Annotated in this window: 48 protein-coding genes (2 of these 48 only partly in view); 26 read left to right on the forward strand and 22 right to left on the reverse strand. The window is 63.1% G+C overall.

The features are described from left to right. Positions 1–837: the start of an ATP-dependent DNA helicase RecG gene (gene recG, locus F759_RS0108270; RefSeq protein ID WP_027799432.1), read on the reverse strand. It extends 1,539 nt beyond the left edge of the window; 837 of the gene's 2,376 nt are visible here — the first part of the coding sequence; it begins with the start codon at positions 835–837; the stop codon falls past the left edge of the window. A 167-nt stretch (positions 838–1,004) separates the two neighbouring features. On the opposite strand from recG, the gene queA reads away from it, so the two are divergent. The 5 genes from queA to secF all read left to right on the forward strand — a co-directional run bounded on the left by queA (position 1,005) and on the right by secF (position 7,093). Continuing rightward, complete coding sequence (gene queA / locus F759_RS0108275) at positions 1,005–2,063, forward strand: tRNA preQ1(34) S-adenosylmethionine ribosyltransferase-isomerase QueA (RefSeq protein ID WP_027799433.1); 1,059 nt, start codon at positions 1,005–1,007, stop codon at positions 2,061–2,063. A 156-nt stretch (positions 2,064–2,219) separates the two neighbouring features. After that, on the forward strand, positions 2,220–3,410 hold the full coding sequence (gene tgt / locus F759_RS0108280; RefSeq protein WP_027799434.1) for a tRNA guanosine(34) transglycosylase Tgt: 1,191 nt from the start codon (positions 2,220–2,222) through the stop codon (positions 3,408–3,410). Between the two features lie 197 nt (positions 3,411–3,607). After that, entirely contained in the window at positions 3,608–3,937 is a 330-nt protein-coding gene (gene yajC / locus F759_RS0108285) for a preprotein translocase subunit YajC (RefSeq protein ID WP_007179286.1), read from the forward strand. Between the two features lie 118 nt (positions 3,938–4,055). Further along, a complete protein-coding gene (gene secD, locus F759_RS0108290) occupies positions 4,056–6,125 on the forward strand; it encodes a protein translocase subunit SecD (RefSeq protein WP_027799435.1) in 2,070 nt (689 codons plus the stop codon). A gap of 17 nt (positions 6,126–6,142) precedes the next feature. Beyond that, on the forward strand, positions 6,143–7,093 hold the full coding sequence (secF, locus tag F759_RS0108295; protein ID WP_027799436.1) for a protein translocase subunit SecF: 951 nt from the start codon (positions 6,143–6,145) through the stop codon (positions 7,091–7,093). A gap of 220 nt (positions 7,094–7,313) precedes the next feature. On the opposite strand, the gene F759_RS0108300 is transcribed toward secF, so the two are convergent. From F759_RS0108300 to F759_RS0108315, 4 genes are all read right to left on the reverse strand, one after another. Beyond that, positions 7,314–8,591: an MFS transporter gene (locus F759_RS0108300; RefSeq protein WP_027799437.1), complete on the reverse strand. Its 1,278-nt coding sequence runs from the start codon at positions 8,589–8,591 to the stop codon at positions 7,314–7,316. A gap of 356 nt (positions 8,592–8,947) precedes the next feature. Then, on the reverse strand, positions 8,948–9,517 hold the full coding sequence (locus F759_RS0108305; protein WP_027799438.1) for a YceI family protein: 570 nt from the start codon (positions 9,515–9,517) through the stop codon (positions 8,948–8,950). Between the two features lie 63 nt (positions 9,518–9,580). Beyond that, positions 9,581–10,144, reverse strand: coding sequence for a YceI family protein (locus F759_RS0108310; RefSeq protein ID WP_027799439.1), 564 nt, complete (start codon positions 10,142–10,144; stop codon positions 9,581–9,583). Between the two features lie 8 nt (positions 10,145–10,152). Next, entirely contained in the window at positions 10,153–10,713 is a 561-nt protein-coding gene (locus F759_RS0108315; RefSeq protein ID WP_027799440.1) for a cytochrome b, read from the reverse strand. Between the two features lie 381 nt (positions 10,714–11,094). Here F759_RS0108315 and F759_RS0108320 point away from each other — a divergent pair, with 381 nt between their 5' ends. The 7 genes from F759_RS0108320 to F759_RS0108355 all read left to right on the forward strand — a co-directional run bounded on the left by F759_RS0108320 (position 11,095) and on the right by F759_RS0108355 (position 18,985). Further along, the gene (locus tag F759_RS0108320; RefSeq protein WP_027799441.1) at positions 11,095–11,874 is read left to right on the forward strand and encodes a paraquat-inducible protein A; all 780 of its coding nucleotides are present in this window, start codon (positions 11,095–11,097) and stop codon (positions 11,872–11,874) included. 8 nt (positions 11,875–11,882) lie between these two features. After that, complete coding sequence (locus F759_RS0108325; RefSeq protein WP_027799442.1) at positions 11,883–12,533, forward strand: paraquat-inducible protein A; 651 nt, start codon at positions 11,883–11,885, stop codon at positions 12,531–12,533. Then, on the forward strand, positions 12,526–14,184 hold the full coding sequence (locus F759_RS0108330; RefSeq protein WP_027799443.1) for a PqiB family protein: 1,659 nt from the start codon (positions 12,526–12,528) through the stop codon (positions 14,182–14,184). The genes F759_RS0108325 and F759_RS0108330 overlap by 8 nt, the downstream gene beginning before the upstream one ends. Continuing rightward, positions 14,181–14,960 (forward strand): PqiC family protein, encoded by a 780-nt coding sequence (locus tag F759_RS0108335; RefSeq protein WP_027799444.1) that lies wholly within the window; start codon positions 14,181–14,183, stop codon positions 14,958–14,960. The genes F759_RS0108330 and F759_RS0108335 overlap by 4 nt, the downstream gene beginning before the upstream one ends. Before the next feature lie 978 nt (positions 14,961–15,938). Next, complete coding sequence (locus F759_RS0108345) at positions 15,939–17,228, forward strand: THUMP domain-containing class I SAM-dependent RNA methyltransferase (protein ID WP_027799446.1); 1,290 nt, start codon at positions 15,939–15,941, stop codon at positions 17,226–17,228. Positions 17,229–17,763: 535 nt separating this feature from the next. Further along, positions 17,764–18,147: a VOC family protein gene (locus F759_RS0108350; RefSeq protein WP_027799447.1), complete on the forward strand. Its 384-nt coding sequence runs from the start codon at positions 17,764–17,766 to the stop codon at positions 18,145–18,147. Positions 18,148–18,229: 82 nt separating this feature from the next. Beyond that, on the forward strand, positions 18,230–18,985 hold the full coding sequence (locus F759_RS0108355; protein ID WP_027799448.1) for a helix-turn-helix transcriptional regulator: 756 nt from the start codon (positions 18,230–18,232) through the stop codon (positions 18,983–18,985). An 89-nt stretch (positions 18,986–19,074) separates the two neighbouring features. On the opposite strand, the gene F759_RS0108360 is transcribed toward F759_RS0108355, so the two are convergent. From F759_RS0108360 to F759_RS0108370, 3 genes are read right to left on the reverse strand one after another with little or no spacing between them, the layout of a single operon-like run. Continuing rightward, positions 19,075–20,529, reverse strand: coding sequence for an NAD(P)(+) transhydrogenase (Re/Si-specific) subunit beta (locus F759_RS0108360; RefSeq protein WP_027799449.1), 1,455 nt, complete (start codon positions 20,527–20,529; stop codon positions 19,075–19,077). Next, a complete protein-coding gene (locus F759_RS0108365) occupies positions 20,529–20,858 on the reverse strand; it encodes an NAD(P) transhydrogenase subunit alpha (protein WP_027799450.1) in 330 nt (109 codons plus the stop codon). The genes F759_RS0108360 and F759_RS0108365 overlap by 1 nt, the downstream gene beginning before the upstream one ends. Positions 20,859–20,884: 26 nt before the next feature. After that, positions 20,885–22,027: a Re/Si-specific NAD(P)(+) transhydrogenase subunit alpha gene (locus F759_RS0108370; RefSeq protein ID WP_027799451.1), complete on the reverse strand. Its 1,143-nt coding sequence runs from the start codon at positions 22,025–22,027 to the stop codon at positions 20,885–20,887. Between the two features lie 266 nt (positions 22,028–22,293). Between F759_RS0108370 and F759_RS0108375 the strand changes: the two genes are divergently transcribed. The 8 genes from F759_RS0108375 (at position 22,294) to F759_RS0108410 (ending at position 31,506) form a co-directional block, all read left to right on the forward strand. Next, positions 22,294–22,773, forward strand: a complete 480-nt coding sequence (locus F759_RS0108375) for an NUDIX hydrolase (RefSeq protein ID WP_027799452.1) — start codon at positions 22,294–22,296, stop codon at positions 22,771–22,773. 58 nt (positions 22,774–22,831) lie between these two features. Continuing rightward, positions 22,832–23,977, forward strand: a complete 1,146-nt coding sequence (mnmA, locus tag F759_RS0108380; RefSeq protein ID WP_027799453.1) for a tRNA 2-thiouridine(34) synthase MnmA — start codon at positions 22,832–22,834, stop codon at positions 23,975–23,977. A gap of 124 nt (positions 23,978–24,101) precedes the next feature. Continuing rightward, on the forward strand, positions 24,102–25,712 hold the full coding sequence (locus F759_RS0108385; protein ID WP_027799454.1) for an FMN-binding glutamate synthase family protein: 1,611 nt from the start codon (positions 24,102–24,104) through the stop codon (positions 25,710–25,712). A 372-nt stretch (positions 25,713–26,084) separates the two neighbouring features. Then, the gene (gene glyQ / locus F759_RS37450; RefSeq protein ID WP_084534225.1) at positions 26,085–27,092 is read left to right on the forward strand and encodes a glycine--tRNA ligase subunit alpha; all 1,008 of its coding nucleotides are present in this window, start codon (positions 26,085–26,087) and stop codon (positions 27,090–27,092) included. A gap of 15 nt (positions 27,093–27,107) precedes the next feature. Beyond that, a complete protein-coding gene (gene glyS / locus F759_RS0108395) occupies positions 27,108–29,210 on the forward strand; it encodes a glycine--tRNA ligase subunit beta (RefSeq protein ID WP_027799455.1) in 2,103 nt (700 codons plus the stop codon). A gap of 10 nt (positions 29,211–29,220) precedes the next feature. Next, a complete protein-coding gene (gene gmhB, locus F759_RS0108400; RefSeq protein ID WP_027799456.1) occupies positions 29,221–29,775 on the forward strand; it encodes a D-glycero-beta-D-manno-heptose 1,7-bisphosphate 7-phosphatase in 555 nt (184 codons plus the stop codon). Between the two features lie 40 nt (positions 29,776–29,815). Continuing rightward, positions 29,816–30,574: a lysophospholipid acyltransferase family protein gene (locus F759_RS0108405; protein WP_027799457.1), complete on the forward strand. Its 759-nt coding sequence runs from the start codon at positions 29,816–29,818 to the stop codon at positions 30,572–30,574. A gap of 44 nt (positions 30,575–30,618) precedes the next feature. Then, a complete protein-coding gene (locus tag F759_RS0108410; RefSeq protein ID WP_027799458.1) occupies positions 30,619–31,506 on the forward strand; it encodes a M48 family metallopeptidase in 888 nt (295 codons plus the stop codon). Between the two features lie 207 nt (positions 31,507–31,713). Here F759_RS0108410 and gloA read toward each other — a convergent pair whose 3' ends face one another. Then, the gene (gloA, locus tag F759_RS0108415) at positions 31,714–32,100 is read right to left on the reverse strand and encodes a lactoylglutathione lyase (protein ID WP_020069654.1); all 387 of its coding nucleotides are present in this window, start codon (positions 32,098–32,100) and stop codon (positions 31,714–31,716) included. Between the two features lie 122 nt (positions 32,101–32,222). Further along, positions 32,223–33,335, reverse strand: coding sequence for a porin (locus F759_RS0108420; protein WP_027799459.1), 1,113 nt, complete (start codon positions 33,333–33,335; stop codon positions 32,223–32,225). A gap of 345 nt (positions 33,336–33,680) precedes the next feature. Between F759_RS0108420 and F759_RS0108425 the strand changes: the two genes are divergently transcribed. Next, positions 33,681–34,607, forward strand: a complete 927-nt coding sequence (locus F759_RS0108425; protein WP_027799460.1) for a DMT family transporter — start codon at positions 33,681–33,683, stop codon at positions 34,605–34,607. 126 nt (positions 34,608–34,733) lie between these two features. Here the strand turns inward: F759_RS0108425 and rsmA are convergent, their stop codons facing one another. From rsmA to F759_RS0108445, 4 genes are all read right to left on the reverse strand, one after another. Then, a complete protein-coding gene (gene rsmA, locus F759_RS0108430; protein ID WP_027799461.1) occupies positions 34,734–35,564 on the reverse strand; it encodes a 16S rRNA (adenine(1518)-N(6)/adenine(1519)-N(6))-dimethyltransferase RsmA in 831 nt (276 codons plus the stop codon). An 80-nt stretch (positions 35,565–35,644) separates the two neighbouring features. Further along, positions 35,645–36,655, reverse strand: a complete 1,011-nt coding sequence (gene pdxA, locus F759_RS0108435; protein ID WP_027799462.1) for a 4-hydroxythreonine-4-phosphate dehydrogenase PdxA — start codon at positions 36,653–36,655, stop codon at positions 35,645–35,647. Positions 36,656–36,660: 5 nt separating this feature from the next. Further along, a complete protein-coding gene (locus F759_RS0108440) occupies positions 36,661–38,025 on the reverse strand; it encodes a peptidylprolyl isomerase (RefSeq protein WP_027799463.1) in 1,365 nt (454 codons plus the stop codon). Positions 38,026–38,092: 67 nt separating this feature from the next. Next, on the reverse strand, positions 38,093–40,459 hold the full coding sequence (locus F759_RS0108445; RefSeq protein ID WP_027799464.1) for an LPS-assembly protein LptD: 2,367 nt from the start codon (positions 40,457–40,459) through the stop codon (positions 38,093–38,095). 221 nt (positions 40,460–40,680) lie between these two features. Here F759_RS0108445 and F759_RS0108450 point away from each other — a divergent pair, with 221 nt between their 5' ends. Both F759_RS0108450 and murU read left to right on the forward strand, forming a co-directional pair. Next, positions 40,681–41,811 (forward strand): aminoglycoside phosphotransferase family protein, encoded by a 1,131-nt coding sequence (locus tag F759_RS0108450; protein ID WP_027799465.1) that lies wholly within the window; start codon positions 40,681–40,683, stop codon positions 41,809–41,811. A 9-nt stretch (positions 41,812–41,820) separates the two neighbouring features. Continuing rightward, positions 41,821–42,528, forward strand: coding sequence for an N-acetylmuramate alpha-1-phosphate uridylyltransferase MurU (gene murU, locus F759_RS0108455; protein ID WP_407668525.1), 708 nt, complete (start codon positions 41,821–41,823; stop codon positions 42,526–42,528). 184 nt (positions 42,529–42,712) lie between these two features. Here murU and F759_RS0108460 read toward each other — a convergent pair whose 3' ends face one another. Further along, positions 42,713–44,602, reverse strand: a complete 1,890-nt coding sequence (locus F759_RS0108460; RefSeq protein WP_027799467.1) for an ABCB family ABC transporter ATP-binding protein/permease — start codon at positions 44,600–44,602, stop codon at positions 42,713–42,715. A gap of 319 nt (positions 44,603–44,921) precedes the next feature. Here F759_RS0108460 and F759_RS0108470 point away from each other — a divergent pair, with 319 nt between their 5' ends. Next, the gene (locus F759_RS0108470) at positions 44,922–45,317 is read left to right on the forward strand and encodes an acyl-CoA thioesterase (RefSeq protein WP_027799469.1); all 396 of its coding nucleotides are present in this window, start codon (positions 44,922–44,924) and stop codon (positions 45,315–45,317) included. Positions 45,318–45,338: 21 nt separating this feature from the next. On the opposite strand, the gene F759_RS0108475 is transcribed toward F759_RS0108470, so the two are convergent. After that, positions 45,339–46,256: a LysR substrate-binding domain-containing protein gene (locus F759_RS0108475; protein ID WP_027799470.1), complete on the reverse strand. Its 918-nt coding sequence runs from the start codon at positions 46,254–46,256 to the stop codon at positions 45,339–45,341. Between the two features lie 159 nt (positions 46,257–46,415). On the opposite strand from F759_RS0108475, the gene F759_RS0108480 reads away from it, so the two are divergent. Next, on the forward strand, positions 46,416–47,030 hold the full coding sequence (locus F759_RS0108480; RefSeq protein WP_027799471.1) for a glutathione S-transferase: 615 nt from the start codon (positions 46,416–46,418) through the stop codon (positions 47,028–47,030). A gap of 59 nt (positions 47,031–47,089) precedes the next feature. On the opposite strand, the gene F759_RS0108485 is transcribed toward F759_RS0108480, so the two are convergent. Both F759_RS0108485 and F759_RS0108490 read right to left on the reverse strand, forming a co-directional pair. Then, on the reverse strand, positions 47,090–50,197 hold the full coding sequence (locus tag F759_RS0108485; RefSeq protein ID WP_027799472.1) for an EAL domain-containing protein: 3,108 nt from the start codon (positions 50,195–50,197) through the stop codon (positions 47,090–47,092). 290 nt (positions 50,198–50,487) lie between these two features. Then, positions 50,488–50,964: a nitrate reductase associated protein gene (locus tag F759_RS0108490; RefSeq protein ID WP_027799473.1), complete on the reverse strand. Its 477-nt coding sequence runs from the start codon at positions 50,962–50,964 to the stop codon at positions 50,488–50,490. Between the two features lie 124 nt (positions 50,965–51,088). Here F759_RS0108490 and fdhD point away from each other — a divergent pair, with 124 nt between their 5' ends. Beyond that, on the forward strand, positions 51,089–51,928 hold the full coding sequence (gene fdhD / locus F759_RS0108495) for a formate dehydrogenase accessory sulfurtransferase FdhD (protein WP_027799474.1): 840 nt from the start codon (positions 51,089–51,091) through the stop codon (positions 51,926–51,928). Positions 51,929–51,961: 33 nt separating this feature from the next. On the opposite strand, the gene F759_RS0108500 is transcribed toward fdhD, so the two are convergent. The 4 genes from F759_RS0108500 to F759_RS0108515 form a co-directional block, all read right to left on the reverse strand. Then, positions 51,962–52,732 carry an enoyl-CoA hydratase gene (locus tag F759_RS0108500; RefSeq protein ID WP_084534223.1) on the reverse strand — a complete coding sequence of 257 codons (771 nt, stop codon included), beginning with the start codon at positions 52,730–52,732 and terminating at the stop codon, positions 51,962–51,964. Positions 52,733–52,867: 135 nt separating this feature from the next. Beyond that, a complete protein-coding gene (locus F759_RS0108505; protein ID WP_027799476.1) occupies positions 52,868–54,067 on the reverse strand; it encodes an acetyl-CoA C-acyltransferase in 1,200 nt (399 codons plus the stop codon). Between the two features lie 41 nt (positions 54,068–54,108). Beyond that, entirely contained in the window at positions 54,109–56,556 is a 2,448-nt protein-coding gene (locus F759_RS0108510) for a 3-hydroxyacyl-CoA dehydrogenase/enoyl-CoA hydratase family protein (RefSeq protein WP_027799477.1), read from the reverse strand. Between the two features lie 115 nt (positions 56,557–56,671). Further along, positions 56,672–57,671, reverse strand: the 3' portion of a protein-coding gene (locus F759_RS0108515) for an acyl-CoA dehydrogenase C-terminal domain-containing protein (protein ID WP_027799478.1). Its footprint extends 788 nt past the window's final position; the window shows 1,000 of its 1,788 coding nt (coding positions 789–1,788); its start codon lies beyond the right edge, outside the window; it ends in the stop codon at positions 56,672–56,674.

Raw genomic sequence — 57,671 nt, forward strand, 5'->3', positions numbered from 1 at the left:
GCCGAGCGGCTGCAACCATTCGCGGGCGACCGCTTCGGGCAACAGTTCCGGCAACGACGTGCGCGACAGCGCGTTGTCGATCGACTTGCGCAAATACGCCTGCGTGACGCCAGCGGTGCTCGGATACACCGGCGTGAGCGCTTGCGGCAGCGGCGTGTCTTCGTCGACGACGCGCACCGCCGGATGCACCATCTCCATCCCGAAGAAGCCGCCGCGCACGTCGCCGCGCACGCGCAGCCGCGCACCGATTGCCATCTGCTTGACCTGCGAACCGTAGAAGTTCAGAAAGCGCAGCACGAGTTCGTCGCCAGCGTCGTCGCGCAGTTTGACGAGCAACTGGCGGCGCGGACGATAGGCGATCTCGTTGTCGAACACGACGCCTTCCGTCTGCGCGACGCCGCCTGGCAGCAGGTGGCCGATAGGCGTGAGCGAGGTTTCGTCCTCGTAGCGCATCGGCAGGTGCAGCACGAGGTCGATGTCGCGGGTGAGGCCCAGCTTCGCGAGCTTGTCGGCGGGTTTGGCTGTGGGTTTGGCGGCTGATTTGGCCGATGCGGTCGCAGGCGCTTTGACGGCGGTGGTCTCGGGCGTTTGCGACGATGTTTGCTCCAGCCTTTGCGGGAGCGTTTGCCCCGACGTTTGCTCGGGTTTTTGCTCCGGCGCCTTGCCCGGCGGCTGCTCGCCCGCTGCCCCGCCGCGCGCCGCCCGCTTGCGCTGCGCCGGCGCGCTGTCGTCAGGCCCGCGCGCATCCGCCGCCGCGCCGCCTCGCGCGACGGAGGCGGCCGGTTCGGCGCTCACTTCATCGGTAGCGGAGGGCAATCGGCGGTCGGACAAAGGCATGGGCTGCTTCGCAAGTACAATATCGGCTGTCAAAAGTATCGAAGGGTGCGCCGCTATGCGCTGGCTGCGCGAGCGCCGGCTCGCAGCACGCCGCGGCGCCCCGCAATCATAGCCGCCCGGCCCGGCCTGCGGCTCAATTCAGTCTCCATTCGCTTCCAGTCGTTCGCATGTTCAAGCTTTCCGATTTCGATTTCGATCTGCCGCCCGAGCTGATCGCGCAAGTCGCGCTGCCCGAGCGCAGCGCCAGTCGCCTGCTCCAGGTGGATAACGCGGCCGATGCCGACGGCGCCGCGCGTCTGGTCGACCGCCGCTTCGCCGAACTGCCCGAATGCATTTCGGCCGGCGATCTGCTGGTCTTCAACGATACCAAAGTCCTGAAGGCGCGCTTCCTCGGCCAGAAGGCCAGTGGCGGAAAAGTCGAAGTTCTGGTCGAGCGCCTCACCGGCGAGCGCACAGCGCTTGCGCAGATCCGCGCGAGCAAGAGCCCGCAGCCGGGCACCACGATCCGTCTTGCCGATGCGTTCGACGTGACCGTCGGCGAGCGCGTGGAGCCGTTCTACACGCTGCATTTCCCCGACGACTGCCTGACGCTGATCGAGCAATTCGGCCGTTTGCCGTTGCCGCCGTACATCGAGCACGACCCCGACTCGACCGACGAAACGCGCTATCAGACCGTCTTTGCGCAGAATCCTGGCGCGGTCGCGGCGCCCACGGCGGGCCTTCATTTCGACGATGCCCTGCTGGCGCGGCTCGACGCCGCCGGCGTGCAGCGCGCCACGCTGACGCTGCATGTCGGCGCGGGCACGTTCCAGCCGGTGCGCGTCGAGAACCTGGCCGAGCACAAGATGCACAGCGAGTGGTATCACCTGCCGCAATCGCTCGCGGACAAAATCGCGGAGACGAAGGCGCGCGGCAACCGCGTAATCGCGGTGGGCACGACGTCGATGCGCGCGCTGGAAGCCGCCGCGCGCGACGCCGAAGCCGCTGGCCGTCCGCTCGGCGCGGCGAGCACCGAGACGGACATTTTCATCACGCCCGGCTACAGGTTTCGCGTGGTCGACCAGCTCGTGACCAACTTTCATTTGCCGAAATCGACGCTGCTGATGCTGGTGTCGGCCTTCGCGGGCGTGGAGACGATTCGCGCCGCGTATCGTCACGCAATCGGGCAGCGTTATCGCTTTTTCAGCTACGGCGATGCGATGCTGCTTACGCGGCGCGACGGTTAAGCGACTACGGCGCTGCGCTATTCAAGCGCCGGGACGCCCACGGCCGTACACGCCGTAACGACGTTTCTTTGCAGTTTCGAAGCCGCCGCGAAGCCTTTGCGACGGTGTTTCATTGTTCGCGCCGGACTGTTCTCCGGTAGCCTGGGACTTACCTCAATGACCATCGGTTATCAATCGCCACAAGCAACATTCGAGCGCCCCGCCAGCGGCCTCAAATTCGAACTACTCGGCACGGACGGCCAGGCGCGCCGCGGCCGCGTCACGCTGAATCACGGCGTCGTCGAAACGCCGATCTTCATGCCGGTCGGCACCTATGGCACGGTGAAAGCCGTCCAGCCGCGCGAGCTCGAGGAAATGCACGCGCGGATCATTCTCGGCAACACGTTTCATCTCTGGCTACGGCCGGGGCTCGAAACAATCGGTGCGCACGGCGGCCTGCACGGCTTCATGGGCTGGAAAAAGCCGATACTGACCGACTCCGGCGGCTTCCAGGTCTTTTCGCTCGGCGACCTGCGCAAGATCACCGAAGACGGTGTGACGTTCGCTTCGCCGATCAATGGCGACAAGCTGTTCCTGTCGCCGGAAGTGTCGATGCAGATCCAGAAAGTGCTGAACTCGGACATCGTCATGCAGTTCGACGAATGCACGCCGTACGCGACCAATAACGTGCCGACCTCGCACAAGGAAGCGGCCGACTCCATGCGCATGTCGATGCGCTGGGCACAGCGCTCGATCGACGAATTCCAGCGGCTCGGCAATCCTAACGCGCTGTTTGGCATCGTCCAGGGCGGCATGTTCGAGGAGCTGCGCGACGAGTCGCTCGCGGGTCTCGCCGAGAAAGACTTCCACGGCCTCGCGATCGGCGGGCTGTCGGTCGGCGAGCCGAAAGAAGACATGATGCGCGTGCTGAACCATATCGGCCCGAAACTGCCAGCCGACAAGCCGCACTATCTGATGGGCGTCGGCACGCCGGAAGATCTGGTCGCAGGCGTCGCGGCAGGCGTCGACATGTTCGATTGCGTGATGCCGACCCGCAACGCGCGCAACGGCTGGCTCTTTACGCGCTTTGGCGACATCAAGATCCGCAACGCGACGCATAAGAATTCGCTGCGCCCGCTCGATGAGCAATGCAACTGCTATACATGCCGAAATTTCACTCGCGGCTACCTGCATCATCTGCATCGTGTGGGAGAAATTCTCGGCGCGCAACTGAATACGATTCACAACCTGCACTACTACCTGGAACTGATGCAGGAAATGCGCGACGCCATCGACGCGAAAATGTTCGAGCCGTTCCGTAAGCGCTTTCACGAGAACCGCGCGCGCGGCATCGACGACGCGCCATAACGCCGCGCGCTGTCGGATTCTGCGGAAGAATCCGTCAGACGCTTACAGAAAACCTTACAATCTACTTTCGAGGACGGCGAAAAGGGCTTTAAACGATTGATCGCAAAGCCGAATCGCCGCGCCGACGCGCGTAACGCCGGTGGTAGAATAACCGGCTGATTTTTTTGATTGATTTGACCTATAACGGAGAGACCAACGTGTCGTTCATTTCCAATGCCTTCGCTCAAGGCACAGCAACTGGTGGCATTGAATCGAATCTGATGAGCTTTCTGCCGCTGATCCTGATGTTCGGCGTGCTGTACTTCATCATGATTCGCCCGCAAATGAAGCGCCAGAAAGAACATCGCAACATGCTCGCCGCGATGGCCAAGGGCGACGAAGTGGTGACGAACGGCGGCATCGTCGGCAAGGTGACCAAGGTGGGCGAGGCTTACGTCGGCGTCGAAATCTCGGAAGGCACGGAAATCACCGTGCAGAAAGCGTCGGTCACGACGATTCTCCCGAAGGGCACGATCAAGTCGCTGTAAGGCCTGCTCTCTCGCGTCCGGCGCGGCCTCGCCGGCGATCCTCTGGCAAGCCATGCCGGGTCGCCCGCGCTCATCGCCGGGCGCATCGCTTTCAAGCCAACCTCCCGTTGGACTACTCATGAATCGTTACCCCCTCTGGAAATATGCCGTGATGCTGGTGGCTCTCGTCATCGGCCTCCTGTACACGCTGCCCAATCTGTTCGGCGAAGCGCCGGCGGTGCAGGTGTCGAGCGGCAAGGCGACGGTCAAGCTCGACTCGACCACGCTGTCGGCCGTCGAAGCCGCGCTCGCAGCCAATAAGATCAAAGCCGACGACGTCACGTTCGACAACACGTCGGCCAACGCGAACATTCGCGTGCGTCTGCCGGACACCGACACGCAGTTGCGCGTGAAGGACCTGTTGCAGAAGTCGCTGAACAGCGACCCCACCGACCCGCAGTTCATCGTTGCGCTGAACTTGCAAAGTGCGTCGCCGCGCTGGCTGACTGCCTTGCACGCGCTGCCCATGTATCTCGGTCTCGACTTGCGCGGCGGTGTGCACTTCCTGCTGCAAGTCGACATGGCGGGCGCGCTGAACAAGAAGCTCGACTCCGACGCTTCTGACGCCCGCACGCTCTTGCGCGACAACAATATCCGCGACGGCGGTGTGAACCGCGTCAACCAGACGGTGGTGATCAATTTCGCCGACCAGGCCACGGCGGACAATGCAGTCAAACAACTGAGCCGCAGCATCAGTGAGCTCCAGTGGGCGTCGCAGAACGGCCCGGACGGCTCGGTACAGCTCGTCGGGACATTCACGCCGGCTGTGCAAAAAGCCGTGCAGGACGCCGCGCTTAAGCAGAACATCACCACGCTGCACAACCGCGTGAACGAACTCGGCGTGGCGGAGCCGGTGATCCAGCAACAAGGCGCGGACCGCATCGTGGTCGAACTGCCGGGCGTGCAGGACACGGCGAAGGCGAAAGACATCATCGGCCGCACGGCAACGCTCGAAGCGCGCCTCGCCGATCCGGTCAACACGCACCCGAATCCGTCGGACCCGGTGCCGCCGGGCGACGAACTGTTCACGCACGGCAACCAGACGCCGGTGCTGCTGAAAAAGCAGATCATCTTTACGGGCGACCGGATTATCGACGCGTCTGCGGGCTTCGACGAACATCAGCGTCCGTCCGTCAACATTCGCCTCGACTCGGCGGGCGGCCGGGCCGTGCGCAGCGTGTCGCGCGACAACATCGGCAAGCCGATGGCGATGGTGCTGTTCGAAAAGGGCAAGGGCGAAGTGCTGACGGTGGCGACCATCCAGTCGGAACTGGGCGACCGCTTCCAGATTACCGGTCAAGCCACGCCGCAAGGCGCCGCCGACCTCGCGCTGCTGCTGCGCGCCGGTTCGCTCGCCGCACCGATGGACATCATCGAGGAACGCACGATCGGCCCGAGCCTTGGCGCGGACAACATCAGGAAGGGCTTCCACTCGGTGGTGTGGGGCTTCGCGGCCATCGCCGTCTTCATGATCGCGTACTACATGCTGTTCGGCGTGATTTCGATGATCGGCCTGTCCGTGAACCTGCTGCTGCTGATTGCCGTTCTTTCCATGTTGCAGGCCACGCTCACGTTGCCGGGCATCGCCGCTATCGCGCTGGCGCTCGGTATGGCGATCGACGCGAACGTGCTGATCAACGAACGCGTGCGTGAAGAGCTCCGCAACGGCGCGCCGCCGCAACTTGCCATTCAGAACGGCTACGCGCATGCATGGGCGACGATTCTCGATTCGAACGTGACCACGCTGATCGCCGGTATCGCGCTGCTTGCCTTCGGTTCGGGCCCGGTGCGCGGTTTTGCGATCGTCCACTGCATCGGCATTCTCACGTCGATGTTCTCGGCAGTGTTCTTCTCGCGCGGCATCGTCAACCTTTGGTACGGCGGCAAGAAGAAGCTGAAGTCGCTGGCAATCGGCCAGGTGTGGCGTCCGGAAACGGCACCCGCAGGCTCGGCTGCTTACCTCGGTAACGACGACGCTGCAACCGACACCGCACAAGCCATGCGTGCAGCATCCGCGGCAGCAGCCAAGCCGAAAGCGCCGGCCGCGGCCGCGCAGTCGCGCACAGGCAAGCCGACCGTGCGCCGCAGAAACGCACAGAGCGCATCCGGCACGCCGAACACGCCGCAGAAACCGGGTTCATCCCGCTGAGCCCCGGAGAACAAGACATGGAATTTTTCCGCTTTCGTAAAGACATTCCGTTCATGCAGCGTGCGTTGATCTTCAACGCAATTTCGCTGCTGACGTTCCTCGCCGCGGTGTTCTTTCTCGTGCACCGCGGGCTGCATCTGTCGGTGGAGTTCACCGGCGGCACGGTGATCGAAGTGCAATATCCGGGCGCAGTGCCGCTCGATCCGGTGCGCGGCACGCTGAACAAGCTCGGTTACGCCGACGCGCAAGTGCAGAATTTCGGCACCTCGCGCGACGTGCTGATCCGGCTACCGCTCAAGCAAGGTTTGACGTCCGCGCAACAGAGCGACCAGGTCATGAGCGCGCTGAAGACCGACACGCCGCAGGTGCAGTTGCAACGTGTCGAGTTCGTCGGTCCGCAGGTCGGCAAGGAGCTCGCCACCGACGGTCTGCTCGCGCTGGCCTGCGTGGTGGCCGGCATCGTGATTTATCTGTCGTTCCGTTTCGAATGGAAGTACGCGGTGGCGGGCGTGATCGCAAACTTGCACGACGTCGTGATCATTCTGGGCTTCTTCGCGTTCTTCCAGTGGGAGTTCTCGCTGTCGGTGCTGGCCGCCGTGCTCGCGGTGCTGGGCTACTCGGTGAACGAGTCGGTGGTTATTTTCGACCGGATTCGCGAAACCTTCCGCCGCGAACGCAAGTTGACGGTGATCGAGGTCATCAACCATGCAATCACGAGCACGATGTCGCGAACCGTCATCACGCACGGCTGTACGCAGATGATGGTGTTGTCGATGTTCCTGTTCGGCGGCCCGACGCTGCACTACTTCGCTCTCGCGCTGACGGTCGGTATTCTGTTCGGTATCTACTCGTCCGTATTCGTTGCCGCGGCGCTTGCCATGTGGTTCGGCGTGAAACGTAACGATCTGATCAAGGACAATAAAGAACGCGTCGATCCGAACGATCCGAACGCGGGCGCGCAGGTCTGATCGCCTTGAAGTCTGGCGCGGGCGACGCGCGAGTTAGCGCGCGGTCAGCCCTCGCAATGTAAAAAGGCCGGTTCGTCTCGAACCGGCCTTTCGCGTTTATGCGCCTGTCAGCCGCGCCTGTCGGTCCCACCTGTCAGCCCCGCCTGTTAGCCCCCCGCGTGGTCAGCCGTGCTTTACTGCCAAATTCGCTCCGTGCGCCGTCCGGCTAAACCGTCGACATCTACCGAAACCCCAGCTTACGCCGCGCCGCCATCAGCGCTGCGACGCTCAGAAGCGCGGCGAAAATGAGGTAGTAACTCGGTGCCGCCTTCGACCCCGTAAAGCCGATCAACCACGCAATGATGAACGGCCCAAAGCCGCCGAAAACCGTCACCGCGATGTTATAGGCAAGCGACATGCCGGTTGTACGCGTCTGCACCGGAAACATCTCCGACAGCAAACCCGGCAGCGCCGCGAAATAGCCCGTCATCAGGAATCCGAGCACGACTTGCAGCGCGATCAGCGTGCCGAAGGTGGGGTGGGCGACCAGATAGACGAACGCCGGATAGATCAGCACGAGCAGCAGCACTGCCGAAATCAGCATGATCGTGGTACGCCCATGCCGGTCCGACAGATGCCCGACCAGCGGTGCAAATACCATCTGAATCAAGCCCGTCAACGCGATCGCCGAGAACGCGACTGAAGGCGCAAGCCCCAGTTGCTTCACGCCGAAGGTCGGCATGAACAGCACGAGGTAAGTGGATACCGTGCCGAGCACCACGGCGCCGATCGCGATCAGTAGCCGTAGTTTCTGGCTCGCGAACGTGTCGCGCAGCGGCGTAGTCGTGGTTTCCGCGGCGAGAAACTCGGGCGTCTCATCCAGCTTGGTCCGGATGTACCAGGCGACCGGTCCGATCAGAAGCCCGAAGAAGAACGGCACGCGCCATCCCCATGACGCCATCTGGTCCGGCGTTAGATTTCCCGTGAGTGCAACGCCGAAGCCCGCGGCAAGCAGCGTCGTGAGCCCCTGGCTTGCGACCTGCCAGCTTGCGAAAAAGCCGCGCCGCCCCGGCACATGCTCTGCGAGAAAAGCGGTCGCGCTGCCGAACTCGCCGCCGGCCGAAAAGCCCTGCATCAAGCGCGCGATGACGAGAATCACCGGTGCCGCAATGCCAATGCTCCCGTAAGTCGGCAAAACCGCGATGATCAGCGTGCCGCCCATCATCAGCAGGATGGACAGCGTGAGCGCCGCCTTGCGCCCGGCCCGGTCCGCGTACGCGCCAATCACGATTGCGCCGAGCGGTCGCATGAAAAACGACACGCCGAACGTGCCGAGCGTAAGCAACAGCGAGACGGTGTCGTTGCCGGCCGGAAAGAACAGCTTCGCGATGACCACGGCAAAAAACCCGTAGACCACCAGGTCGAACCATTCGAGCGCGTTGCCGATCGACGCGGCGATCACCGCCCGCCACGAATTTCGCCGGCTTCCCGCAAGGCTTGCTGCTGTCGTTGCGTTCATGCAGATCTCCAGTTTGCGCGAATATTATGGATGCGGACTCAGGCCCGATCTCGCCGTATTGGATGCGCGCACAACCAATGCGGTGCCAGCGCTCTATGTACCCGAAAAATTAAACCGACGCGAGCGGCAAATTCCGCGCCCGCGCCGCATAAGGCCCGCGCGCCGCTGCTTGCGGCTGCTCCATGAAAAAACCGCTTCGTCGCGGAAGCGAACGAAGCGGCGAAAAGAGGTGAAACACGAGGCGAAACAGGAGGCAAAACGAGCCGCGAAAGAGAAGTCAAGCTAGCGGCTCTCTCGTGCTGCGCCGCAACGGCGGAGTCATCGCAACGGCGTGCGCAGGCACGCACCGTCAGCGCTTACTGTTTGATGCCTTCAGCCTGAATGTGCAGCTTCGTGTCCATATTGAAGCCATACTTCGTGCCGAAATCCATGCCGTAATCCGCGCGGTTGAAATGCCCGCTCGCTTCGACGCCGCACACTTCGCGCTTGAGCATCGGGTGCGGCATGCACTTGAACGACTCCACCTTCAGATTGAGCGGCTTCGTCACGCCGTGCAGCGTCAGGCTGCCGACCACTTCCGAGGGCTTGTCGCCGTCGAACTTGATGTCGGTGCCTTTATACGTCGCGGCGGGGAACTTGGACACGTCGAAAAATTCCGCTGCCTTCAGATGGTCGTCGAGCTTGCCGTTGCCGGTGGAAACCGAAGCCGGGTCGACGTTCACTTCAACCGTGCCGGTTTTCGCCGCGCGGTCGAGCGTGACAGTGCCCGAACTCTTCGTAAACTTGCCGCGCCACACCGACAGACCGCCGAGGTGGTCTGCTTCAAAGCTCGGATAGGTGTGACTCGGGTCGAGCTGATAGGTGTCCGCGGCGGCAAATGCGCCAAGCGAAACGCAGGAGGCCAATGCACCAGCGGCGATCAACATGGATGTCTTCAATTCATGCTCCCAGTCAGTTAAAAACGGCTGCACTGAAACGCGCAGCGCAAGTCATTTATGTGCGGCGACGATATGAAACTTGATGACCACGTCATCGGCAACAACCGACGTGTCCTTCCATTCGCCTGTGCCGATGTCGAATTGCGAACGCCTGATCGGCAGCGAACCGTCGAACGTTTGCGTCGCGCCTTGCTGCGTCACGGTGACGGGCACCACGACCGTCTGCGATTTGCCCTTGATCGTCAGCTTGCCTGTCACTTTGTACTGGTTGCCGCCGGCCGGCGCAATCGCGCTGGAGACGAACGTCGCGCTCGGATAGGTCTTCGCGTCGAACCATTCCTTGCCGCGGACCTGCTCGTTATAGCTCTCGTCGCCGAGATCGTAGCTGCCGACGTCGATGTTCAGCTGCGCACTGCCCTCGGCCGGCTTGGCCGGGTCGAACTTGAGCTGCGCACTGAATTTACCGAATTTGCCTTCCACCGGCACGTTCATCTGCTTCGACGTGGCCGTGACCGAACTCTTCGCGACATCCACCTGGGCCAGCGCGCTGCCGGCCGCGGTCAGCGAGGCCGCGGCAAATGCCGCGAGCATATAGCGATAAAACGAAACCTTCATGGTTGTCCTTATCTGAGGAAGGGAAGCATGCGCGACAGCAGGCCGTCGCGGTCGAGCCACTGATGCTTGAGCGCCGCCGCGACGTGCAGCCCGACGAGCACCAGCAATGTGTAATTCAGCACGATATGGACACTCTTGAGCAGCTCCTTCAGATGCGGGTCCGGCGCGATGAGACGCGGCAGCGGAATCAGCCCGAGATAGACGACCGGCACGTTCGCCGCCGAGCTATACAGATAGCCGGAGACGGGAATCGCGATCATCAACACATACAGCAGCAGATGCACGAGATGCGCGGCGCCGCGCTGCCATGCAGGCATGCGGCGCGGCATCGCGGGAGCGCCATTCGCCGCGCGCCAGAGAATGCGCAGGATAGCCAGCGCGAACACCGTTACGCCGATCCATTTATGCCAGGAAAAATAACGCAGTTTGGTGGGTGTAAAGCCCGGGATGTCGGTCATCACCCAGCCGAGCGCGAAGCCGCAAACGATCAGCAATGCGATCAGCCAATGAAAGGCAATGGCAGTCCGCGTGTACGACTCCCGGCCACCGAATGAAGGATTGTGTGCCATGACAGGTCAACGCTTGCTAAGAGAGGTTAACGACGCGGCAAGCCCGACTATTCCGCACCGATGCAAAGTCCATCGACAGATGGCCGGGCGCCGCAGCCTTCGAGACGCGCCAGGCCGCCATGCTACCCGAAGCGTAAAAAGCTGGCTGCGGCGATGTTAAATTTACCGAAAGGCAGGCCAGCGCGCGGTTGACCACGCCGTTGAACAATTGGGGACGGAGGCTGTCAGACCGCTCACGCTCTGGCCGCACTGCAAGAGCCCGCGCGGCGCTGCAACGCCTTTTGGTACTATTGCTGCACAATTTTTCACAGACCTGCGATATTCACCGACATTTGCGACCGGCATTGCACGCTTACTCATACATCGTTGGCCCGCTGCCGTATGGAACATGACAACCTGATCGCGTGCCATGAGTGCGATACGCTGTTCCGCAAGCCTCGGCTTGCCGGGCGCAAGGTCGCGCGCTGTCCGCGCTGCCGCGCGACGCTCTACAGCGGCGTGTCGCGCAAGCTCGGCGGCATCGGCGCAATGACGCTCGCCGCGCTGATCACGTTCCTGATCGCACAGGGCTTTCCGATCGTCGAACTCGAAACAAACGGCATCACCTCGCAGACCACGCTGTTCGGCGCGCTCGTCGCGCTCTGGAACGAGAACATGCAGATCGTGGCCGTTATGGTGTTCTGCTCGACCATTCTCTTTCCGCTCACCGAACTCGTCGCGCTACTTTACTTGCTGATTCCGCTGCGCTCGGGCTATGTGCCCGCGGGCTTCAACCGCGTCTTGCGCGCTATCCAGTTCGTCCGTCCCTGGGGGATGATCGAAGTGTTCATGCTCGGCGTGCTGATCACGATCGTGAAGATGGTGAGTCTCGCGCGCGTGATTCCCGAGGCGGCGCTCTTCGCGTTCGGTGCACTGACACTGATGTTCGCCGTGGTCGTCACTTTCGATCCGCGCATTCTGTGGGATCTCGCCGACGAACTCGGCGCGCGCAATCAGCGGCCGCTGCCGCGCACGTCGGCCGATAGCGCGGCGCTCGCCCTCGGCTCGGTGGCTGGGCCGCCCGCTCCGCCCGTTCCGCAAGCCGACGCGGACCCTGACGTGGACGGTGACGCGGCCCCGGGCGCGAGGCCCGGCGTGCCCCCGGCGCCGCACCGAGGATGAGCCGCGCGATGAAATACGTCACCGCAAGACGCACGGGTCTCGTCGCGTGCCACGCGTGCGGACGGGTCGAACCGCGCATCAACTCGGTCACGCCGCAACATTGCGGACGATGCGGCTCCCGCCTGCATTCGCGCAACCCCGACAGTCTGATGCGCACGTGGGCGCTGCTGATCGCCGCGGCCTTGCTGTATATTCCGGCGAATTTGTTGCCAGTCATGCACACAGCGTCGCTGCTGGGTTCGGAAGACGACACCATCATGAGCGGCGTCGTGTACTTCTGGACTTCCGGCGACTGGCCGCTCGCGGTGATCGTGTTCGTCGCCAGCATCATGGTGCCGATGCTCAAACTGAGCGTGCTGATGCTGCTCACCATTACCGCGCAGCGCCACTCCCGCTGGCGTCCGCAGCAACGCACCACGCTCTACCGGATGGTCGAACGGATCGGCCGCTGGTCGATGCTCGACGTGTTCGTCGTCACGTTGACCGTCGCGCTGGTGCGCTTCAAGTCGCTTGCCGTGATCACGGCGGGACCGGGCGCGATTGCGTTCGGTTCGGTGGTGATCCTCACGATGATGGCATCCATGCAATTCGATCCACGGCTCATCTGGGACGACGTGGACGGCAGTACTCAAAAACCTCAGGATCTCGAACATGACTAGCCCGCCAGGACCGACGCCCGCCTCCGATGCGCCGCGCAACGATTCGAACGGACCGAAGCTGCCGCCTCAACTCCCAGATCCCGAGATCGAGCCGCGCAGCCGCTGGCTGCCGTCGCTAGTCTGGGTGATTCCGTTGATCGCCGCGCTGATCGGCATTGCGCTCGTCATCAAGTCGGTGACGGAGAAAGGCCCGACCATCACGATCAGTTTCATCAGCGCGGAAGGGCTCGAGCCCGGCAAAACAAAGGTCAAATACAAGGATGTTGACGTGGGCGCGGTGAAGTCGATCACGTTATCGAAGGATCTCTCTCACGTGCTCGTGCAGGTGCAACTGACGAAGGAAGGCGAAGACTTCGCGGTCAAGGATTCGCGCTTCTGGGTCGTGCGCCCGCGCGTGGGCGCAAGCGGCGTGTCCGGACTCACGACGCTGCTCTCCGGCGCGTACATCGGCGCCGACGCGGGCCATTCGCCGGACAGCGAAAAGAACTTCGTCGGTCTCGAGACGCCGCCGCCGATTACCGGCGATCAGAAGGGTCACCAGTTCATCCTGCACGGCGATTCGCTCGGCTCCATCGACATCGGCTCGCCGATTTTCTACCGCCGCGTGCAGGTCGGCCAAGTGGTCGGCTTCTCGCTCGACAAGGACGGCACCGGCGTGACCATGCAGGTGTTCGTGTCCGCCCCGTTCGATCAATACGTCGGCACCAATTCGCGCTGGTGGCATGCGAGCGGCGTCGATTTGCGGCTCGATTCGAGCGGCTTCAAGCTGAACACGCAATCACTAGCGACGGTGATCGTCGGCGGTTTGTCGTTCCAGTCACCGCCGGGCCAGGGCGTGGGCGCGCAGGCGCCGAACAACATGACGTTCCGCCTGGGCTCGGATGAAGCCGACGCGATGCGCGAACCGGACGGCGAGCCGCTTCGCGTCGTGATGAACTTCAACCAGTCGCTGCGCGGGCTATCGATCGGCGCTCCGGTCGACTTCCGCGGCATCGTGCTCGGTCAGGTGACGAACATCGGCATCGACTACGATCCGAAGACGCGCAGCTTCACGATGCCGGTGACCATTAACCTGTACCCGGACCGCCTCGGCAAGCGCTTCCGCGAGACCGCTCCGGCGCCGGGCAGCCTCGCCGGGCAGAGTCTGTTGCAACAACTGGTCAAACACGGTCTGCGCGGCCAGTTGCGCACCGGCAATCTGATCACGAGCCAGCTATACGTCGCGCTCGACATCTTCCCGAAGGCGCCGCCGGCAACCGTCGACGTAGCAAGCGATCCGCTCGAATTGCCGACGATTCCGAACACGCTCGACGAGTTGCAGCTCCAGGTCGCCGACATCGCGAAGAAGCTGGACAAGGTGCCGTTCGATCAGATCGGCAACAACCTGAACAGCGCGCTGAAGAATGCCGATCAGCTCTTCAAGCGTCTCGATACGGAGGTCGTGCCGCAAGCGCGCGACACGCTGGCCGCGGCGAAGCAGACCTTCGGCTCGGCCCAGGCCACGTTGCAGCAGGATTCGCCGTTGCAGTCGGATGTGCATCAGGCGTTGCAGGAATTGACGCGCACGTTGCAGTCGCTCAATGCGCTGTCGGATTACCTGGAGCGCCACCCGGAATCGTTGTTGCGCGGTAAAGCAGGAGATAAACCATGATGTTGGCCCGCCTTGCCAGATTTCCCGGACTCTCCCGTCTTCCCGGCCTGCGGAGCGGGCTCGCGAGCAGCGCTTTCCGCACGGGCGCGCTCGCAGCAGTGCTCGGGCTGGCGGCGTGTGCGTCGCCGAGTAGCCGGTTTTACACGTTGGGCGACGTGAGCGGCGGCGGATCGGCGGCGCCAAGCGTGCGGACCGCAGCCGCGCCGGCGTGGCTCATCGAAGTTGCACCGATCGACGTGCCGCCGCAAGTCGCCAAGACGCAGTTGGTCGTGCAGACCGGGCCGACGCAAGTTCAAGTGCTGGAACAGGAGCGTTGGGCGTCGCTGCCTGGCGACGAACTGCGCCGGGCGTTGTCGACGAGTCTCACCCAGCAACTGAACACGATCGATGTGTACGGCACGGCTTATTCCGATGCAACGCCTGTGTATCGGGTCAGCGTGAATGTGCAGCGGTTCGAGTCGTGGCCTGGATCGCATGCGTTGATCGATGCGGTGTGGAGTGTGCGGGCTGTTCGGAGCACCGCTGTGATGACTTGCAGGAGTGTGGTGAGCGAGCAGGTCGGAAGCGGATACGATTCGCTAGTCGATGGGCATCGAAAGGCGTTGCAGCGGGTTGCCGTGCAGGTCGCGGGGGCGTTGCGGGCGATGGCTGCTTCTTCTGCTGGTGCTGGTGCTGGTGCTGGTGCTGGTGGTGCTTCTGCTTCGCAGGGGAAGGAGGTTGGTCGGTTGAGTGTGCCGGCGTGTCCTTCTAACGGCGCGTCTGTTGCTGCGGGTTAGGTGCGGCGATTTCGTTTAGCCCCGTTGGCCTTTGCTTGATTTCGCCGTGGTCTATTGGTGTTGCCCCTGTGCGGGGCGGCACTTACTTTCTTTTCCGCCGCAAAGAAAGATAAGCAAACAAAGCGGCTTCACACCGCCAGCTCATAGGTGGATTCCCCGGCCTGGAAGGGGCAGTGGTGCATCTGGAATCCGTGTTCCCGCACACTCCGCGTTAGTGACAAGGCAGTCATTCTTCCGGCGACAAGGCAGTCATTCTTCCGGCGTCGCTTCGCGCGCCGCGGCGGTCGTTCTGAAAACCGCGGGTTCTTTGCTGTCGCCGTTCAGCGCTCCTGATTCGCCGTTTGTCTTTTGTACGGAGCTGCTTGCGCTCGGCGAGGGCGCGGCACATCGCGAATTCGCTCTCCTCCTTTTGCGCGGGTAATCCGCAATTCGCCCCTCCCGGTGGTGCTGACGTGCTTCGTCGGTGTGCGGCGCTATCGACGTACCGCCGTTCCCGACCCCTCGCCGTCTCGGCGCGGCACGCTCGAACTCGGGGCGCACTGCGTCTCGAGTTCGAGCGTGATCACCAAACAAATCCGATCAACGTCGCCGAGGCGAAGCCGACGGCCCGCTGCGCCGACGCAAGCCGCTGGTTGAAAGCAGACCCTTCCGGCGAGCACGCAGTGTAAGGCGGGACGTATGACTGCCTTGTCACTGGCGCCGAATGTGCAGGAGCACGGATTCAGATGCACCACTGCCCCTTCCAAGCCGGGGGATCCACCTATGAGCTGGCGGTGTGAAGCCGCTTTTTTTCTTATCTTTCTTTGCGGCGGCAAAGAAAGTAAGTGCCGCCCCGCACAGGGGCAACACCAATAGACCACTGCCAATTCAAGGAAAGGCCAAGGGGTTTAAAAACCCGAACCCTGGCACGCAAAAGCCCCATCGCCCAACCGCGTACAATACGCCCTTATCCAACGCCTACCGGCCCCGCCCCACCCCATGTCCTTCGATTTCTTCCTCCCCTGCCCACGCGGCCTTGAAGCCTCGCTCGCGTCCGAACTCGCCGAAATCGCCGCGAAACATCTGCACGGCGCCCCATTCACGGCCGGCTCGCAAGTCCCCGGCGGTGTGCATTTCCGCGGCGGTTGGGCAGCCGGCATGGCAGCCAATCTGCATTCGCGGATCGCAAGCCGCGTGCTCCTGAAAATCGCGCATCGTCCGTATCGCAGCGAACAGGACGTCTACGCGCTCGCGGTCGAGCAGCGTTGGGAGCAGTGGTTTTCCGCGAACGAAACGCTGCGCGTCGACGTCACCGCGATCAAGTCGCCGCTGCGCAGCCTCGAATTCACGACGCTGCGCGTGAAGGACGCCATCTGCGACCGTCTGCGGGAAGTCAGCGGCGCGCGCCCGAACATCGACACCGCGACGCCCGACGTCCGCGTATTCGCGTTTCTCACCGCGACCGATTGCACGCTTTATCTCGACACCTCCGGCGACCCACTCTTCAAGCGCGGCTGGCGGCTCGACAAGGGCGCGGCGCCGCTGCGCGAAAATCTCGCGGCGGGCATCCTGCGTCTGACGGGCTGGAGCGCAGGCACGCCGCTGTACGACCCGATGTGCGGCAGCGGCACGTTCCTCGCCGAAGCCGCGCAAGTCGCGCTGAACATCGCACCTGGTGCGGAACGCGGCTTCGGCTTCGAAAAGCTCAAGCAGTACGACAGCAAAACCTGGCAAACACTTAAGGCCGCCGCGCTCGACGCCAAACATGCCGCCCGCACTTCGCGCGCCGATCTGCAAATTTTCGGTAGCGACATTTCCGGCGACATGCTCGACAAGGCGCGCGCGAATTTCCAGCGCGCAGGCTTGCCGTCGATTCCGCTCAAACAGGTCGATGCTCGCGGTATGACGCCGCCGAGTTCGGAGCCGGGCATCCTCGTCGCGAATCCGCCGTACGGTGAGCGGATCGAAGTGCGCGGGCGCAACGCGCGCGGCGAAATCCGCGAAGGACGCAACCGCGACAACCGCGAAGACGACGGCTTTCGCCGCGCTCAGGAAGAAACGCCCGACAGCGAATTTTTCCAGTCGCTCGGCGACGCGCTCAAGCAGCGCTTCACTGGCTGGCACGCGTTCATCCTGACGTCGGATCGCAAGCTGCCCGGCCAGTTGCGTCTGCGCGAATCGACCAAGACGCCGCTTTTTAACGGCGCGCTCGAATGCCGGCTGTTCCGCTTCGATCTGATCGCGGGCAGCGTGCGCCAGCGGCCGCAGAGCGACACGCCCGCCGATTGACGCGAGCGGATCGCCGCACGACGTTTCGGGCGTGAGGGCGTGAGGGTGGAGAGAGCGAAGGCATGAAAGTGCGAGGGCGTGACGGCGCGAAAGTCGCGACGGGAACGTTCAGGGCCTGACGCCGGGCGGACTCTGACGCGGCGCGGACCCTGAAGCGCCGCGGCGTCAGCCAAAGCGCAAACGGGCGCGGCCCCGGCCAAGACCAATACGCTTGCAGCCTGACCCACCGCCCGTCGCGCTGCGGCGCTCAAAACGTTGAGGCGCGGTCTTCATACCTCAAGAACCCACGCACGAGCAAAGCAGCCGCAAAAACCGCGGACACCGATTCCGCCGGTTCTTTCGCGTCCCGAAAACCGCATGACCAAACCCTGGTTTCCCACCCTACTGACACCACGCTGTCAGCAGCACCCTCGCACACTCCCCCTCACGCCATCCGGCGCTTTACACGGCTTATCCGCCGTCCATCCACCGAAACCATCTTGCATGGGACCGGAGTACGTGCTGAAGCACTAGCTCAGGTCGACAGGAGAGTGTCATGTCCGCATCGTCGAAAGTTGTTGCATGGTTTGAGATCCCGTCCGTCGATTTCGATCGCGCCGTCCGCTTCTATGAAGCCGCGCTCGACGTCAAACTGAATCGCCAGGAAATCGGCGGGCAGCCGATCGCCCTGTTCGGCTACGAAGAACCGGCCACCGGCGGCGCGATCGTCCACAGCCCTTCGGCGACCCCGAACGGCGACGGCGTGCTTGTCTACCTGAACGCGCAGCCGACCGTAGACGCCGCCCTTGCACGCATCGAAGAAGCCGGCGGCAAGACTGACGGGCCGGTCATCAAATTGCCGCAGGATATCGGCTACATCGCGTTCTTCACCGATACCGAAGGCAACCGCCTCGGCCTGCATTCGCGGACCAACGGCTAAAGTGCCAGGCGGCGAGCATAGAACGCGCGGCGCAGCACGAAGCGCCATGCGCCCGCCGCCTGAACGCTGACCGGAGCGCGGCATGCGGCGCTATCATCGCGGGACTGTCCCTGTCCTTTTCTACAAGACGCCCACGATGACGCGCCGCGCCGACCGCCTGTTCCAGATCGCCGAACTGCTGCGCGGCCGGCGCCTGACCACCGCTCAACAACTCGCCGACTGGCTCAACATTTCGCTGCGAACCGTCTATCGCGACGTGCGCGATCTGCAATTGTCGGGCGTGCCGATCGAAGGAGAAGCCGGCATCGGCTACCGGCTGAGCCGCGCCGCGAGCCTGCCGCCGCTCACCTTCACCGCCGACGAACTCGCGGCGCTCGCCGCCGGCGCGCGCATGCTCGAATCCTGGGGCGGCGCCGGCTTTGCAAGCGGAGCGCGAGGCGCGCTCGCCAAGATCGCCTCGGCGATGCCCGCAGACAAGCGTGCGTCGCTCGAAAGACTCGCGGTCTTCGCGCCGTCGTTTCACATCAGGAGTGATTTCTCTGCACAGCTGGACACGCTGCATCGCGCGATCGACACACGGCATGTGGTGAGCTTTTCGTACACCGATGCAAATGGCGCGGCAACCGAGCGGCGCGTCTGGCCGCTCGCACTCGCTTATTGGGGCGCGCGCTGGACGCTTGGCGCGTGGTGTGAATTGCGCGGCGACTTCCGCAATTTTGGGCTGGAGCGGATTCAGAAACTGGATGTGCGCGAACCGTATCCGGATCAGCAAGGCAGGCGGCTCGCGGACCTGTTGCGGCATGTGAACGCGAAGCCGCGGCAGCACGCACGCGAGTAAAGCGCCGCGGATGCGTCACGGCCGTTCAAGCTGCCGGCTGACAGCCCCGCGGCCGCCGGCAACGCAAGCCGCGAGGCGCCCGCGCGCGGCTAATCGACCGCCTTCACCATATCCTCGATCACCTTCTTGGCATCGCCGAACACCATCATCGTCTTGTCCATGTAGAACAGATCGTTGTCGAGACCGGCATAACCTGCGGCCATCGAGCGCTTGTTCACAATGACAGTGCGCGCCTTATAAGCCTCGATGATCGGCATCCCGGCAATCGGCGACTTGGGATCGTTCTTCGCAGCCGGATTCACCACGTCGTTTGCGCCAAGCACCAGCACCACGTCGACCTGACCGAACTCGCCGTTGATGTCGTCCATTTCGAACACCATGTCGTACGGCACTTCGGCTTCGGCGAGCAGCACGTTCATGTGACCAGGCATGCGTCCAGCCACCGGATGAATCGCGTACTTCACCTCGATGCCCTTCTCGACGAGCTTGTCGGTCAACTCCTTCAGCGCGTGCTGCGCACGCGCCACGGCAAGTCCGTAGCCCGGCACGATCACGACCGTCTCGGCGTTGCCGAGCATGAACGACGCATCGTCGGCCGAACCCGATTTCACCGGACGCTGCTCGGCCGCGCCGCCCGCCGCTGCCGCACCCGCCTCATTGCCGAAGCCGCCGAGAATCACGTTGAAAAACGAGCGGTTCATCGCGCGGCACATGATGTACGACAGAATCGCGCCCGACGAACCGACCAGCGACCCCGCGATGATCAGCATCGGGTTGTTCAGCGAAAAGCCGATGCCCGCCGCCGCCCAGCCCGAATACGAATTGAGCATCGACACGACCACCGGCATATCCGCGCCGCCAATCGGAATGATGATCAGCACGCCGAGCACGAACGCGATTGCCGTCATGATGATGAACGGCAACCACGCCTGCGTGAAAAAGAAGATGATGCCGAAGCCGAGCATTGCGAGCGCGAGCATCAGGTTGATCAGATGCTGACCCGCATACACAACCGGTGCACCCTGAAAGAGGCGAAACTTGTATTTGCCCGAGAGCTTGCCGAAGGCGATTACCGAACCGCTAAAAGTAATCGCGCCGACGAACGTGCCGATAAACAGCTCGACGCGATTGCCGTAGGGCAGAAAGCCCGGCACCGGATACTCGGGATCGACGAGACCGAATGCAGCCGGCTCCGACACCACCGCGTACGCGATGCAGACCGCAGCGAGGCCGATCAGCGAGTGCATGGCCGCGACCAGTTCCGGCATCTTCGTCATTTCGACGCGCGCGGCGACGAACGCGCCGATTGCGCCGCCGACTATCAACGCGACCAGCAGCAGACCCAGCCCCAGCCCGAGATTCGATCCGAGCGCGGTTGCCTGTTTGGCGATCAATGCGATGGTCGTGAGAATCGCAATCGCCATCCCGGCCATGCCGAATGTATTGCCGATGCGCGCGGTCTTCGGATTCGACAGCCCCTTGAGCGCCTGAATGAAGCAGACCGACGCGACCAGATAAAGCAGCGTGACGACGTTCAGACTCATTACGCGTTCCCCTTGCTCTTGTCGGCGATCAGCTTCTTCGGCTCTTTCTTGCGGAACATTTCGAGCATTCGCCTTGTCACGAGGAAGCCCCCGAACACATTGACCGCCGCGAGCGCGACGGCGAGCGTGCCGAAGAACTTACCCGGCGTGCCGAGCGTGAGACCGGTTGCCAGCATCGCGCCGACAATCACGATCGCCGAGATCGCATTGGTCACGGCCATCAGCGGCGTGTGCAGCGCAGGCGTCACATTCCAGACGACGTGGTAGCCGACGTAAATCGCCAGCACAAAAATAATCAGGTTGATGACGGTGTGGTTGAGCACTTCCATCGCCGTTTCTCCTCGGTGGATTCGTTTTATGCCTTGCGCGCGACTTCGCTGTCGCGGGCCAGCAGTGTGGCGGCGACGATGTCGTCGGCGAGGTCGATGTTGAGCGCGCCTTCCTTCGTCACGATCAGCTTGAGGAAATCGAGCAGATTGCGCGCGTAGAGCGACGATGCGTCGGCGGGCACCATCGAGGCCAGATTCGTGTAGCCGACTATTGTGACGCCGTGCTTCACGACTACCTTGTCGGCTTCCGTGAGCGGACAGTTGCCGCCGCGCTGCCCTTCATACTCGGCGCCGCGGCCCGCTGCGATATCGACCAGCACTGAGCCGGGTTTCATCGACTGGACCGTTTCGACGGAAATCAGTGTCGGCGCCGCGCGGCCAGGAATCAGTGCAGTGGATATCACCACATCGGCCTGTTTCGCGCGCTCGTGGACGAGCGCCGACTGCCGTTGCAGCCACGACGGCGGCATGGGCCGCGCATAGCCGCCGACGCCTTGCGCGGCTTCGCGCTCTTCGTCGGTTTCGTAGGGCACGTCGAGAAACTTCGCGCCGAGCGATTCGATCTGCTCTTTTACCGCCGGACGCACGTCGGATGCTTCGATCACGGCACCGAGGCGCTTCGCGGTCGCGATCGCCTGCAAGCCCGCCACGCCGGCGCCGAGAATCAGTACGCGGGCCGCTTTCACGGTGCCGGCGGCCGTCATCAGCATCGGCATGAAGCGCGGATAGAGCGTGGCGGCCAGCAGCACCGCCTTGTACCCGGCGATGTTCGCCTGCGACGACAGCACGTCGAGGCTCTGCGCGCGCGTGGTTCTCGGCGCGGCTTCGAGCGCGAAGGCGGTGACGCCCGCGGCTGCCAGCTTTGATGAGTTTTCGGTATTAAAAGGATCGAGCATCCCAACCAGCACCGCGCCGCGTTTTAGCAGCGGGAGTTCGGCATCGGTTGGAGACTGCACTTTGAGGACGAGTTCGGCACCAAACGCGGTGGCCGCATCGACGATTTCCGCGCCGGCCGCGGTAAAAGCGTCGTCGGGAAAGCTTGCGCCGGCGCCGGCGCCGCTCTGGATGGTGACCCGATGGCCTTGGGCCACATATTTCTTGACCGTTTCGGGCGTCGCGGCGACGCGGGTTTCGTGCGCGCGCGTCTCGGCTGGCACTCCGATGTGCATCGTGCTTCCTCCTCGACTTACTGTTTGACGACAGATCGGCCGACGAGGCACGCCGGCTTGCAAGTGCAACGGCTAACGCCTCACTTTACCCGAAACATGGGGGGCCGCAGAAATCGGGGACAATCCGGGGTTGCCGGTAGGCCGGCGCTCGCGCAAGGCCGCGCGTTCGGGAATTGCGCGCGTTGAAGTCGGGCGCCTAGCCGGCCACCTTAGCCGGCCACCCGCTTCCCGGCAGTGACTGCCCATAAACGGTAAAATGCGCACCCATGAAACCGGAAACCTGGCTGCCGCATGTGACCGTCGCGGCCATCGTCGAGCGTGACGGGCGCTTTCTCGTGGTCGAGGAACATACTGCCGCCGGTCTGCGCCTGAATCAGCCAGCCGGCCACCTGGAAGCCGGCGAAACGCTGCTGGAAGCGGTAATCCGCGAAACGCTCGAGGAAACCGCACACCCGTTCACGCCCGAAGCGCTGGTCGGCATGTACATGACGCATTTCGAGCGGACGGAGCGCGGCGGCGTGACGTATTTGCGCCTCACCTATTGCGGCACATGCGGCGAACGGGAGGCGGCACGCGCGCTCGATCCCGACATCGTCAGAACCCTGTGGATGAGCGCCGACGAATTGCGCGCCTGCGCCGAACGGCACCGCACGCCGCTCGTCATGCAATGCATCGACGATTACCTGGCAGGCCGACGTTTTCCGCTCGACTTCGTGCATACGCATTCGGTCGGGCCGAAAAGATAAGCGCGCGGCAGCAGCGACCCACGATCCATGAAGTCACGCAGTACCCAGTGAGCATCTTATGAGCAAGCAGAAAGTCGTAGTAGGCATGTCGGGCGGCGTCGATTCGTCGGTCACCGCATGGCTGCTGAAGGAACAGGGCTACGACGTGGTCGGCCTGTTCATGAAGAACTGGGAAGACGACGACGACAGCGAATACTGCTCGACGCGCCAGGACTGGATCGACGTGGTGTCGGTCGCGGACCTGATCGGCATCGACGTGGAAGCCGTCAACTTCGCGTCCGAATACAAGGACCGCGTGTTCGCCGAATTCCTGCGCGAATATTCCGCGGGCCGCACGCCGAACCCGGACGTGCTGTGCAACGCCGAAATCAAGTTCAAGGCCTTCCTCGATCACGCGATGTCGCTCGGCGCCGAAACCATCGCGACCGGCCACTATGCGCGCGTGCGTGAGAACAATGGCCGCTTCGAACTGCTGAAGGCGTTCGACCATACGAAAGATCAGTCGTACTTTCTGCATCGGTTGAACCAGGCCCAGTTGTCGAAAACGCTGTTTCCGTTGGGCGAAATTCCCAAAACGAAGGTGCGCGAAATCGCCGAACAGATCGCGCTGCCCAATGCGAAGAAAAAGGATTCGACCGGTATCTGCTTTATCGGCGAACGGCCGTTCCGCGACTTCCTGAACCGCTATCTGCCGACCAGGCCCGGCCCGATGAAAACCACCGACGGCAAAACGGTCGGCGAGCACATCGGACTTGCGTTCTACACGTTCGGACAGCGCAAGGGCATCGGACTCGGCGGCAGCAAGGACGGCAGCGGCGAGCCGTGGTTCGTGGCGGGCAAGGACATTCCGTCGAATACGCTGTACGTCGCGCAAGGCCACGATCATCCGTGGCTCTTGAGCCACACGCTCAGCGCGGGCAACACGAGTTGGGTCGCGGGCGAGCCGCCCGCGGAAGGCTTTGCGTGCGGCGCGAAGACCCGCTACCGGCAAGCGGATGCACGCTGCACGTTCACGACGGCGAACTACGGCGAAAGCCTCTTCGAACTCAATTTCGACGATGTGCAATGGGCTGTCACACCAGGGCAATCGGCCGTGCTCTACGATGGCGACGTGTGCCTCGGCGGCGGCATCATCGAACATGCCGCGACCGGGCAGCCGGCCACGCGCGAGCCGCAAAAGGCGGCGTTGCTGAGCGCGCGTTAAGCAGTTCGCCCCATCAGCAGTTCGCTTCTTTCCGACGGGCAGTCGCTCGTTTTCCTTCACGGTGGATCCGTCCGCGTCCCGCGTCGACTATCCCTTCGTGACGATTCACTGCACCGGAGTCCTCATGTTTTCTCGACGTTATCTGGCCATGTGGAGCGCGGTCGCGCTCGTCGCCATTTGCGCGGCGCTCGCCGCGACGCATCGCCTCTCGTGGCTGTGGATCGTCGTGCCGCTCGCGCTCGTCGCGCTTGGCCTCTTCGATCTGGGTCAGCAGCGGCACGCCATTCTGCGCAACTATCCGCTGTGGGGTCATTTCCGCTTTCTGTTCGAATTCATTCGCCCGGAAATTCGCCAATATTTCGTCGAAGGTGATACTGACGAAAAGCCGTTTTCGCGCGCTCAGCGCAGCATCGTCTATCAGCGCGCGAAGAACGACGTCGACAGCCGCCCGTACGGCACTGAAGTCGACGTCAAGGCCGTCGCGCACGAATGGATCAGCCACTCGCTTGCGCCGACCACGCTCGACAATCACGACTTCCGCATCGTAGTCGGCGCGGATCGCGCGCAGCCTTATTCGATGTCGATCTTCAACGTCTCGGCGATGAGCTTCGGCTCGCTGTCCGCGAACGCGATCATGGCGCTGAACCTCGGCGCGAAGAAAGGCAACTTCGCGCACGACACGGGCGAAGGCTCGATGTCGAAGTATCACCGCGAGCACGGCGGCGACATCATCTGGGAAATCGCGTCGGGTTATTTCGGCTGCCGTAACGACGACGGCACGTTCAGCGCCGAAAAATTCGCGAAGCAGGCCGCCGAGCCGCAAGTGAAAATGATCGAGGTGAAGCTGTCGCAAGGCGCAAAGCCTGGTCATGGGGGCGTACTGCCGGCCGCGAAGATCACGCCTGAAATCGCCGAAACGCGCGGCGTGCCGATGGGTCGCGACTGCATTTCGCCGGCCACCCACTCGGAGTTTTCGACGCCGCGCGGTCTGCTCGAATTCGTCGACAGATTGCGCACGCTGTCGGGCGGCAAGCCGACGGGGTTCAAGCTGTGCATCGGGCATCCGTGGGAATTCTTCGGCATTGCGAAGGCGATGCTGGAGACGGGCATTCTGCCGGACTTCATCGTCGTGGATGGCGCCGAAGGCGGCACAGGGGCGGCGCCGCTCGAATTCACCGACCACGTCGGCGTGCCCTTGCAGGAAGGCTTGCTGCTGGTGCACAACACGCTCGTGGGCATCGGCTTGCGGCATCGGATTCGCATTGGCGCGAGCGGCAAGATGATCACCGCGTTCGACATCACGAAAACGCTTGCGATCGGCGCTGACTGGGTCAACGCGGCGCGCGGCTTCATGTTTGCAGTGGGCTGCATTCAGGCGCAAACCTGCCACACAGGACGCTGCCCGACCGGCGTCGCGACACAGGACCCGGTGCGCCAGCGTGCGCTCGTCGTGCCGGACAAGGCCGACCGTGTGTTCAACTTCCATCACAATACGCTGCATGCGCTGAAGGAAATCATTCAGGCCGCCGGGCTGAAGCATCCGGCCGAGTTGCGGGCGCATCACATTGTGCGGCGCGTGTCGTCGCATGAGGTGCAGTTGATGTCCGAGCTGTTGAAGTATCTCGAGCCGGATGATCTGCTTAACGGGAATTATCGTTACTCGTTGTATGAGAGGTGGTGGCCGGTCGCGCAAAGCGATTCGTTTTCGCCGCGGGTGGAGTTGGCGGTGGGGTGAGGGGCGAAAGGAATGCTCGTCCGACCGCTCGCATTTTGCTGACTACTGCAAATATCGATTTGGCGTAGCCGATTCAAGTACGGAAGCGCTTGAAGCATGCAAGGCGAAAAATCCGGCCTACCTGTGAGCGATCTCATTGCAAACATAAGGGCACCGAGTTGCCGCAGCCCGGATCACGCGTTCGCAGGAAAAACGTGGCGAAGCCGTGTCCGCGTATCCCGCAGACTGACGCGATAGCATGTCGGGCCCTGTCCGCTCAAAAACGGACACCCCCCCGCCTTTCCGTTAAAATCTCGGGTTTAGCACTTCGCTCCACGGTCGCCCTGCTCGCTCATGCGCTCGCGGCGCGGCCTCATGCCCGAAAGGCACTTCATGCTCACGTTTCAGCAAATCATCCTGACACTGCAATCCTATTGGGATAAGCAGGGTTGCGCGTTGCTCCAGCCGATCGACATGGAGGTCGGCGCGGGTACCTCGCACGTCCACACGTTCCTGCGCGCGGTCGGCCCGGAGCCTTGGCGCGCCGCCTATGTGCAGCCGTCGCGCCGTCCGAAAGACGGCCGCTATGGCGAGAACCCGAACCGTCTGCAGCATTACTATCAGTACCAAGTGGTGCTCAAGCCGGCGCCGGAAAACATCCTCGATCTGTATCTCGGTTCGCTCGAAGCACTCGGCTTCGACCTGAAGCAGAACGACGTCCGCTTTGTCGAAGACGACTGGGAAAATCCCACGCTCGGCGCGTGGGGGCTCGGCTGGGAAGTGTGGCTGAACGGCATGGAAGTGACGCAGTTCACGTACTTCCAGCAAGTCGGCGGTCTCGACTGCAAGCCGGTGCTCGGCGAAATCACGTACGGTCTCGAACGCCTCGCGATGTATCTGCAAAAAGTAGAAAACGTCTATGACCTCGTGTGGACCGAGTGGGAAGAGCAAGGCCCGAACGGCCCGGAAATGCGTCGCCTCACTTACGGCGACGTGTATCACCAGAACGAAGTCGAACAGTCCACCTACAACTTCGAGCACGCGAACGTCGATCTGCTGTTCAAGTTCTTCAACAGCTACGAGGCGGAAGCAAAGCGCATGATCGAAGCGCAGATCGCGCTGCCCGCCTACGAACTCGTACTGAAGGCCGGCCACACGTTCAACCTGCTCGACGCGCGTGGCGCGATCTCGGTCACGGAGCGCGCGGCGTACATTGGCCGGATTCGCGCGCTGTCGCGTCTGGTCGCGCAGGCTTACTACGATTCACGCGAAAAGCTCGGCTTCCCGATGCTCGGCAATCCGGTCCACGGCGTGCCCGGCCTCACCACTGACGAGCAGGACGCCGCCATGCCCGCGTGGGCGCCGCCGCTGAAAGTCGAACGCAAGATCGACCAGGACTGACGAGACCATCAAGAAATGACTCAACCCCATCAAGCCACCCTGCTGGTCGAACTGCTGACCGAGGAACTGCCGCCGAAAGCGCTCTCCCGTCTCGGCGACGCCTTCGCCGAAGGCATTGCAGAGCGCCTCGCGGCGCACGATCTGATCGAAGGCGAACTGTCGTTCGAACGTTACGCGACGCCGCGCCGTCTCGCGGTCACGATCAGGAACGTGCGCGCGGTTGCGCCGGAAAAGCATGTGCGCGAAAAGGTGCTGCCAGTCTCCGTCGCGCTCGACAAAGACGGTCAGCCCACCGCGCCGCTCGCGAAGAAACTTGCCGCGCTTGGCTTCCCTGATTTTTCGGTGAACGACCTTGAGCGCGCGCAAGACGGCAAGGCCGAGGCGTTCTTCCTGCGCTACGCTGCGCCGGGCGCCACGCTCACGGAAGGCCTGCAAGCTGCGCTCGGCGAAACGCTCGCCAAGCTGCCGATTCCGAAGCCGATGACCTATCAGCGTCCCGACGGCTCCGATGTGCAGTTCGTGCGTCCCGCGCATCGCCTGACCGCGTTGCATGGCGAGCACGTCGTGCCGGTCAGCGCGCTCGGCATCGACGCCGATGACACCACGCTCGGCCATCGCTTCCTCTCCGAAGGCTTCGTTCAGATCCAGCACGCGGAGTCGTACGCCGACACGCTGATGCACAAAGGCCGCGTGGTGCCGAACTTCGCCGACCGCAAGGAAACCATCCGCACGTATCTGCTCGCGCAAGCGGACGGCGATCAGGTGGTGATGCCCGAGTCGCTGCTGGACGAAGTGACGTCGCTGGTCGAATGGCCGGTGGTCTACGCATGCCGTTTCGAAGACGAATTCCTGCAAGTGCCGCAAGAATGCCTGATCCTCACCATGCAGACGAACCAGAAGTATTTCGCGCTGACGGATGCGAACGGCAAGCTGCGCTCACGTTTTTTGATCGTGTCGAACATCGAAACGTCGACGCCGGGCGACATTATCGAAGGTAATGAACGTGTGGTGCGTCCGCGTCTGGCAGACGCGAAGTTCTTCTTCGAGCAGGATAAGAAGAAGCCGCTCGCCGATCGCGTGCCCTCGCTTGCAAACGTCGTGTATCACAACAAGCTCGGTTCGGCGTTGCAACGCGTGGAGCGTGTCGAAGCGCTGGCCGGCGCGATCGCTGGTTTGATCGGCGCGGACGTGGCACTTGCGAAGCGCGCCGCGCATCTCGCCAAAGCCGACTTGATCACCGACATGGTCGGCGAATTCCCCGAGTTGCAAGGTACGATGGGCACGTATTACGCGCGCCACGACGGCGAGTCGGAAGAAGTCGCGCTTGCGTGCTCGGAACATTATCAGCCGCGTTTCTCCGGCGACGCACTGCCGGGCACGGTAACCGGCACGGTCGTCGCGCTGGCTGACAAGCTCGAAACGCTGGTCGGCATCTGGGGCATCGGCCTGCAACCCACCGGCGAGAAAGATCCGTTCGCGCTGCGCCGTCACGCGCTCGGCGTGCTGCGAATTCTGGTCGAGAAGCAACTGGCCGTAGACTTCGTCGAACTGCTGCGTACCGCTTACGCGCAATTTGCCGCGGTGCCGAACGTCGCGGATTCGACGCAAGCCATCTACGAATTCAGCATGGACCGTCTGCGCGGTTTGCTGCGCGAACGCGGCCACGCGCCGGGCGAAATCGACGCGGTGCTGGCGCTCAACCCGACGCGTCTCGACGACATCGTCGCGCGTCTGGATGCAGTGCGCGAGTTTGCGGCGTTGCCCGAAGCGGCATCGCTCGCGGCAGCCAACAAGCGTATCTCGAACATCCTGAAGAAGTCGGAAGGCGCCACGGCTAGCGGCGGTGTGCAGGCCACGTTGCTCGTCGAGGCGGCGGAAAAGGCCTTGCATGCGCAACTCGAACAAGTAGCGCCGCGCGTGCAGTCGCAACTCGCCGCTCGCGATTACACCGGCGCGCTGACCGCGCTCGCCGCGTTGCGTGAACCGGTCGACACCTTCTTCAACGATGTGATGGTCAACGCCGACGATCCGGCGCTGCGCGCGAACCGTCTGGCCTTGCTCGGCGCGCTGCATCAGCAGATGAATTGCGTGGCCGACATCTCCCGACTCGCCGCCTGAGCCGCCCGCCATGCCGACCAAAAAAGTGGTGATTCTCGACCGCGACGGCGTGATTAACGCGGATTCCGACGCGTTCATCAAGTCGCCCGACGAGTGGGTCGCGTTGCCGGGTTCGCTGGAAGCGATTGCGCGTCTGAGTCAGGCGGGCTATCGCGTCGCAGTGGCGACGAACCAGTCGGGCATCGGCCGGGGCCTGTTCGACATGAACGCGCTCAACGCGATGCACCTCAAGATGCATCGCATGGCGGCCTCGGTTGGCGGTCGCATCGACGCGGTGTTTTTCTGCCCGCATACGGCGGAGGATCATTGCGAATGCCGCAAGCCCAAGCCCGGCATGCTGAAGATGATCAACGAGCGCTTCGAGGTCGATCCCGAGAACACGCCGGTGGTCGGCGACGCGATGCGCGACCTGCAAGCGGGCGCGTCACTCGGTCATCCGGTTCATCTGGTGCTGACCGGCAAGGGCCGCAAAACGCTCGCGGCCGGCGGCCTGCCTGAAGGCACGGTCGTCCACGACGACCTGCGAGCGTTCGCGCTCGACTTTCTCGCCGACGCTCAAGAGTGACGCGCAGCACGCGCGTCCCCAACCCTAACAGACCACGCCGATGCGCTTCATTCGTTCACTGCTGCTGCTGATTTACTTCATTGTGTTCACGGTGCCATACGCGACCGCGTGCTTCATCGCGTTTCCGTTCATGCGCGCCGATAACCGCTACTGGATGGCGGCCGGCTGGTGCCGCGCAACGCTTAACGCGGCGCGCTGGCTCAACGGCATCCGCTACAGGATCGAAGGCACAGAGAACCTGCCCAACGGTCCGGCCGTGCTGTTGTCAAAACATCAGTCAGCATGGGAGACGCTGGCGTTTCCCGCCTTGATGCCGCGGCCGCTCTGCTATGTGTTCAAGCGCGAGTTGCTCTATGTGCCGTTTTTCGGCTGGGCGCTCGGCCTCCTGAAGATGGTTCACATCGACCGCAAAGAAGGCAAGTACGCGTTCGAATCGGTGATCAGGCAAGGCAAGGCGCGCATGGCGGAAGGCGCCTGGGTGATCATGTTTCCCGAAGGCACACGCACGCCGACCGGCAAGCAAGGCAAGTACAAAACCGGCGGTGCGCGCTTTGCGATTGCGACCGGCGCGCCGGTTGTGCCGATCGCGCACAACGCGGGACGCGTGTGGCCTCGCAACTCGTTTCTCAAATATGCGGGTATAGTCACAGTGTCGATCGGCAAGCCGATTGAGACGACGGGGCTCACGCCCGATGAAGTGAACACGCGCGTCGAACAGTGGATCGAAGCTGAAATGCGTCGCATCGATCCTACTGCATACCGCGCGGCGGAAAGCAGTTCCGCCGCCGCACCTATCTGACGCGCCCACGCCCTCGAAGGCGTACTTGCGCGAAGCCGAATCCGATGCAGAAGTCTCCTACGTCGCAGCCCGCTGCGGCGCTCGATAACCGGCAACTCGATCTCCCGCTCTTCGCAGAGCCGGGGTCGACGTCGTCGTCCCCTTCACCGTCCGCGCCTTCGGCAACGCCTCACGGTCAGCAGCCTGCCGCGCCGCTTGCACCGGACGGCAGCAAGCTGCGCAGTCTTGCCATCGGCTCACGCACGCTGCATTACGCGCTCAAGCGCTCGGCGCGCCGCTCGATCGGCTTTGCAATCGACAGCACCGGTCTCACGATCACCGCACCGCGCTGGGTCACGCTCGCCGATATCGAAACCGCGATCACCGAAAAACAGCGCTGGATTTTCACGAAGCTGATCGAATGGCAAACGCGCGTCGAACAGCGCGCGTTGCCGAAAGTCGACTGGAAAGACGGCGCCGAAGTGCCCTATCTCGGCCAGCCGGTGCGCGTGAAGCTGGGAGCGCCGCAAGGCATGCTCGCGTTCAGCGCGGAGGACTCGGCACTGCAAGTGCCGCTGCCTCTGCAAGCCGATCCGCAGCAGATCAAGGACCGGGTGCAAGGCTGGTTGCAGAGCGAAGCAAAGCGTGTGTTCGGCGAGCGCCTCGATATATACGCGGAAAAACTGGGCGTCAGCTATCGCGCGTATGCGCTGTCTTCCGCGGCCACGCGCTGGGGCAGTTGTTCGAGCGACGGCAAGATTCGCCTGAACTGGCGGCTGATTCACTTTCCGCTTTCCATTATCGATTACGTCGTCGCACATGAACTCGCGCATCTGCGGGAAATGAATCACAGCCCGCGCTTCTGGCAAACGGTCGAATCGATTTTTCCGGAATTCCGCGAGGCGCGGCAAACGCTCAAGTCACATCCGCCGGAATTGCTGCCGACGCTTTAGAGCCCGCGCTGTTCTTCGTTCCTTGCATCGACGTGAAAGGCGGGCTCGGCGTCCATTGTCATTTACGCCGCACGGCTTATCCCGCGCAAAACGTTCCGCGCAGATGACGCCACGTCATCTGCCTGTGCGTCGACATCCATTACCGCAGTCGAGCACCGCGCCGGACGGCATGACCAGGTCATGTAATGCGGCCTCGGCTCGCCGGCGTTATTTTTTCTTCTGGATGAACTCGATCTTGTAGCCGTCCGGATCGGTGACGAATGCGATCACCGTGGTGCCGTGTTTCATCGGCCCGGCTTCGCGCACAACGGTGCCGCCTTGCGCCTTGATCTTGTCGCATGCGGCGTACGCGTCTTCCACCTCGACGGCGAGGTGCCCGAAGCCGTTGCCGAGGTCATAGGCCGGCGTGTCCCAGTTGTGCGTCAGTTCGATGACAGTGCCGTCGCGCTCGTCCGTATAGCCGACGAACGCCAGCGTGAACTTTCCGTCCGGATAATCTTCGCGGCGCAGTAACTTCATGCCGAGCAGTTCGGTGTAGAACGCAATCGAACGGTCCAGGTCGCCGACCCGGAGCATGGTGTGAAGCAGGCGCATCGTGTACTCCCTGTTGCTTGATGTCGAGAGCGTAAATGTACCCGGAATCGATCGTCGTTGCAGGCACGCATGCCGCCTCCTTCAACGCAAAGCGCGCGCCGCGCTGCCTCGTAACCGATCTGTCAGAACTGATGCCGCAGTCCCGCCATCAAGCCGATTTGCGAGCCTTTCTGCGCGAGCCCGACGCCATTCACACCTTGCAGTTGCGCGCCGATCAGGTCGCCGCGATATAGCGAATAATCGCCTTCCACATAGACGTCCGTGCGCTTTGACAGGTTGTAGTCCGCGACCAGCTGGTATTGCCATGCGGAACCGTCCTTCGCCGCGGTCTTGCCGTCCTGCAACGTCCGCCAGACGTTCGCCGCCAGGTGCCACGCGTTGCCGATCTGCTGCGTGATGCCGCCCATGAACATGCGTCGCCGCGAGAAGTCGGTGTATTTCAGTGCGGTCAGCGCGGCCGCCGTAAACGGCCCGTTGGCGAAAGTGGAGAAACCGGCGTCGGCTCGATTGACGATGTAACCCAGCGAAAAGCGCGTTTTGTCCCACGTGTACGAGCCGCCGAATGTCCACGCTTTGGCCGACGCGCCGTTGACCGAATCTTTCGACTCTTCGTACGCGCCGCCGACAGTGAATGGTCCTCCCGCAGGCGCATAAGCGGCCGCGGCGCCGATCTGGCTGCCGTACGAATTCCCGGCGTTGCCGCCGAACGCGTAACCGGCCGCGAAGCTCAAGCCCTTGTACTTCGCCTGATACTGCACCTGGTTACTGGTCCAGATGCCGCCCGTCATCGTCACTTCCGGCTGGAAGCTGAAATCGTATGGAACCCAGGGATTGCTGCCGTAACCGCCTACAGTAATACCTTCGATCATCACGTTGTACTGACGGCCCAGGATCACCTGGCCGTAGGAATTCGAGCGCACACCGACCTGCGCTTCGTTGAAGAACGGCAAGGTCGGATCGCTCTGTCCGCTGTTGATGTAGAGGCGATTTTCGAGCTTGAAAAAGGTGGACCAGCCGCCACCCAGATCCTCGACGCCCTTGAGCCCCCAGCGGCTTTGCGTCATTCCGCCGGTGCCGAGTCCGAGCGAAGAGTCGCCTGCTCTGTTCGCATGCGTCAGGTAGCGCACGCTTTCGTCGACCACGCCGTAAAGCGTCACGCTGGATTGCGCCTGCGCGAGCGGGCAACCGAACGATACCAACGCCACGACCGCCGCGCCTCTGTTGAGGGTCTTCATGCCGTTTCCTCGTACAGGCTCCGCTTTACGCGGATAGAGTTTGTCTGCTGACGCGGCGCATCGCCGGTGGCCCGTTTTTCCGGGGAAGCCCGAATTCGGCGACGCAGCGCGTACGAATGTACCGACAGAACATGTCGTCGAACCTTAGCGCGAAATATGGATGGTAAGAAATAGGTGTTGCGCGCGAGTTGCGCCGGCGTCCTTAAACCAGCAAATGACTTGCGACTTGCCGGAAGCACGCGTAGGCCGTGGGGTCATCGGATGGACGGGTGAACGGGTTTGATATCGTACGACCTGCGCCGGTCCGGTCAACCCTGCCTTGCCTTTATCGTCACCATACCGCCCATGAGCACCACCGCCACGCCCACACGCCGCGCCCCCGATAGCTTCGCCATCCTGCTGATGGTCGGCTTGTGCGCAATCTGGGGTTTCCAGCAAGTGGCGATCAAAAGCGCCAACGCCACGCTGCCACCGTTTTTTCAGGCCGGTTTGCGCTCGGCAGTCGCGACGCTGCTGGTGTGGGGCTGGGCACGCTCGCGTGGCACGCCGCTATTCCGCGACGACGGCACGCTCACGGCCGGGCTGCTTGCGGGCATGCTGTTCGCGGCCGAGTTCGTGTGTATTTTTCTCGGGCTCACGCTGACGAGTGCATCGCGCATGGCGGTGTTTCTATACACCGCGCCTTGCTTCACGGCATTGGGCCTGCACTGGTTCGTCGAAGGCGAGCGGATGCGCCGCATTCAATGGCTCGGCATTGTCGTTGCGTTCGCGGGCATGACGTTGGCTTTCGCGGATGGCTTTCTGCACGGCCCCGCGGCGCGCAGCCCGTCTCTGGCTGCCGTGGCCGGCGATGCGCTCGGCGTGCTCGCGGGCATCGCCTGGGCCGCGACGACCGTTGTGGTGCGCGCGACGCGCCTCGCGCATTCGAGCGCGAGCAAGACGCTCTTCTATCAACTGGCGGTGTCCGCGGTGGTGCTGCTTGCGCTGGCGCTTGCGTTCGGCGAGGCGCACGTCGACACGGTGACGCCGTTGGCGCTTGCGAGCCTCGCGTATCAGGCGGTGGTGGTCGCGTTCGTCAGCTATCTGGTGTGGTTCTGGCTGCTCACACGCTACGTCGCCTCGCGCCTGTCGGTGTTCTCGTTTCTCACGCCGCTGTTTGGCGTGACCTTCGGCGTGCTGCTGCTCGGCGAGTCGTTCAGCGTACGGTTTTTGATGGCTGCGGCGCTCGTGCTGACCGGCATCGCGCTGGTCAATGCGCCGGGTAAGCGGTGAGCTGAGTGGCTCGGGACTCCGAGCCGCTGCACCCGAAGCTTCACGGCTCCAGGCTTAGCGGCTCGGCACTCGGGCTTGGCGCTTCAGGGCGCTTAGGTTTAGCGCTCAGAACTTCGGGCCCAACGCTTAACGCTTACCCGCCACGATCTGCGCGACGCGCACATACTCGGCCACCGGCACGTCTTCGGCGCGGCGCTGCAAGTCGAAGCCGATCGCGTCGAAGTCGACCGTGTCGCGCAACGCGGCCAACGTATTTCGTAGCATCTTGCGCCGCTGCGAGAACGCCGCCGTGACCACTTCGCCGAGTACGCGCTCGTCCACCGGCGTCAGCTCGTGCGGCGCATACGGGATCATTCGGACGATCGCGGAATCGACCTTCGGCGGCGGCTGGAATGCCTCGGGCGGCACGTCCAGCTGCTTGTCGATCACGTAGCGATATTGCAGCATCACCGAGAGGCGGCTGAAGGCCTTGGTGCCCGGCTCGGCCACCATCCGCTCGACCACTTCGTTCTGCAGCATGAAGTGCTGATCGATCACGCGGTGCGCAAACGCAGTGAGATGAAACAGCAGCGGGCTCGAAATGTTGTATGGCAAATTGCCGACAATGCGTAACGACGGCTCGTCGCCCGGCGCGGCCAGCGAGCCGAAGTCGAACGCGAGTGCGTCGCCCGCATGCAACTGGAGCAGATCGCCGAACTTGTTCTTCAGACGCCCGATCAGATCGCGGTCCAACTCGACGGCGTGAAGCGGCGACTCGGGCGTCGCCAGACGCTCGATCAGCGGTTCCGTCAGCGCGCCGAGCCCCGGCCCGATCTCGACCATGCGTTCGCCGCGTTGCGGCCGGATCACGTCGACGATCGAATCGATCACGCCCATGTCGACCAGAAAGTTCTGGCCGAAACGCTTGCGCGCAATATGACCTTGGTGCCGGCCCTGCTGCTGTCTGCTGGTGGACATCGAAGAAACGCTAAAGAAAGAAAACGGCTTGAGAAATGAATATGCGCGAGGCGCCGATGTGACGTTGAATCGACGTTGAATCAGCCCGCGCGGCGATGTTGCGCCATTAAAACCGCCGTGTCGATGGCGGCGATCAGGCTGCCCGCGTCGGCGCGGCCGGTGCCGGCGAGATCGAGTGCGGTGCCGTGATCGACCGACGTGCGGATGATCGGAAGCCCAAGCGTGATATTGATGCCTTCGCCGAACGTCGCATATTTGAGCACCGGCAAGCCCTGATCGTGGAACATCGCAAGCACGCAGTCGGCTTCGTCCAGATAACGCGGCTGAAACAGCGTGTCAGCCGGATAGGGACCGCGCGCGTCGATGCCCTCGCCGTTCGCGAGCTTGAGCGCCGGCGAGATCACGTCGATTTCCTCGCGGCCGAGGTAGCCGTTTTCCCCGGCATGCGGGTTCAGACCCGTGACGAGAATGCGCGGCGCCGGCAAGCCGAAGTGATGCCGCAAATCGTGATCGACAATGCGCAGCGTTTCGACAAGACCTTCTATCGAGAGCGCCGTTGACACGTCCTTCAGCGGCAAATGGGTAGTAGCAAGCGCCACTCGCAACGGACGCTTGCCGGTGCCCGCCAGCATCATCACCACGCGCGGCGTGTGCGTGCGTTCGGCGAGAAATTCGGTGTGGCCGGTAAAAGGCACGCCCGCATCGTTGATGGTGCTCTTTTGCAGCGGCGCGGTAACGATGGCGTCGAATGTGCCCGCCATTGCGCCGTCGATTGCGCTGTCCAGCAGATCGAGCACGTAGCGCCCATTGGCCGCGTTCAGCTTGCCCGCGACCGCCGGCGCACCGAGCGGCCGATGCTGCACCCGAACGCGCGACGCGTCGGCCACGAGCGCTTGCCAATCTACGCCCACTGCCCGCGCCCGTTCAGCGATAAGACCTGCATCGCCGAGCACCGTGAACTGTGCGCGGGGCCAGTGTGCCGCCGCACCCGCGAGCGCCTGGGCGGTCAGTTCGGGACCGACGCCGGCGGGCTCCCCGGTCGTGATCGCGATCTGCAACGGCAAGCTGGCGGACTGGGCGGCGGAATTCATGACGTTTATTGAACGCGAGACAGATCGGGCTTTACTTCGACATACGCGGTGTCGCGCAATTCGCGCAGCCAGTCGGCGTAAGCCTGCTCCGCCTTGCGCTGACCGATGGCCTGGCGCGCGAGGTCCATTTGCTGGGCGACCGAGCCTTCGGACTCGCGGCGTCCCAGCACCTGAATCAGGTGATAGCCGTATTCGCTGCGCACCGGGTCGCTGATCTGACCGTCCTGCAAGCCGTTCATTGCGCGCTCGAATTCCGGCACCGTCTCGCCTGGGCTGATCCAGCCCAGGTCGCCGCCTTGCGACGATGAACCATCTTGCGAATATGTGTGAGCGAACTTGGAGAAGTCGCCGCCTGCGGCAATTTCCTTCTTGATTTCGAGCAGCTTCTGGCGCGCTTGCGGCTCGGACATGCCGTCGCCCACGCGCAGCAGGATGTGGCGCACGTGCGTTTGCACGAGCTTCGGCGCGTCGGAACTCGTGCCCTGACCGGTGCGGCGATCGACGAGACGCACGACTTCAAAACCGTCGTTGGTGCGGATCACTTCCGGATTGACCTGACCAGGACGCAGCGCCGAAGCCGCCTTGACGAACTCCGGCGGCAGCTTCGACGGCGCGGCGAAGCCCATGTCGCCGCCCTTCGACGCATCGGGCGCCTGCGAATTCGACTTCGCGAGCTTCTCGAAGTTGGCGCCGCCCTTGGCTTCGGCAAGCAATGCCTCGGCCTTCTTCTGAGCCGCTTCGATATCCGTTTGCGGCGCGTTCAGCGGCGCCTTTAGCAGAATGTGCTGCATATGCAGGTCGCTCGTCGCGCCGGCATTCGGGCCACGCTGACTTGCGATGTAGTTCGCGACTTCCGCGTCCGACACCGTGACCTTGCTGTCCACTTCCTTTTCACGCAGACGCGAAAGCGTGAGTTCGGTGCGCGCGTCGCTCGTGAAAGTGGCCCAAGGCACGCCTTGCGCCTCGATCCGCGAACGGTAAACGTCGAGCGACAGGTTGTTCGCCTGCGCGAGCCGCTCGAGCGTTTTCTGCACGGCCGCATCGTCGATATTGATGCCGTCTTCCTTCGCCTTCTGCAACTGGATGCGCTCCAGCACCATCTGGTTGAGCACCTGCTGACGCAACTGGTCGGCCGGCGGAATCGGTGCGTTCTGCTGACTCAGGCGGCGGGTAATCAGCCCCACGCGCTCTTCGAGCTCGCGCCGCGTGATGACACCGTTGTTGACCACTGCGGCGATCGTGTCGACCGTCTGGCCGCCGCGGTTGCCGCCGAGCGCCTGCGCCTGTACCGGCGCAACCGACAGGAAAGACGCCACGGCGGCAAGACCTGCCGCGAGCGTTGCCAAGCGAAGCTTTTTCATGATTGCCACAGATACTCCAATGATGTCGGGCACGCCTGGCCCGTCTTTTCGCATTCGATGAACGACCGGGCGAGCGTCATTCGTAATTGATGAACCGCGACTCCGGCGGCGGCGGTGGCGGCAGCGGCGTATAGCCCGCCACACTGCTGCGGAACGCGGAAATCAGCCCGTTGTCGACGCTCGACAAGCCCTTGAACGTCAACTGCGCGAGAAAGCGCGTGCTCGACTGATGCTGCCCCGACGTATTCAGGCCGTTCGCGTAGCGCTGAATGCCCGCGCCGAGCGTCCAGCAGTCCGCGTCGTATTGCAGACCGACGAGGCCGTCGACGATCCGATGCCCGCCCAGATCGTAGTTGAACCGTCCAACCCCGAACACCCGATGCGTGAGCGGCCATTGCCCCGATACCAGCACCTGGTTGATAGGTTCGTTGTCCAGCGTGGTGTTCGCGCGCGTGTAACGATAGGCGACGTTGAGCACCTTGCCGGTCGCCGGACTGAAGCCAAAACCGACGCTCGTCTTGACCAGCTGGTTGTTGTCCGCATTATATTGGAACGCGGTTTCCGACGCGAAACCGGCCCCGAGCTTGACCGACGCGCCCACGATCAGGTCCGAATGCGTGGCTTGCGTGCTGGTCTGATTCGGCAGCAGCGTGACGCGTTGATCTTGGAAATAGTACTGCTGCGCGATCACGAAACGCGCGCGTTCGTCGCCCGTTGCCGGGTTGATAAAGCGCGTGGTGATGGCCGCGGTCAGACGGTTCGCATCCGCAATACGGTCGTTGCCGACGAACGTATTCGGCGTGAAGATCTCCGCGAGCCCGAAGTCGGATTCGGCGGTGTCGAAGAGCGGCGCCGACGCCTGATTGCGATACGGCGTGTACACGTAGTACAGGCGCGGTTCGAGCGTCTGGATGTAATCCTCGCCGAAGAGCCGCACCGAGCGGTCGAAGATGAGCCCGGTGTCGAAGCTCAGCGTCGGAATCGATTCGGTGAAATTCTTAGGCGTGCCGACCGGCACGTCGCCGCTGATGTTGCGCAGGTTATACGACGCGAAGTGCCACTGCACCTTCGGCGTGACGAAGTAGCCTGGCCCCACGACCGAGTACGAAATGTACGGGTTGAACAGCACCCGCTGGCCTTCCGTCATGTCCGCGGTCGTGATGCGGAAGTTCGTGTAGTCCGCTTCTGCACCGAAGTCGAAGCCGCCCACGTTGTACTTCGCGTACTTCACGTTCAACTGCGGCTCGCGTCCATACGGCGCGACCGACGGCGTGAGCGTCTGCCAGTGCTGCTCGCGCGCGAGCACCGACCACGGTCCGTTGTTATACGTCAACCCGGCTTCCTGTTGATACAGGAGCTGGGTGCCGTTCATGAACTGATTGACCGACGACGACAGGTCTTCCGGATACGTATTGTCCGAGACCTTGTTGTAGTAGATATAGCCGCCGAACCCGTTGCCGAAGTTCTGGTTGTGCTGGATGTACAGCGCGTAGCGGTTGGTCCGGGTCAGCCGGTCGTTCGGCAGGAACTCACCGGTGATCGACCCCGAATACGTGGGCGACAGATAGCGGAACGTGCTTTGCAACTGCACACCGCGCTTCGAGATCACGCGCGGCGTAACCGTCAGATCGCGATTCGGCGCGATGTTGAAGTAATACGGCACCGACAGTTCGAAGCCGTTCGTCGAACTGAGCGAGAACGTGGGCGGCAGGATACCGCTGCGCCGCTCACCCGACAGCGGAAACGACAGCCACGGCGAGGCGAAAACCGGCAGCCCCTGGAAGAACAGCACGCTGTTGTACGCCACGCCTTCGTCGGCGCCGGTGTCGAAATCGAACTCGCTGCCCTTGATGTACCACGCCGGATCGTCGGCGCAGGCGCAGGCCGTGTAGGTGCCCCTGGTGAACACCGAGCGCTCGTTATCCAGCAGGTCGACGCGCTCCGCGCTGCCCGAGCCGCCCGTCACGTTGAAGTGATACTTCGGCGCGGTCATGAAGCCTTCGCTCGAATCCACGCGCATGTGCGCTTCGGGTCCGGCGAACGTCGTACCGTTGTTGTTCATGTGGACCTGGCCGTATGCGTCGGCCATGTCCGTGTCCTGATCGTAATGAAGCGCGTCGGCCTTGATCACGACCGTACTGCGGCGCACTTCGGCCGAGCCCTTGACGGCCATGTCCTGATCGGTGGTGCCGTTGGTCGAATCGCCGAGAACGAACGTGGCCGGCTTCTGTCCCGGCTGCAGCACGTGATCTTCGAGTTGCGGGGCGAGTTGCATGCCCCACGGCGGATCGATCGGTTGCGGCTGCGCGGCCTCCCCGACCAGTTGGGCGTGAGCAAGCGCGGGCACGAGGCCCGGAACGGCGATCAACGCCGCGACGAGCCGCCTTTTGCGCGGCACCGCGGCACAAGAGGGAATCGTTTGGGAAAGCTGTCTAGGCGGCATGTATCGTTTGGCGAATCGGCCCGTCCGTCAGCTTCTGCAGTCACGATCCACCGCCTGCACACCACGACCGTGACAGTCGGCTGCACATCAATATTTACAATCTTCGAACGGTGAGGCGGGCGGTAAAGCGGAATACGCGAAAGCTGGCGTGAGTCGCGTCAAAAAAGTCGTGGGGTATTATATGGCAAGACGTTGTCCCTCTGAATTTGCCGCCGGTTTTCATGACGCTGCCCCCTTCCCAAGACTTCACACACTCCCCCGCCGAGCGCCGCCTCGAACTGCTCGAGGCCTGGCTGCAAGGCTATGCGGCGCGCTATGCGCTCGATATCAGCACGCTCGCGCCGGCTTCGTCCGACGCCAGTTTTCGCCGCTACTTCCGGCTTGCCGGTAAGGCGGCGGAAGGCGAAAGCGCCGGTACGCTGATCGCCGTCGATGCACCGCCGCCTGAAAAGTGCCGCGAATTCGTGCAGATCGCGCAATTGCTCGACGCCGCGGGCGTGCATGTGCCGCGCGTGCTGGAGGCCGACTTCGATGCGGGGTTCATGCTCGTCACCGACCTCGGCACCGCGTCGTACCTCGGCGCACTCACCGCCGCGCAAAACGACAGCGACCCGCGCCGCGCCCGCACGCTGATGCGAGACGCGCTCGACGCGCTGATCCGCTGGCAACTCACGTCGCGCGAAGACGTGCTGCCGCCGTTCGACGAGGCCTTCCTGCGCCGCGAGATGGAATTGATGCCCGAGTGGTTCATCGGCCGGCACCTTGGCCGCGAGGTCGACGACAACACGCGCGGCCTGCTCGATCGCACGTTCGCGCTGCTGATCGCGAGCGCGCGGGCGCAACCGCAAGTGTTCATGCTGCGCGATTTCATGCCGCGCAATCTGATGGTCTGCGCCGCGCCGAACGCGCCGCACGTGGCCACCCTAGCCAACGAAGCAAGCCGCGAGGCCAACCCGGGCGTGCTCGACTTCCAGGACGCGGTGTATGGCCCGATCAGCTACGACGTCGCATCGCTCCTGCGCGACGCGTTCCTCAGTTGGGACGAGGAGTTCGAGCTCGACTGCTTCGTGTACTACTGGGAGCGCGCGAAGAAAGCCGGCCTGCCCGTTGATCCCGATTTCGGCGAGTTCTATCGCCAGATCGAATGGATGGGATTGCAACGGCATATCAAGGTACTGGGTCTTTTCTGTCGCATCAATTACCGCGACGGCAAACCGCATTACATGAAGGATCTGCCGCGTTTCATCGGCTATGCACGCAAGGTCGCCGAACGTTATGCGCCGCTGCGGCCGTTCGCGAAGCTGCTCGACGATCTCGAAGGCCGCGCGAACGAAGTCGGCTACACGTTCTGACCCATCACAATGTCCTTGAAGAAAGCGATGATTTTCGCCGCGGGTCGCGGCGAGCGCATGCGTCCGTTGACCGACGCGTGCCCCAAGCCTTTGCTCGAAGTGGGCGGCAAACCGCTGATCGTCTGGCAGATCGAACGGCTCGCACGGGCGGGGTTTGAGACGATCGTGATCAATCACGCGTGGCTTGGTGAGCAGATCGAAGCGGCACTCGGCAACGGTTCGCGCTGGCAAGTACAGTTGCGCTATTCGCCCGAGCACGAAGCGCTCGAGACGGCGGGCGGCATCGTGCAAGCACTGCCGTTTATCGAAGATAACGGCGCGAGCGAGGTGTTCGTCGCGGTGAGCGGCGACGTGTACGCGGATTTCGATTACCGTGCTCTGAACGCGCGTGCGCAAGCATTGAAGGCGCTGACGGAGCCGGGCATGCATCTGGTGATGGTGCCGAACCCGCCGTTTCATCCGGGCGGAGACTTTGCGCTCAAGAGCGGCGTGTTGTCGCTCGACGCCGAGCCGCGCTTCACGTTCGGCAATATCGGGCTCTACGACACGCGCATGTTCCGCGATTTGCCGCTCGGCACACCGCGCGCGCTCACGCCGTATTACCGCGAGACGATTGCGCGCGGTCTCGCTACTGGCGAGCTATACGAAGGCTTGTGGGAAAACGTCGGAACGCCGGCGCAGCTTCAGGCGTTGGATCAGCGGTTGGCTGCCCGCTAAAGCGGGCTCGCCCGAGCCAAGGCGCCAGCACCGCACAAAGCTGCGCGGACGCAGCACGACTACCGCACGAGCATGAGACACGCCGCGGCGTGAGCAGCACACACCCCGGCGTAAGCGGCGAACAAGCCACGCTGACGGTTGCCACGCTACGAGCGCGGGCGCCTTGACTGCGCGGCCAGCCGTGTCAGCGCCCGCTATCGCCTGCCCCTACGGTCTCCGCCGGCTCCGGCGCTTCGGCCGCGCGCTGCTGCTGCAACGCCCACATCTGCGCGAAGAGGCCGTTCGCGCGCAGTAGTTCGGCATGCGTGCCGCGCTCGACAATGCGCCCCTTGTCCATCACGATGATCTGCTGCGCGTGCACCACCGTCGAAAGCCGGTGCGCGATGATGAGCGTCGTGCGTTCGCGCGCGATCTGATCGAGCTCATGCTGGATCGCGCGCTCGGAACGCGAATCGAGCGCCGAAGTGGCTTCGTCGAACAATAGAATCGGCGGATTCTTCAGGATGGTCCGCGCAATCGCGACACGCTGCTTCTCGCCGCCCGACAGCTTCAGCCCGCGCTCGCCGACGGGCGTCTCATATCCCTTCGGCAGTCCTTCGATGAACTCGTGGATATGCGCAGCGCGCGCCGCCGCGATGACTTCCTCGCGCGTCGCGGACGGCCGTCCATAAGCAATGTTGTAGTAGATCGAATCGTTGAACAGCACTGTGTCCTGCGGCACGATGCCAATCGACGCGCGCAGCGAAGCCTGCGTCACGTCGCGAATGTCCTGACCGTCGATGGTGATTGCACCACCCGTCGCGCGATCCAGATCGTAGAAGCGGAACATGAGCCGCGCGAGCGTCGACTTGCCCGAGCCGCTATGGCCGACCACCGCCGTGGTGGTGCCGGCCGGAATCGTAAAGCTCACGTCGTGCAGAATCTGGCGCGCGGGTTCGTATGAAAAGTTCACGCGCTCGAAGCGCACTTGCGCGCCGCTCACTTGCAACGCGAGCGCATCCGGCAGGTCGGGTACTTCCTGCGCGGCGCCGAGTAGCGTGAACATGCGGTCCATGTCGGTGAGGCTTTGCTTCAACTCGCGATACACCACGCCCAGAAAATTCAGCGGAATATAAAGCTGCAACATGAACGTGTTGATCAGCACGAGATCGCCGAGCGTGAGGCGTCCCGCCATGACGCCTTCGGTCGCGCGCCACAGAATGAACACGAGCCCCGTGCCGATGATCGCCTGCTGCCCGAAGTTCAGCGCAGACAGCGAACGCTGCGATTTGATGGCCGCCGTGCGATAGCGCTTCAGATTTTCGTCGTAGCGGCTTGCTTCCCACTCTTCATTGCCGAAGTACTTGACGGTCTCGTAGTTGAGCAGCGAATCGATTGCGCGCGAGTTCGCCTTCGAATCGAGCTCGTTCATCGTGCGGCGAAAATGCGTGCGCCACTCGGTCACTTTCACCGTGAACACGATGTAGACGGCGAGAGCCACGAACGTGACCACCGCGTAATACGCCTCGTATTTGACGACAAAAAATCCGAGCACGAGTCCGACTTCGACCAGCGTCGGCAGAATGCTGTACAGAGAATACGAAATGAGCTGCGTGATGCCGCGCGTGCCGCGTTCGATGTCGCGCGACATGCCGCCCGTTTGCCGGTCCAGATGAAAGCGCAACGACAAGTTATGCAGATGCCGGAACACTTTCAGCGCGAGCTGCCGCACCGCGCTTTCGGTGACTTTAGAGAACAGGATCTCGCGCAATTCGGAGAAGAGCGATGTGGAAAGCCGCACCACCGCATACGCGACCACCAGCAAGCCGACGCCGCCGAGCAGCACGATACCCGGCGAATCGTGCGCGCGGCCGAGCGCGGTCAGATGCTGCACCGACGCGAGGCTGTCGACGATCCTCTTCATCACGATCGGCACACCGAGATTGGCGATTTTTGCGCCGATCAGGCAACTCAGCGCAAAGGCCACGCGCCATTTGTAGGTCGCCAGATACGGCAGCAGCGACAGGATCGTCTGCCAGTCGTTGCGCGGCTGGGTAGAGATGGGCGAAGGTTCGGACGGAAGCGAGCGGCGCATGGATTCGGCTGGGGAGGATGTGGAAATGCCGGAGTTCGCAGCGGTACGCCAACTGCCGCGTGCACGTCGGCACGCTGCCTGGTCGCGCAACCTCGCTGGGCGCTTTCCCGTACAATTCCTGATCTTCGTATTGTCGCAGAAGCCGGCTGGCGCCGCTTTTCGTGGGCTATCCGGCCGTCGGTCGAAGGTTGGCCGCGTGGCCCTGCCGTTTCCCAAGGTCAAAGTCCGCGGCTAGCATGGAGCCGTTACCGCATAGTCCCCGCCCGCTGGTCGAGCCGACTGAGCCAATCAAACCAACACGCGTTTCCAGGGTAGCCCGATGACCGACATTCTCCAACTCCCGCAAAAACCTTGCGCACTGCGCGTCGTGCCGCAACCGTCGGACGCGAACGTTCACGGCGACGTGTTCGGCGGCTGGATCATGGCGCAAGTGGACATTGCCGGATCGATTCCGGCAAGCCGTCGCGCGAATGGCCGGGTCGCGACCATCGCGGTCAACTCGTTCGTGTTCAAGCAGCCCGTGTTCGTCGGCGATCTGCTGAGCTTTTACGCGGACATCGTCAAGACGGGCAATACGTCGGTCACCGTTTCCGTCGAGGTCTACGCGCAACGTATGAGCCTCGCGGAAGATCTCGTGAAAGTGACCGAGGCCACGCTGACCTACGTCGCCACCGATAGCGACCGCCGTCCGCGCGCGCTGCCGGCGCTCGAGTGAGCGGGACCCAGCCCATCACCGCTAATGCCCCAGTGCGCCATCGGCGCGCAGATACGCGTCCACCTGTCCTTCGATCCACTGTGCGAAATGCGCCTGCTGCGCAGTGGGCGTTTCGCGTTGCTGCCACACGAGCCAGTATGGATAGCGATAAGGCACACGGATCGACGTGATCTGCATCAGTTCGCCGCGGGCGAGCGCATGCGACACGAGGCTGCGTCGCTCCAGCGCGACGCCTTGGCCCATCAACACCGCGCTGATCACCACGTTGGAATCGTTCGCGGATAACACCACGCGCGCGGCAGCCGGCTGCGCGACTTTCGCTGCTTCGCACCAGTCACCCCACGGTGCGTCGGGGCTCGAGATCAGCGGGCACGCGACTACATCGTCGGCCGTGACGGGGAAGCGGCCAGTCGGCGCGGGCGCAAAATGCGGCGCGGCGACCACGATCATTTCATCGTCGAAGAGTTTTTGCTGTGCGACGTCGGGCCAATGGCCCTGCCCCATGCGGATGCCGATATCGCTCGCGCCGTGGCGCAAGTCTTCGAGTTGCAAACTGGTGACGAGACGAACGCGATAGTACGGATGCGCTTCGCGAAAGCTGGGCAGACGCGGCACGAGCCAGTGCTGGGCGAACGACGGCAACGTGACGATCACCAGTTCGCTGTCATGCGGACGAGCCTGCGCGCGGCGCGTGGCCTGTGTGATGTCGCGCAGCGCCGCGCGTATGTCGAGTGCGTAGAGACGGCCCTCTTCGGTCGGCCGCAGCCCGCGCGCCTCGCGCACGAAAAGCGCGACGCCCATCGCATCTTCGAGCACCTTGATCTGTTGGCTCACCGCCGAATGCGTGACATGCAGCTCGCGCGCGGCCTGCGTGACGCCGCCGAGCCGGGCGACGGCCTCGAAGCAGCGCAAGGCGGTCAAAGGCGGTATCGGTTTCATGTAAGAGATTCTGACGTAAATCGTCGATTAATTTCGCTTTTTCTGTCGCACGAAGATGCTTAATCTAATGCTGTGCGGGCGCCATGCTGCGCCAGCGGCTAGATGTGCAGGCCGCGCCGAGCGCCGGCGCATCATGATAGAACGTCTAACGGAAACGACATGAAACTGATCGGAATGCTCGACTCGCCATACGTGCGCCGGGTGGCTATTTGCATGAAGATGCTGAAGCTCGACTTCGAACATGCGCCCATCTCCGTGTTCAGTACTTACGACCAGTTCGCGGTCATCAACCCGGTCGTCAAGGCGCCGACGCTCGTCGCCGACAATGGCAAGACGGTGATGGACTCGACGGTGATCCTTCAGTACCTCGCGTCGCTCGCCAGTTCCGGGCAGCGGCTCTTTCCCTCGCACGGCGACGACTGCCTGCGCGCCGCCCGCCTCACCGGGCTCGCGCTCGCCGCGTGCGACAAGACGGTGCAGATCGTCTACGAACGCAATCTGCGGCCCGTCGAAAAGCAGCATGAACCGTGGATGGAGCGCGTGCGCGGGCAATTGCTCGCCGCGTATGCCGAACTCGAACAGGAAGCCGCGGCGGCTCCGTTGCCGAACGAACTTGAGCGCTTCGGGGCGGCCGAAGTGACGCTCGCGGTCACCTGGAACTTCACGCAGATGATGCTGCCGCAGCTCGTGAGCGCGGGCGCGCATCCGCATTTGCAGGCTTTTTCGGCGGCGGCGGAACAGTTGCCGGTTTTCGTGAGCACGCCGGCAGTGTGAGATTGGCGGTATTGCAACCGAACCAGCGGCGCGCGAATCACCGCGCGTCTGTCCAGCCTTCAAACCATCGCGGATTCGCGCACTGCGCCGCCTTGCATCAACTCGCAAATCGCATCGGTCGACAACGGCTTCGCGAAGTAGAAGCCTTGCATCTCGTCGCAAGCGCGCTCCTTCAGGAAGTCGAGTTGCGCCGACGTTTCCACGCCTTCGGCAATCACCTGCAACTTAAGCGAATGGGCGAGCGCGATGATGGCCGAGGTAATGGTCTCGTCGTCGCCCGATATGCCGATATCGGACACGAACGAGCGGTCGATCTTCAGCCGGTCCACGGGAAAGCGCTTCAGGTAGCTGAGGCTCGAATAGCCGGTGCCGAAATCGTCGATGGCGAGGCCAATGCCGAGCGCGCTCAGTTCGTTGAGCATCGACACCGCTTCTTCGGCGTTGCGCATGATCGCGCTTTCGGTCAGTTCGAGTTCGAGGTATCGCGGCTCGAGGCCGGTCTCGTCGAGCACCTGCATGACGAGCTTCGCAATATCGCGCTGCTGGAATACGCGCGCCGATAGATTCACCGACACCCGCGCCGGCGGCAAGCCGAGGTCTTGCCACGCCTTGTTCTGGCGGCACGCTTCGCGCAGCACCCACTCCGAGAGCGGCCCGATCAGGCCGCTTTCCTCTGCGACCGGAATGAACGACGACGGCGGCACGAGCCCCACTTCCGGATCGCGCCAACGCACGAGCGCCTCGGTGCCGACAATCTGTCCGCTGACGATATCGACCTGCGGCTGATAGTGCAGCAGGAATTCGTTGTCGCGCAGCGCGCGACGCAAGCGTCGTTCGAGATTCAGTCGCGCGCCCGCGCTGGCGTTCATCTCCGGCTGATAGAACTGGAACGTGTTGCGGCCCATGTCCTTCGCGCGATACATCGCGAGGTCGGCCTTTTTCATCAGCGTTTCAGCGTCGTCGCCGTCTTGCGGAAAGAGACTCGCGCCCATGCTGCAACCCACGTACAACTCCGTGCCGTCGAGCCAGACAGGCTCCGAAATCGACGCGCGCACACGCTCCATCCACGCGATCAGCGATTGTTCATCGACGGTGTCCGTCATCACGATCACGAACTCGTCGCCGCCGTGGCGCGCGACGGTGTCGCTCGTGCGAGTGCAGCGCGCGAGCCGCTCGGCCACGACGCCGAGCAGCCGGTCGCCGACGCTGTGGCCCAGGCTGTCGTTGACGTTCTTGAAACCGTCGAGATCCATGAACACGACCGCGACGCCCTTATGCTGCCGCTGTGCGACGATCAGCGCATGCTGCAAACGGTCGCGCAGCAGGTTGCGGTTGGGCAGGCGCGTGAGGCTGTCGTAGTTGGCCTGATATTCGAGCTGTTCCTGATAGCGCATCAGGTCGGTCACGTCGTTGATCACGCCGATGTGATGCGTAATCACGCCTTCTGCGTTCGGCACCGGCGCAATGAACAACTGATTCCAGAACAGCGCGCCGTCCTTCCGATAGTTGCGCACCACTGCGCTGACTTCGCGATTCGCGGCGAGCGCCTTGCGGATCGACGCCACGCCTTCCTGCTCGCGGTCGTCGCGTTGCAGAACGCGGCAATCGTGGCCGATCACCTCGGCGGGATCGTAGCCCGTGATACGCATGAACGCGGGATTCACGTATTCGATCAGATTGCCCGCCGGCGACGGCGCCGTGATCAGAATCGCGTTGACGCTCGCGTCGAGCGCGCGGCTTTGCAGACGCAACGCGAGATCGGCGCGCTTGCGCTCGGTGATGTCCGTGTACGAGCCGAGCACGCCGATCACGCGGCCTTCGCCGTCGGTGAACGGCAGCTTGCTCGTCACGGTCGTGCGATGCACGCCGTCGATCACCATGTCGACCTCGAAGTTCATCTTCGGCACGCCGGTGTCGATCACTTCTTTATCGTGCGCGTTCAGCAACTCGGCGAACGCGCGCCAAGGCATGTCCGCGTCGCTCTTGCCCACCACCTGTTCGGGATACGAGAGTCCGCCGTCGCGCGCGAACGCCATGTTGCAGCCCAGATAGCGCGACTCCAGATCCTTCCAGAAAATGCGCTGCGGGATGTTGTCGATCACCGCTTCGAGCATCTGGTTCGAACGCTGCGCCTCGGCTTCGGCATTGATCTGTTCGGTGACGTCGTCGGCGAGAACAAAAAACGCGGCGCGGCCCATGAAGTTCAGCGCGTGATACGAAATATCCGCGCTGATCGCCGAGCCGTCCTTGCGGCGGTGATGCCAGATGCCTGCCATCGTGCGGCCGTGCTGCACGCTGTCGGCGCGCTGCAAGTGCGACTCGAGCCGCGCGACCTCCGCATTCGGCCGGATCGCGCGCAGGGTCATGTCGAGAAACTCGGCTTCAGAATAACCGTACTGCTGGATCGCGGCGGAATTGACGGCAAGAAAGCGCAGCGTCTCGCGATCGAAGATGTACATCGGCACCGGATGATCGTCGAACAGGCTGCGAAAGCGCTCGTCGTTGCGGCCGAGTGCGCGCACGCTGCGCAGCATTTTGCGGGCGCTGCTTTCGCGTGCACCGAAAGTGAAGATAAGGAGCGCACCGCCCGCGAACATGGTCACGACCAACATGAACATGGCGCGCTTCGCCCGTTTCGACGAAGCCGCGAGCGACGCTTCGAACGCGCGGTTCTCGGTGTCGCGCAGCGCGGCAAGACCCGCTTCGACGCGTTGCAGCCCGAACTCCACATGCATATACGACGACGCCCAGGCGCGTGACGCCGCCGGCTCGGCGGCATCGCGTGTCAGCAGCGCATCGTCGATGTCGCGTTGCAGCGCGTGGCTGTCCGCGCCAACCTGCGCCAACGCGGCGAGCATGGCGGGCTCGTCGGCAAGCTCGTCGCGCAATTCGCGCTGGACACGGGCGAGCGTCGCGCTCATCGTCGCTGCCGCCTGAACGGGCGCCTGTCCGGCCGACGCCTCGAAACGAGCGAGCGCGGCGAGGCCGCCGTCGAGCGCTGTCTGGTAGGCGTCGAGACCCTGTCGAACGCGCGTCGAATGCAACATGCGAGCGTCGGCGTCGCGCTGGCCGCCGATCTGCAGGTACGCGACGAACACGTTTGCGCCGAGCGCGACGGCCACGACCGCTATGTTGATCAGCAGCCGCTTCGAGATGAAAGGAGTCATGGGTTCCGAACGTCGATCGTTCTTCAGGCGGGAGCGCGAGGCCGCTTTCGATGCGTCCGGCCACATCGATGCAAGTCTTTTACGCGCCAACCCATGAATAACGGCAGTGTTCGGAATAGGTTGAGGGTGGGGAGGGAAAAATTTTTGTGCGGTGAGGTGGGTCTTGGTAGCGGGGCTTTGGTGGGCGCAGGGGGGGGCGGGTGCGTCCGGGTAGGTGCGCCTGCGTGGTCTTACGTAGCCGGTCGCTCCTGAGCGGTCTTATCTAGCCGGCCGCGCCTAGCCGGCCGCGCCTAGCCGGCCGCGCCAAATTCCTTCATCGCTGGGATGAAGTCGTGGTTGATCTCCTGCTTGCGCGACAGCTTGGCGAGCACGTAGCGCTTGAACGGATCGAGCTCCGCCCACCGTGCGGCGCTTGGCGCCACGAGCCCGGCCAGTTTCGCCTGACGCGCAACGCTGTCGGGCACGCTGTCCGTGTTGCACCACGCAGGCGCTTCATCCGGCGTGAACCACTCCGGCTCGACGTTCGCGTGAGTGCGTAGCATCTCGAACAGCGCGTGATCGAAGTTCGGCTCGATCTCCGAGTCGTCGTCGACGGGGAAACGTGCGAGGAGCTTGCGGTCTTCGAGCGGCAGCATTTGCCACTGCGCGAGCGAAATGCGCAGCCCGAAACGATCGAGATTGAAGCGGACCGACATCGGGATATACGTGAAATTCTCCGACGACTCAACCTCGAAGTTGAACAGCAGCGGTGCTTCGTTCAGTCCCATGGCAGTGTTCCTCTTTGTTGACGGGCAACGCACAAGCCCGGCTTGAGGTATTTTAGAACCTTATTCGTGCACCAGCCGTGCGGTAGATTACGGTGCGCGCGCAGCATAAACGGAGTGAATCAGCTTGAACGAACTCGAAACAGCCGGGCAGCCGGGCGCCGTGGAGCGTCAGGTGCATCGCCATCGCGGTGCAGCGGTGGAAACGGTCACCGACCACGTCGGCCAGGAATGGCCGGTCGCGCTTGTCTTCAACGGCATTTCGCATGCGGTGATGATGTGCACGCCGCGCGATCTGGAAGCGTTCGCGGTCGGCTTCGCCATCTCCGAAGGGATCGTCGAGCGAGGCAGCGACATTCAGGACATCGAGGTGGAGCTGCATGACGACGGCGAATTGCCGCACGCCGAGGTGCAATTGCAGGTCGTGCAACAGGCGTTCGTCGCGCTGAAGGACAAGCGCCGCGCGTTGGCCGGCCGCACCGGCTGCGGCGTGTGCGGCATCGAAAGCATCGATTTGCTTGATCTGAAACCGGAACGCGTGCCGGATACCGGCTTTCTGCAACGGCTCGCNCCCGACGCGATCGCGCGCGCTGCCCGCGAATTGCCGGAGCACCAGGCGCTGACGCGGCTCACCGGCGGCCTGCACGCCGCCGCATGGTGCGACGCGGCGGGCGCGATTCGCTACGCGTTCGAGGACGTCGGCCGCCACAATGCGCTCGACAAACTGATCGGCCAACTCGTGCTCGATCGAGTGGATACCCAAGAGGGCTTCGTGTTCCTGTCGAGCCGCGCGAGTTACGAGCTGGTACGCAAGGCGGCGCGCGTCGACGTGCCGATGGTCGCGACGATTTCCGCGCCGTCGACGCTCGCCATTGCGATTGCCCGCAAGGCGGGCGTGCGGCTCGTCAGCTTCTGCCGCGAAACCAGCTACGTCGATTACGACACGGCGCAGCCGGCACGGCCCTGAGCGAACTCTGGTTGAAATGCGCCGCCGCGCCGCTCAGTCGAATTGCCGGAAATCCGGCTTGCGCTTTTCGAAGAACGCCTTGAACGCCTCGCGCGCTTCAGGCGCGATTAGCATCTTGCCGAAATGGACAGCTTCTTCCGATATCTGCGTTTGCAGTTCCTGGTGGCTCGCGCGCTTCATCAGGCTCTTCGTCACACGCAATGACGACGCCGGCAGCGCGGCCAGCTTCGCGGCTTGTGATGCCGCGAATGCATCGACTTCCGCGGCCGGCAGCACGCGGTTCACAAAGCCCATGCGTTGCGCTTCCGCGGCGTCGAACGCCTCGCCGAGCAGAAGCTTTTCCGCCGCTGCCTGATAGCCGGCGACGCGCGGCAACAGCAGGCTCGACGCCGCTTCCGGGCACAAGCCAAGCTGCGCGAACGGTAGCGAGAAGCTAGCGGAGTCGGCGGCATAAACCAGATCGCAATGCAGCAGCAGCGTCGTGCCGATGCCCACCGCCGGCCCCGCCACCGACGCGACGACCGGCTTCTCGGCCGAACTGATTGCGCGCAGGAACTGGAACACCGGCGCGTTTTCGCCCATCGGCGGCGCCTTCATGAAATCTTCGAGGTCGTTGCCGGCGCTGAAAATGTTCGCACTGCCGCGAATCAGAATCGCGCGCACCGACGCATCGCCTTGCGCGCCGACCAGCGTGTCGGCCATCGTTTGATACATCGCGGCCGTGATCGCGTTCTTCTTCTCCGGCCGGTTGAAGGCCATTGTCAGCACGCCGTTTGCGCGCTCGACCAGAATATCCATCGTCATCTTCGTCTCCCTCGACTGCTACGGAAACTGCTTCGGAAACTGCTGCTGCGAATGCGAAAACGGTTCGCAAGCGGCAAGCCTGCGAACCGTTCTGCGCGCCTTAACGGCTTGCCGCGAACCTCGGAGCGGACTGTGTCACAGCCGCTCGATGATGCCCGCCGCGCCCATGCCCGTACCGACGCACATCGTCACCATGCCGTACTTGTAGTTGCGGCGGCGCAGACCGTGAACGACCGTCGACGCACGAATCGCGCCGGTCGCGCCGAGCGGGTGCCCAAGTGCGATTGCGCCGCCGAGCGGGTTGATCTTCGACGGATCGAGCCCGAGGTCCTGAATCACCGCGAGCGATTGCGCGGCGAACGCTTCGTTCAATTCGATCCAGTCGATGTCGTCCTGCTTCAGTCCGGCGGCCTTCAGCGCGGCCGGAATCGCTTCCTTCGGCCCGATGCCCATGATTTCCGGCGGCACTCCGCGCACCGCGAAGCTGACGAAGCGTGCGAGCGGCGTCAGGTTGAACTGCTTCAGGATCTTTTCCGACACGACGATCAGCGCGCCCGCGCCGTCCGACGTCTGCGAACTGTTGCCCGCCGTCACCGAACCCTTGTTCGCGAACACCGTGCGCAGCTTGGCGAGACCTTCGAGCGACGTGTCCGCACGTGGGCCTTCGTCGAGCGAGACTTCACGCGCTTTGACGCGCACTTCGCCGGTGGCGAGATCGGGGAAGCGCTCGGTGATCGTGTACGCAGCGATCTCGTCGTTGAACTCGCCGGCTTGCTGCGCGGCGATTGCGCGACGATGCGATTCGACCGAGAACGCGTCTTGCGCTTCGCGGCTGATCTTCCAGCGCTCGGCGACTTTCTCCGCGGTCAGACCCATGCCGTACGCAATGCCGATGTCTTCATTGCGATCGAAGATATGCGGCGACAGCGACGGCTTGTTGCCCATCATCGGCACCATGCTCATCGACTCGCAACCGCCCGCGATCATCGCGTCCGATTCGCCGACGCGGATGCGGTCGGCGGCCATCGCCAGCGCGGTGAGGCCCGACGCGCAGAAGCGGTTCACCGTGACGCCGCCCACTGACTGCGGCAGGCCCGCCAGCAGCGCGCCCATGCGTGCAACGTTCAGCCCTTGCTCTGCCTCGGGAATCGCGCAGCCGACGATGGCGTCTTCGATCACTGTGGTATCGAGGCCCGGCACCTGTGCCACGGCCGATCTGATTGCGTGCACCAGCAGTTCGTCGGGGCGCGTGTTCCTGAACATGCCGCGCGGCGCCTTGCCGATCGGCGTACGGCTCGCGGCGACGATGTATGCGTCTTGCAATTGCTTTGTCATTTAAAGCTCCTAATTCCGGTGGTCGCGCTTACTCAGTGGCGTCAATTACGCACCGGCTTGCCGGTTTGCAGCATGCCCATGATCCGTTCCTGCGTCTTCTGCGTGCCGAGCAGATCGACGAACGCGCGACGCTCCAGTTGAAGCAGCCATTCTTCATCGACCAGGCTGCCCGCTTCGACATCACCGCCGCACACCGCTTCCGCGATACGGCTCGCGATCAGGAAATCATGCTCGCTGATGAATCGGCCGTCGCGCATGTTCACGAGCGAAGCCTTGATCGTCGAGATCGCCGAACGCCCCGCCACCGGCACTTGCGTGACACGCAGCGGCGGACGATAACCGGCAGCAGCCAGTGCGCGCGCTTCTTTCTTTGCGACGTCGAGCAGTTCGAACACGTTGAAGACGATCGTGTCCGACGGCTTCAGGTAGCCCATTGCGCGCGCGTCGAGCGCAGACGCCGAGACCTTCGCCATCGCCGCGTTCTCGAACGACTTCTGCACGAACTTGAGCAGGTCGTTGGTTGCGCCGACTTGCGTCGCGGCTTCCGCTGCGCGCAGCGCCGCTTCCTTCAGGCCGCCGCCCGCAGGCACGAGACCCACGCCGACTTCGACCAGACCGATATAGCTTTCGATGTGCGCGACGCGCTTCGCGCTATGTAGCGCCAACTCGCAGCCGCCGCCGAGCGCGATGCCGGACACCGCCGACACCACCGGCACGCTCGCATACTTCACGCGCAGCATGCCCTGCTGGAATTTCTTGACGAACGGCTCGATGCCCTTCGCGCCGCCCATCATGAACGCGGGCATCGCTTCCTCGAGATTGGCGCCCGCCGAGAACGGGCCGCCCGGCGTGCCGAGTTTCAGCGACGTCGGCTGCCATACGACGAGACCCTTGTAGTCCTTCTCGGCCAGCTCGATTGCCTGCGTGAGACCGTCGATCACCGACGGTCCGATCGTGTTCATCTTGCTCTTGAACGACACGATCAATATGTCGCTTTCGTCTGAACCCCGGCCGGCGCGGTCGTCAACCCATGCACGCACCGCGTCGGTTTCGAACAGCGTTTTGCCGTAGGTCTTCGGATCGCTTGACGTTTCGCCGACGAGCGGCGCGCGGAATACCTGCCGGTCGTACACGCTGAGCGACGAGCGTGGCACGAACGTGTTCGAAGCCGGCGACCACGAGCCTTCGTTCGTATGCACGCCGCCCTGTTCGGCGACCGGGCCTTCGAGCACCCACGACGGCAACGGCACGTTCGCGAGTGCCTTGCCCGCCGCGATGTCTTCCTGCACCCACTCGGCGACCTGCTTCCAGCCGGCCGTTTGCCAGCCTTCGAACGGACCTTCGTTCCAGCCGAAGCCCCAGCGGATTGCCAGATCGACGTCGCGCGCGTTATCGGCGATGGATTGCAGATGCACGCCGATGTAGTGGAACACGTCGCGGAAAATCGCCCACAGGAATTGAGCCTGCGGATGCTGCGATTCGCGTAGCAGCTTCAGGCGCTCGGCCGGCGGACGCTTCAGGATGCGGCCGACCAGTTCATCTGCCTTCGCACCGCCGTCCACGTACTCGCCCGTTTTCGGATCGAGCACCTTGATCGCCTTGCCTTCCTTCTTGTAGAAGCCGCCGCCGGTCTTCTGACCGAGCGCGCCCTTTTTCACGAGTTCGGCCAGCACGGCCGGCGTTTCGTAGACGGGGAAAAACGGATCGTCCTTCAGGTTGTCCTGCATCGTCTTGATGACGTGCGCCATCGTGTCGAGACCGACCACATCCGCGGTGCGGAACGTGGCCGACTTCGCGCGACCCAGACGCGAGCCGGTGAGATCGTCGACTTCGTCGAAACGCAGGCCGAATTTCGCGGCTTCGGTAATGACGGCGAGAATCGAGAAAATACCGACGCGATTCGCGATGAAGTTCGGCGTGTCCTTCGCGCGCACGACGCCCTTGCCGACCACGCTCGTCAGGAACGTCTCCAGTTGATCGAGAATTTCCGGGCGCGTCGTCGCGGTTGGAATCAGTTCGACAAGGTGCATATAACGCGGCGGATTAAAAAAGTGCACGCCGCAGAAGCGCGCCTTCAGCTCGTCCGCGAAACCTTGCGAGAGTTCGGTGATCGACAGACCCGACGTGTTGGTCGCGAAAATCGCGTTCGGCGCGATATGCGGCGAAACCTTCTTGTACAGGTCGTGCTTCCAGTCCATGCGCTCGGCAATGGCTTCGATCACGAGGTCGCATTCGGCGAGCTTCTCGATGTCGTCGTCGTAATTCGCGGGCTGGATGTATTGGGCGTCGTCCTTCACGCCGAACGGCGCCGGCGACAGCTTCTTCAGATTCTCGATCGCCTTCAGCGCGATCGCGTTCTTCGGGCCTTCCTTGGCGGGCAGGTCGAACAGCAGCACGGGCACCTTGGCGTTGATCAGGTGCGCGGCGATCTGCGCGCCCATCACGCCGGCGCCGAGCACGGCTACCTTGCGAATGATCAGATTGCTCACGTCGTTCCTCCGGGGAGTTATGCGGTGTCGCGAATGTGTCGGCTGGCTCGCGACAGGTGTGGCTGGCGAAAGCGCCGCGCTGTCCAAACGAGCGCGACGCTTTCCGTGAGATGGCTTAGAACAGCGCTTCTTCGACTTCCATGAGCGACTTCGAACCGGCGCGCGCCTGACGGATCGTCATGGCCGTTTCCGGCAGCAGCTTTGCGAAATAAAAGCGCGCGGTGGCAAGCTTGGCCTTGTAAAACGGATCGCCCGACGCTTCCTTGTCCAGAGCAATGCGCGCCATGCGCGCCCAGAAGTACGAGAACACCAGATGCCCGACGGTGCGCAGGTACGGCACCGCGGCGGCGCCGACTTCGTCGGGGTTCTGCATGGCCTTCATGCCGATTTCCATCGTCAGCTTCTGCACCTTTTCGCCGATGTCGGCGAGCGGGTTGATGAACTCCTGCATCTCTGGCTTCACGCCTTCGGCTTCGACAAACTCCGTCACGAGCTTGCCGAACTTCTTCATCTTCGCGCCCATGTCGCCGAGAATCTTGCGGCCCAGCAGGTCGAGCGCCTGAATTGCGTTGGTGCCTTCGTAGATCATGTTGATACGTGCGTCGCGCACGTACTGCTCCATGCCCCATTCGGCGATGAAACCGTGACCGCCGTAGATCTGCATCGCGTGATTGGTGCCTTCGAACGCGTTGTCCGACAGGAACGCTTTCAAAATCGGTGTGAGCAGTGCGACGAGATCGGCGGCTTCCTTGCGCACCGATTCATCGGCGTGCGACAGTTCCTTGTCGATATGCAGCGCGGACCAGTACGAGAACGCGCGCGCGCCTTCGGCATAGGCTTTTTGCGTGAGCAGCATGCGACGCACGTCCGGATGCACGATGATCGGATCAGCCGCCTTCTCAGGCGCCTTCGGGCCGGTCAACGAGCGCATCTGCAGACGCTCTTTCGCGTACGCGAGCGAGTTCTGATATGCGACCTCGGTAAGACCCAGGCTTTGCATGCCGACGCCGAGACGCGCGGCGTTCATCATCACGAACATTGCGTTCAGGCCTTTGTTCGGCTCACCGACGAGCCAGCCCTTCGCGTTGTCGAGATTGATCACGCAGGTCGCGTTG

Source organism: Paraburkholderia dilworthii, assembly GCF_000472525.1.
Taxonomy (GTDB): Bacteria; Pseudomonadota; Gammaproteobacteria; order Burkholderiales; family Burkholderiaceae; genus Paraburkholderia; species Paraburkholderia dilworthii.

Coding starts and splice junctions, on each gene's coding strand:
- murU (WP_407668525.1), top strand. CDS start 41,821: ATGTCCTTGAAGAAAGCGATGATTTTCGCCGCGGGTCGCGGCGAGCGC.
- F759_RS0108315 (WP_027799440.1), bottom strand. CDS start 10,713: ATGGCACACAATCCTTCATTCGGTGGCCGGGAGTCGTACACGCGGACT.
- F759_RS0108300 (WP_027799437.1), bottom strand. CDS start 8,591: ATGAACGCAACGACAGCAGCAAGCCTTGCGGGAAGCCGGCGAAATTCG.
- F759_RS0108420 (WP_027799459.1), bottom strand. CDS start 33,335: ATGAAGACCCTCAACAGAGGCGCGGCGGTCGTGGCGTTGGTATCGTTC.
- mnmA (WP_027799453.1), top strand. CDS start 22,832: ATGAGCAAGCAGAAAGTCGTAGTAGGCATGTCGGGCGGCGTCGATTCG.
- F759_RS0108330 (WP_027799443.1), top strand. CDS start 12,526: ATGACTAGCCCGCCAGGACCGACGCCCGCCTCCGATGCGCCGCGCAAC.
- gloA (WP_020069654.1), bottom strand. CDS start 32,100: ATGCGCCTGCTTCACACCATGCTCCGGGTCGGCGACCTGGACCGTTCG.
- F759_RS0108385 (WP_027799454.1), top strand. CDS start 24,102: ATGTTTTCTCGACGTTATCTGGCCATGTGGAGCGCGGTCGCGCTCGTC.
- gmhB (WP_027799456.1), top strand. CDS start 29,221: ATGCCGACCAAAAAAGTGGTGATTCTCGACCGCGACGGCGTGATTAAC.
- glyQ (WP_084534225.1), top strand. CDS start 26,085: ATGCTCACGTTTCAGCAAATCATCCTGACACTGCAATCCTATTGGGAT.
- queA (WP_027799433.1), top strand. CDS start 1,005: ATGTTCAAGCTTTCCGATTTCGATTTCGATCTGCCGCCCGAGCTGATC.
- F759_RS0108480 (WP_027799471.1), top strand. CDS start 46,416: ATGAAACTGATCGGAATGCTCGACTCGCCATACGTGCGCCGGGTGGCT.
- F759_RS0108355 (WP_027799448.1), top strand. CDS start 18,230: ATGCGGCGCTATCATCGCGGGACTGTCCCTGTCCTTTTCTACAAGACG.
- F759_RS0108505 (WP_027799476.1), bottom strand. CDS start 54,067: ATGACAAAGCAATTGCAAGACGCATACATCGTCGCCGCGAGCCGTACG.
- F759_RS0108485 (WP_027799472.1), bottom strand. CDS start 50,197: ATGACTCCTTTCATCTCGAAGCGGCTGCTGATCAACATAGCGGTCGTG.
- F759_RS0108405 (WP_027799457.1), top strand. CDS start 29,816: ATGCGCTTCATTCGTTCACTGCTGCTGCTGATTTACTTCATTGTGTTC.
- F759_RS0108475 (WP_027799470.1), bottom strand. CDS start 46,256: ATGAAACCGATACCGCCTTTGACCGCCTTGCGCTGCTTCGAGGCCGTC.
- F759_RS0108320 (WP_027799441.1), top strand. CDS start 11,095: ATGGAACATGACAACCTGATCGCGTGCCATGAGTGCGATACGCTGTTC.
- F759_RS0108360 (WP_027799449.1), bottom strand. CDS start 20,529: ATGAGTCTGAACGTCGTCACGCTGCTTTATCTGGTCGCGTCGGTCTGC.
- F759_RS0108490 (WP_027799473.1), bottom strand. CDS start 50,964: ATGGGACTGAACGAAGCACCGCTGCTGTTCAACTTCGAGGTTGAGTCG.
- F759_RS0108375 (WP_027799452.1), top strand. CDS start 22,294: ATGAAACCGGAAACCTGGCTGCCGCATGTGACCGTCGCGGCCATCGTC.
- F759_RS0108470 (WP_027799469.1), top strand. CDS start 44,922: ATGACCGACATTCTCCAACTCCCGCAAAAACCTTGCGCACTGCGCGTC.
- F759_RS0108450 (WP_027799465.1), top strand. CDS start 40,681: ATGACGCTGCCCCCTTCCCAAGACTTCACACACTCCCCCGCCGAGCGC.
- F759_RS0108325 (WP_027799442.1), top strand. CDS start 11,883: ATGAAATACGTCACCGCAAGACGCACGGGTCTCGTCGCGTGCCACGCG.
- F759_RS0108370 (WP_027799451.1), bottom strand. CDS start 22,027: ATGCACATCGGAGTGCCAGCCGAGACGCGCGCGCACGAAACCCGCGTC.
- glyS (WP_027799455.1), top strand. CDS start 27,108: ATGACTCAACCCCATCAAGCCACCCTGCTGGTCGAACTGCTGACCGAG.
- secF (WP_027799436.1), top strand. CDS start 6,143: ATGGAATTTTTCCGCTTTCGTAAAGACATTCCGTTCATGCAGCGTGCG.
- F759_RS0108345 (WP_027799446.1), top strand. CDS start 15,939: ATGTCCTTCGATTTCTTCCTCCCCTGCCCACGCGGCCTTGAAGCCTCG.
- F759_RS0108365 (WP_027799450.1), bottom strand. CDS start 20,858: ATGGAAGTGCTCAACCACACCGTCATCAACCTGATTATTTTTGTGCTG.
- rsmA (WP_027799461.1), bottom strand. CDS start 35,564: ATGTCCACCAGCAGACAGCAGCAGGGCCGGCACCAAGGTCATATTGCG.
- F759_RS0108460 (WP_027799467.1), bottom strand. CDS start 44,602: ATGCGCCGCTCGCTTCCGTCCGAACCTTCGCCCATCTCTACCCAGCCG.
- tgt (WP_027799434.1), top strand. CDS start 2,220: ATGACCATCGGTTATCAATCGCCACAAGCAACATTCGAGCGCCCCGCC.
- F759_RS0108350 (WP_027799447.1), top strand. CDS start 17,764: ATGTCCGCATCGTCGAAAGTTGTTGCATGGTTTGAGATCCCGTCCGTC.
- F759_RS0108335 (WP_027799444.1), top strand. CDS start 14,181: ATGATGTTGGCCCGCCTTGCCAGATTTCCCGGACTCTCCCGTCTTCCC.
- pdxA (WP_027799462.1), bottom strand. CDS start 36,655: ATGAATTCCGCCGCCCAGTCCGCCAGCTTGCCGTTGCAGATCGCGATC.
- F759_RS0108310 (WP_027799439.1), bottom strand. CDS start 10,144: ATGAAGGTTTCGTTTTATCGCTATATGCTCGCGGCATTTGCCGCGGCC.
- F759_RS0108410 (WP_027799458.1), top strand. CDS start 30,619: ATGCAGAAGTCTCCTACGTCGCAGCCCGCTGCGGCGCTCGATAACCGG.
- F759_RS0108305 (WP_027799438.1), bottom strand. CDS start 9,517: ATGTTGATCGCCGCTGGTGCATTGGCCTCCTGCGTTTCGCTTGGCGCA.
- F759_RS0108445 (WP_027799464.1), bottom strand. CDS start 40,459: ATGCCGCCTAGACAGCTTTCCCAAACGATTCCCTCTTGTGCCGCGGTG.
- F759_RS0108500 (WP_084534223.1), bottom strand. CDS start 52,732: ATGACGATGGATATTCTGGTCGAGCGCGCAAACGGCGTGCTGACAATG.
- F759_RS0108425 (WP_027799460.1), top strand. CDS start 33,681: ATGAGCACCACCGCCACGCCCACACGCCGCGCCCCCGATAGCTTCGCC.
- secD (WP_027799435.1), top strand. CDS start 4,056: ATGAATCGTTACCCCCTCTGGAAATATGCCGTGATGCTGGTGGCTCTC.